The sequence below is a fragment of the Pseudomonas sp. 5P_5.1_Bac1 genome, from assembly GCF_025466015.1.
Lineage (GTDB): Bacteria > Pseudomonadota > Gammaproteobacteria > Pseudomonadales > Pseudomonadaceae > Aquipseudomonas.
Map to the genome: position 1 here is coordinate 57,672 of NZ_JANLNX010000040.1, position 55,030 is coordinate 112,701.

Sequence of the window (55,030 nt, forward strand, 5' to 3'; positions counted from 1 at the left end):
AGCCATTGGCCTTCAGTGCCTTGCGCACGCCGCGGAAGATATCGGTCAGCGCCGCTTCTTCACTCACTGCCATGCGCAGCGGGTGATCGAGCTTGATCCCGGTGAATTCCAGGGCCGCCTGTTCGATATTGGCGCCTTCGAAGGGCTCTACGCGGAAGAAATAGGTGTGTTCCGGGAACAGGAAGCCCTTTTCATCCATGCCGATGGTCACCGCGGCGATTTCCAGCAGCGCGTCGGTGGCGCTGTTGAAGCCGCCGGTCTCGACATCCACCACGACGGGCAGATAGCCACGGAAACGTTCTGCCATCGGGTGGCGCGAACCACCGCCAAGACCTTCCTGGTCGTCGAACTGATCGTCACTCACGCGTTTTCCTCCAGCAGGCGCCAGCGCAGTTGCTCACCGGCGCGCAGCGGGACGACAGTCTGCTCACCGAAGGGCAGGCTGTCGGGTGCGGTCCAGCTTTCGCGGACCAGGGTAATGGTGTCGGTGTTCGCTGGCAGGCCGTAGAACGCCGGGCCGTGCAAGCTGGCGAACCCTTCGAGTTTGTCCAGGGCATTGCGCTGTTCGAAGGCCTCGGCGTACATCTCGATCGCCGCATAGGCGGTGTAGCAGCCGGCGCAGCCACAGGCGGCTTCCTTGGCGTGACGGGCGTGCGGTGCCGAGTCGGTGCCGAGGAAGAACTTGCTGTTGCCACTGGTGGCGGCGTCGAGCAGGGCGACCTGGTGGGTGTTGCGCTTGAGGATCGGCAGGCAATAGAAGTGCGGGCGAATACCGCCGACCAGCATGTGGTTGCGGTTGTACAGCAGGTGCTGGGCGGTGATGGTCGCACCGACGTTGGCCGGGGCTTCGCTGACGAACTGCGCGGCATCGGCGGTGGTGATGTGTTCGAAGACCACTTTCAGCGTCGGGAAACGCTCGACCACGCGACGCAGGTGCTCGTCGATGAACAGCTTCTCGCGGTCGAACACGTCGACCTCGCTGTGGGTCACTTCACCGTGCACCAGCAGCAGCATGCCGACTTCGGCCATGGCTTCGAGCACCGGGGAAATCTTGTCGATGCTGGTAACGCCGGAATCCGAGTTGGTGGTGGCACCGGCCGGGTACATCTTGGCAGCATGGACGAAGCCGCTGGCCTTGGCGGCGCGGATTTCTTCCGGCTGCGTGCGGTCGGTGAGGTACAGCACCATCAGCGGCTCGAAACGGCTGCCGGCCGGACGGGCGTCGAGAATACGCTGGCGATAAGCGCCGGCTTCGTCGGCATTGCGTACCGGCGGGACCAGGTTAGGCATGATGATGGCGCGGGCAAAGGTGCGCGCCACGTCAGCGACGGTGTGAGGCAGGACGGCTCCATCGCGAAGATGGATGTGCCAGTCGTCGGGACGCAGGAGGGTCAGGCGGTCGGACATTGGGGATTCCAGGCGGTTCGAACTCTGGGCGAATGCTACCGGAAAAGCCTGGGCCGAGCACTCGCTATCAAGTTTTGCCAAAGCCGTCCGATAGCCTGCTGGTAAGTCGAAAGAATTTTGTGGAGCCGCCCGTGCGCCAGCGTTATCTAGCCCTGTTCAGCCTCTTTGTCAGCCTTCCGGCCGCCGCGCTCACGTTCCAGACGCGCGTGGAAAATATCGAGTGGAAGGTCGAAGGCGATCAGTTCGAGTGTCGCCTGATCCAGCCGATTGCCGATTTCGGCAGCGGCGAGTTCGTGCGTCGCGCCGGCGAGCAGGCGACGTTCCGCCTGCGCTCGTCCAGCAACATGCTCGGCGCGGGGTCGGCCACCCTGCTGGCCGCGGCCGCGCCGTGGCAACCGGGGCGCGGCGACATCAACCTGGGATCGATCCGCATGTCCGGTAGCGGCGTGCTGTTCAATAGCTCCCAGGGCCAGGCCAGCCGTCTGATCAACGGGCTGATGGATGGCCGCAGCACAGTGGTTCGCAACTACGCCGGGGAAGCCGGGCGGGCCATGGAAGTCCGCCTGCTGCCGGTGAAGTTCAACAAGGCCTTCGCTGACTACCAGGCCTGCACCGCCAAGCTGCTGCCGATGAACTTCGACCAGATCCGCCAGGCGCGCATCGGGTTCCCCGGCAATGGCATCGACCTGGACGCCGATGCCCGCGCCCGCCTGGACGTGATCCTCGACTTCCTCAAGGCTGACCCCACCGTCAACCATATCGAGCTGGACGGCCACTCCGACAACAGCGGCAACCGCCTGACCAACCGTGACCTGTCCCGCCGTCGTGCGCTGGCGGTGATGGAGTACCTCAAGGCCCATGGCGTGCCGGAAAGCAACATCGTCGTGCGTTTCCATGGCGAGCGTTATCCGCTTGCAGCCAACAATTCGGCGGGCAACCGTGCGCGCAACCGGCGGGTGAATATCGAGCTGGACCGCGTGACCCCGGTCGAGACGCCAGCAGCGGAGAAACCCGCAGCGCCAGCACCGACGCCAACTGCCACTCCCGCCGCACCGGCGGCCTCGGCGCCTGCGGCAACCCCGGTGGCGCCGGCGAAGTCGAATACCCCCGCCACGCAGCTGACGCCAGGCAAAACGTCGCTGAAGTCCTGAGTGCGACCGTCCGTCGCGCTCACGACAGTTCCTGTCGCTTTGTCGTCACAAGCTGTCGCCCCACTGTAAATTCCGCACCAAGAGCGGTAGAATCCGGGGTTTTCCGTACAACCCCGTGGAGTGATGGCATGGCGGACGTAAAAAAGGTCGTACTGGCGTATTCCGGCGGCCTTGATACTTCGGTGATTCTCAAGTGGCTGCAAGATACCTACGACTGTGAAGTGGTGACGTTCACCGCCGATCTGGGTCAGGGCGAAGAGGTCGAGCCGGCCCGCGCCAAGGCTCAGGCCATGGGCGTCAAAGAGATCTACATCGATGACCTGCGCGAAGAGTTCGTCCGAGACTTCGTGTTCCCGATGTTCCGCGCCAACACCGTCTACGAAGGCGAGTACCTGCTGGGTACTTCCATCGCCCGTCCGCTGATCGCCAAGCGCCTGATCGAAATCGCCAACGAAACCGGCGCCGACGCCATTTCCCATGGCGCTACCGGCAAGGGTAACGACCAGGTTCGTTTCGAGCTGGGCGCCTACGCGCTGAAGCCGGGCGTCAAGGTCATTGCTCCATGGCGCGAGTGGGACCTGCTGTCCCGCGAGAAGCTGATGGACTACGCCGAGAAGCACGCCATCCCGATCGAGCGTCATGGCAAGAAGAAGTCGCCGTACTCGATGGATGCCAACCTGCTGCACATTTCCTACGAAGGCGGTGTCCTGGAAGATACCTGGACCGAGCACGAGGAAGACATGTGGCGTTGGAGCGTCTCGCCTGAGAACGCCCCTGACCAGGCCACCTACCTGGAGCTGACTTACCGCAACGGTGACATCGTCGCCCTCGACGGCGTCGAGATGTCCCCGGCTACCGTTCTGGCCGAACTGAACCGCATCGGCGGCGCCAACGGCATCGGCCGCCTGGACATCGTCGAGAACCGTTATGTCGGCATGAAGTCCCGTGGCTGCTACGAAACCCCGGGCGGCACCATCATGCTGCGCGCCCACCGCGCCATCGAGTCGATCACCCTGGACCGCGAAGTCGCTCACTTGAAAGATGAGCTGATGCCGAAGTACGCCAGCCTGATCTACACCGGTTACTGGTGGAGCCCTGAGCGTCTGATGCTGCAAAAAATGATCGACGCCTCCCAGGTCAACGTGAACGGCGTCGTTCGCCTGAAACTGTACAAGGGCAACGTCATCGTTACCGGCCGCAAGTCCGACGATTCGCTGTTCGATGCCAACATCGCCACCTTCGAAGAAGACGGCGGTGCCTACAACCAGGCGGACGCGGCGGGCTTCATCAAGCTCAACGCCCTGCGTATGCGGATCGCTGCGAACAAAGGTCGTTCGCTGGTCTGATCACGCCTCGTTGATAAAGAGCCCCGGCACTAGTGCCGGGGTTTTTTTATCCGTCCAAAGGTGGCGAGTGATTGTTGGGCCACTCGGTAATGATGGTCGTGTGAGTGCCGGCCTCCAGGTTTTGCAGGATCAGGCGGTTCGAGCTTGGCCGCGTTACAGCATGTCGGGCCAGTAGTTCGAGTAGTGTCTGCGCGTTGGGTCCGGAAATGACAACCGTCGATATTGTAACTTCAGATATTGGCGAAGCTGCGCGCGGAAGTAATAGCGGAGTTGTTGAGCTACTTGTTATGGGTGATGGCTCTTGTGTAACGTTATTGGTTTCAGGTGTTTCCGTTGTGCCCGAATGTTCATCGGGGCCGTACAGGCTTTTGGTATTGAAGTTGAGTGTAAGAAAGAACAATAGCGTGAGAAAAGGCGGAAAACCGACCAGGAACCACGTGTAGATACTCTGGCTACTTTCCCCGAGAAAGGGTAACGAGGCCAATGCCGACGCTTCGATAATGCCGGCGAAGATAGCGATAGTGGTCAGCGGGCTTTTCGGTTCCTGGCTGCTCATGGTGAGATCTCTGCGTGCGGTGAGCGTTCGTCTGCCGGCTCTCGGGCAGGGAGTACAAGGGGCGTGGGCGCAGTGTGCCGCAAATGGGATCCAGCAATCACAGGGTGATGGGTCTTATTGAAGAAGCATTTCAGGGGGAATTTGTTTCCTTGCGGCGTGAACGGTCTGTCACTAGGACTTGTTTGGCGAATATTAAGGATATTTCCTTCATATGTTTTTCCGTTATTCGTAGCGATATTTTCTGCGCGCGAGGCTAGCATCCAGAGATGCCTTTTTTGATCTTCAAATTAAGGTTCGCAATAACGGTAAATACGCTGCCTGTAGGAATCTTCTGTAAGAAGCTTCTTTTATTTTTGTAGTCCATGTCTGAGTGTGCGGGTGTTCAGAACATACGCCCTGCAATCAACAAGCTGACTGGGCTATTGTGCGGGCTTCTAACAAGTCGAATAGTAAAGAATGGATCTTGCCCATGAATAAAGTGCTGATCGTCGATGACCATCCGGTCATTCGCTTGGCCGTGCGCATGCTGATGGACCGGCATGGTTATGAAGTGATTGGGGAAACGGATAACGGGGTGGATGCGCTGCAACTGGCCAGGGAGCATTTGCCGGATATCGTGATTCTGGATATCGGGATTCCAAAGCTTGACGGGCTTGAGGTGATTGGTCGCCTCACGGCCAATGGAATCGTCATCAAGGTTCTCGTACTGACTTCCCAGGCGCCGGGACATTTTTCGATGCGTTGCATGCAGGCGGGAGCTGCCGGCTATGTGTGCAAGCAGCAGGACCTTACCGAGCTGCTCAGTGCAATCAAGGCCGTGCTCTCGGGCTACAGCTACTTTCCCAACCAGGCGCTGCACTCGGTACGCGCCAATCTCGGCGGCTCCAGCGAGGCGGACATGGTGGGGCGTCTGTCAGGGCGGGAAATGATGGTGTTGCAGCAATTGGCCCGGGGCAAGTCCAACAAGGAGATAGCCGACGGCATGTTTCTCAGCAACAAGACGGTAAGTACCTACAAGACGCGTCTGTTACTCAAGCTCAATGCTCGCTCATTGGTCGATCTGATCGAGTTGGCGCAGCGCAACGGCCTGGTCTGACCGCTTCCCCCAAAACGCAAAAAGCCTCCGCAATGGAGGCTTTTGTTTTTCCAGGCCCGTAACGTCTCAAAGATCGAAGTCGTAATCAGCCAGTCGCTTTTGTAAACGGCGTTCTTCCAGCAGGTTGTCGATGGTGCGGCGCTTGCTCAGATTGGTTTTTGCAGCTTCAACCGGGGTGTCGTTGACAAACTCGTCGGACGCCGGGGCTTCGTCATCAACATCAAGGTCTTCTTTTTCAGTGCTCACGAGTCACTCCGTTACAAGAGGGCCATTCGCGCTCCTTATAACGATATTCCTGAAGCGGGTAAAAAAGATTTTTTCAATCACCCTATGAAGGTTTTCACTATGTTCTCAATCGTCGGAGGTCTTGTGCTTGTACTCGCACAAGTCTTCGATCCGGCAACTTCCGCAACGGGGTTTGCGCGCCTGGCACACATAGCGGCCAAGCAGGATCAACCAGTGATGCGCATCCAGCAGATAGTCCTTGGGAACGAACTTCAACAGTGCCTTCTCCACGTCCACAACATTCTTTCCCGGGGCGATGTTGGTGCGATTGCTCACCCGGAAAATATGCGTATCAACGGCCATGGTCAGTTGCCGGAACGCGGTGTTGAGCACCACGTTGGCGGTCTTGCGGCCCACGCCTGGCAAAGCTTCCAGCGCTTCGCGGGTTTGCGGGACTTCACCGCCGTGTTGCTCCACCAGAATCCGGCAGGTCTCGATGACATTCTTCGCCTTGCTGTTGTACAGACCGATGGTCTTGATGTACTCGGACAGGCCTTCCACACCGAGCGCATGAATCGCGGCGGGCGTGTTGGCGACCGGGTACAGCTTGGCGGTGGCCTTGTTGACGCCCACGTCGGTGGACTGGGCAGAGAGGATCACGGCGATCAGCAACTCGAAGGGCGAGCTGTAGGCCAGCTCGGTTTTCGGCTCGGGGTTGTCTTCGTGTAGCCGGCGAAAAATCTCCAGGCGTTTGGCGGCATTCATGGATCAGCTATTTCCTTCACGGTCTGGTGTGGCCTGTTTCGGACAGGCTCGTTTGATCAGGGCCAGCAGCACGCCGAGCAGCAGTAGGGCGCCGGGTGCGAGGCTGGCCAGGCGCAGGCCGGTAATGTCCGGCCCGCTGATGGATGTCAGATTGAGGGCGCCGCTGGCCAGCAATTCGCGAATCGTGCCCAGCAGCAGGTACAGCACGCAGAACCCTCCCAGCAATATGAACGCCCGGCGCCCGGCCTTGCCGACGCTTTGTTCGAAGAGCAGGCACTGCAGGGCGATCAGCTCTGGGTAGACGCCGAGCGCGTTGCGCAATTCCAGGCCCCAGGCGTGCAGGGCCAGGGTCTGGCACGTGACCAGGGTAGCGGCGACCAGAATGCTGGTGATCTCGCCCGCGACCCCATCGAGCCAGCGCCGCAAGGGTGTCATGCAGGCGAGATGAACCAGCACCGTCGACAGGGTAAGCCCGGCCATGGCGCTGGCCTGGAGCAGTGTCTGGCTCGCGCCGAGCAGTGGCGCCAGGCTGAGGGCCGCCAGCCAGGACCTATTCATGGGCGGGGCCCTCCGTCAGCCAGCCTTGGGCGTGTTCGTCGAAGTAGCGCAGGGCGTCCTGGATGGCGTGGATCACCGCCCGGGAGGTCACGCTGGCGCCGGCCAGTTGATCGAACTGGCCGTTGTCGCGCCTCAGGGCCCAGGCTGCCTCTGGCGTGTTGGCCTGGCTGTGGCCGGCGAAACCCTGCAGCCAGCGGTTGCCAGGTTCAGTCAGGCGAGCGCCGAGTCCTGGGGTTTCCTGATGCTGTAGAACATGGCTGGAGATCACCCGGCCATCAGGGGCGATGGCGATCAACAGTTGAATGGGGCCGGCATAGCCTTGCACACGGCTGTGCAGCACCACCGCGGTGGGCTTGCCGGCCAGGGTGGCGAGATAGCCGCCAAGCAGGCTGCTGTGGGCCAGTTCCGGCTCGGGCAGGGCGAGTGGCTGTCGTAGCGGCTCGTTGTCGTAGCTGCCTGCGGGCAACACGCTGAGCCAGGTGTGTGCCTTGAGCTGTTCTTCAGCTGCGCTGATCCCTGGGGCCAAAAGCTGTTGCCAGGTGACACTGGCACCCACGCCCAGCAGCGCCAGGACGGCGATCAGCACGACGCTGCGAGCGTTCATGTCGCCTCCGCTTGCCGACGCTCCGCCCAGCGGTCCAGCGCCGGTACGCAGAGGTTCATCAGCAATACGGCAAAGGCGGTGCCGTCCGGATAATTGCCCCAGGTGCGAATCAAATAGGCCAGCACACCCACCGCGGCACCGAACAACAGCCGGCCCCACGGGGTTTTCGGGCCGCTGACCGGTTCGGTAACGATGAAGAACGCGCCCAGCATGGTCGAGCCGGCCAGCAGGTGCAGCAGCGGCGAACCGTTGGAATCTGACCCCGAACCGTTCCAGCAGAGCAGGCTGATCACGAACAGTGCGCCCAGCATGGCGACCGGTGCCTGCCAGGCGATCACCTTGCGTTGCAGCAGGAACAGGCCGCCGAGCAGGAAGCCCAGGCTGGCCCATTCGCTACCGCGGCCGGCGAAGTGGCCAAAGCCCGGATGGCTGGTGAACAGCTCATCGATGGTCAGGCTCTTGTTCTGGCGTAAACCGTCCAGCACCGTGGCCTGCGCCCAGGCGTCGGGACGTTCGCCGAGGCCGAACAGCGCATTCAGGCTGTGGCCCAGGTCCAGCGGTTGGGGCGCCGGCCAATGGGTCATTTGCACCGGGAACGAGAGCAGCACGACAACGTAGCCGAGCATGGCCGGATTGAACGGGTTGCGACCAACGCCGCCGTAAAGCTGCTTGCCGAGGGCGATGGCGCTGGCGGCGGCAATCACTGGTAGCCACCAGGGGCTGTGAGCGGGCAGGGCGGCAGCCAGCAGGGTCGCGCTGACCAGCGCGCTGCCATCGTTCAGCGCAGGGAGCACCGGACGCTGACGCAGGCGCAGCAACAGCGCTTCCGTGAGCAGGGCGGCGCTGCCAGCCAGCAGCAGATTGAACAACACCCCCCAGCCGTACACCCAGAACAGCGCCAACACACCCGGCGCACAGGCCAGCAGCACCTGTTGCATGGCGCTACGCAGGCGCAGGTCGGTATCAGCAACAGCGCTCATGATGTGAACAATCCGCTGAACCCGAGAAAAGCCATGGCCATGATCCCGGCGCTCATCAACTCGATGGGCAGACCACGAAAGGCCAGTGGAATATCGTCATGCTGGCTGCGTTGGCGCAGGTCATCGAACAGCGCCAGCACCAGCCAGAAGCCTAGCCCGCTGCCCAGGCCCACCGCCAGGCTGAACAGCACGCCGCGCTGTTCTTCGGCCAGTTGCAGGCACAGGCCAAGCAGCGCGGCATTGCCCATCAGCATCGGCTTGAGCCCGTCGAACGCCGCATTGTTCCGCCAGCGCTGCAAACCATGAAGAATCGGCCCGGCGCTCAACACACAGAGCGGCAGGAAGACGAACAGGCGCAGGTAGCCGAGTTGCAGCGGCAGCAGGAGGTAATGGTGGAGCAGTTGCCCGAGGGTGCTGATCAGCGTCATCGCCACCAGCGTTGCCAGCCCCAGGGCATGGACGCGTGGGCGGCTCGTCCGGTCGTCCGGACGCAGCAAGGGATCCAGCGCCAGCGTCTGTTGCAGGACGATGTTGTTGATCAGCGCTGCGCCGATCAGGGCGAGGATCAGTTCGGTCATGGCGGTGCCAGCGGCAGGGTGCAGGACGCCATTATCCGGCAATGACGGTTCAATGAGAACGCCCCGGCGGGTGAGGCCGGGGCGTTGGTTTTACTTGATGCGCTGACCCGGCTTGGCGCCGCTGTCAGGGCTGAGCAGGTAGATTTCTTCGCCGCCAGGGCCGGCGGCCATGACCATGCCCTCGGAGACGCCGAAGCGCATTTTCCGCGGCTTCAGGTTGGCGATCATCATGGTCAGGCGACCTTCGAGCTTGGCCGGGTCCGGGTACGCCGACTTGATGCCGGAGAACACGTTGCGTTGCTCGTCACCGATATCCAGGGTCAGGCGCAGCAGCTTGTCGGCACCCTCGACGGCTTCGGCCTTGAGGATCAGGGCCACGCGCAGGTCGACCGCAGCAAAGGCATCGAACTCGATCTCGGGAGACAGCGGGTCCTTGGCCAGCTCGCCGTTGCCGGCAGGCGCCGACGAAGCCTGGCTGGCGGCCAGGTCTTCCTTGGAGGCTTCGACCATGGCTTCGACCTTGACCGGGTCGATCCGGGTCATCAGCGCCTTGAACGGGTTCAGCGTGTGGTTTTCCAGGCGGGTCAGGTGGTCGTTCCAGGTCAGTGGCGCGACGTTCAGGAAGGCTTCGGCCTCGGCGGTCAGCACCGGCAATACCGGCTTGAGGAAGATCACCAGTTGGCGGAACAGGTTGATGCCCTGGGCGCAGACCGCCTGGACTTCATCCTGCTTGCCTTCCTGTTTGGCCAGGGCCCATGGCGCCTTGTCGGCGATCCAGGCGTTGGCACGGTCGGCCAGGCCCATGATTTCGCGCATGGCGCGGGAGAAATCGCGTGCCTCATAGGCTTCGGCGATGCTCGGCGCGGCGGCGAGGAAGGCTTCGGTCAGTTCCGGGGCGGCATCGCCCGCGACCATCACGCCGTCGTTGCCCTTGTGGATGAAGCCTGCGCAGCGGCTGGCGATGTTGACCACCTTGCCGACCAGGTCGGAGTTGACCTTCTGCACGAAGTCTTCGAGGTTCAGGTCCAGGTCATCGACGCCACGGCCCAGCTTGGACGCGTAGTAGTAGCGCAGGTATTCCGGCGACAGGTGATCCAGGTAGGTGCGGGCCTTGATGAAGGTGCCGCGGGATTTCGACATTTTCTGGCCGTTGACGGTCAGGTAGCCGTGCACGTTGATCGCGGTCGGCTTGCGGTAGCCGGCGCCCTGCAGCATGGCAGGCCAGAACAGGGCGTGGAAGTTGACGATGTCCTTGCCGATGAAGTGGTACAGCTCGGCCTTGGAATCCTTGTTCCAGAAAGCGTCGAAGTCCAGTTCGGGGCGGCGGGCGCAGAGGTTCTTGAAGCTGGCCATGTAGCCGATCGGCGCGTCCAGCCAGACGTAGAAGTATTTGCCCGGCTCGTCCGGAATCTCGAAACCGAAGTACGGCGCGTCGCGGGAGATATCCCACTCCTGCAGGCCGGAATCCAGCCACTCGGCGAGCTTGTTGGCCACGGCGTCCTGCAGGGTGCCGCTGCGGGTCCACTCCTGGAGCATGGCCTGGAAGTCCGGCAGCTTGAAGAAGAAGTGCTGGGAGTCCTTGAGCACCGGAGTGGCGCCGGAGATGGCCGACTTGGGGTTCTTCAGTTCGGTGGGCGCGTAGGTGGCGCCGCACTTCTCGCAGTTGTCGCCGTACTGGTCTTCCGCCGCGCATTTCGGGCAGGTGCCCTTGATGAAGCGGTCGGCCAGGAACATTTTCTTGTCCGGGTCGAAGTACTGGGTCACCGAACGGGTGGCGATATGGCCAGCGTCGCGCAGTGCCAGGTAGATGTGGCTGGACAGCTCACGGTTCTCTTCGGCGTGGGTCGAGTGGAAGTTGTCGAAGTCGACGAGGAAGTCGGCGAAGTCGCCGGCATGTTCCTTCTGGACGCCGTCGATCAGCTGCTCCGGGGTAATGCCTTCCTTTTCCGCGCGCAGCATGATCGCCGAGCCGTGAGCATCGTCGGCGCACACATAGATGCACTGGTTGCCACGGTGTTTCTGGAAGCGCACCCACATGTCGGTCTGGACGTACTCAAGCATGTGGCCAAGGTGGATGGAACCGTTGGCATAGGGCAGGGCACTGGTGACAAGGATCTGGCGTGGCTCGGACATGGGGGCTCGGCTACTTTATTCGGCTAAACAGGAGGAAAACGTGATCGGCCACTATAAAGCGCCGGGAAATATATTTCACCCTGTGGACGTCCCGGCGGTGGCTCGCGGGTTAGCATAGCGGCCTGTTTTACTCAGTCTTTTTATCGGGAGTCTCCATGAGCGCCGTCACTCGCGCAGCGGTTGAAGCCGTCCTTCGTCAATACACCGACCCATACCTGAACCAGGATCCCGTCAGCGCCGGCAGCGTCCGCGCCATCGAGATCGAGGACGGCCGCGTCAGCGTGCAGATGCAACTCGGCTATGCCGCTGGCCTGTTCAAGAACGGCTGGGCCCAGGTGCTCCAGACCGCGATCGAAGGGCTGGACGGCGTGAGCGCGGCGAAGGTGAGCATCGATTGCGTGATCGAGCCGCACAAGGCCCAGGCACAGATTCCGGGGCTGGCCAACGTCAAGAACATCATCGCCGTGGCCTCGGGCAAGGGCGGTGTCGGCAAGTCCACCACCGCCGCCAACCTGGCGCTGGCGCTGGCCCGTGAAGGCGCCCGGGTGGGCATTCTCGACGCGGACATCTATGGCCCGAGCCAGGGCGTGATGTTCGGCATTGCCGAAGGCACGCGGCCGCAGGTCAAGGACCAGAAGTGGTTCGTGCCGTTGCAGGCTCATGGGGTCGAGGTCATGTCGATGGCCTTCCTCACCGACGACAACACGCCGATGGTGTGGCGCGGCCCGATGGTGTCCGGCGCGCTGCTGCAACTGGTGACCCAGACCGCTTGGGACAACCTCGACTACCTGGTGATCGACATGCCGCCGGGCACTGGCGACATCCAGTTGACCCTGGCGCAGAAGGTGCCGGTCGCAGGCTCCGTGATCGTCACCACGCCGCAGGACCTGGCCTTGCTCGATGCGAAGAAGGGCGTGGAAATGTTCCGCAAGGTCAACATTCCAGTGCTGGGTGTGGTGGAAAACATGGCCGTGCACATCTGCTCGAACTGCGGTCATGCCGAGCACCTGTTCGGCGAAGGCGGCGGCGAGAAGCTGGCGTCGCAGTACGGTGTCGAACTGCTGGCTTCGCTGCCGCTGTCGATGCTGATCCGCGAGCAGGCCGATAACGGCAAGCCGACCGCGATCGCCGAGCCGGAAAGCCAGATCGCCATGGTCTATCAGGAACTGGCCCGCTCGGTGGGTGCGAGCCTGGTGTTGCAGGAAGCGGCCGCCCCGGCGATGCCGAATATCACTGTCAGCGACGACTGAGTGCTGGCCCGGCCCGCTGCGCTGTTGCGCGGCGGGCCTGCAAGAACCGATCGCCCATAAAAAAACCCCGCTCGAGAGCGGGGTTTTTTCAAGCGATGAAGCAGAAGTTAGATAACTTCAACTTCTTCAGCTTGCATGCCTTTCTGACCGCGGGTAGCGATGAAAGAGACCGCTTGGCCTTCTTTCAGGCTCTTGAAGCCGTCAGCCTTGATGGCTTTGAAGTGTACGAACAGGTCGTCACCGGATTGTGGGGTGATGAAGCCGAAGCCTTTTTCATCGTTGAACCACTTAACGGTACCGGTTTGGCGATTGGACATGGTCTGTCTCCTTGGACAAAAGTTTTCCGGCTCAGGAACGCCCTGGCCGAGACTGAGTGCAAAAAGACAGAAAATTCATGGATGGTTGATCGAGATCTTGCATCGAGTAGAGATTCTCAGTGACAGCGTGCAGCACAGTGTCGGCACCTTACCGGTTTTTCTTCGAGGTGCCAATGGTCTTGCGCGGCTTTTGCGCAATTCATGACTGACGGCGTCATTTGCGGCCTGTAGCCATTCGCCACTAACGGATCGACGGCCGGATGCAGGCTAATTCTTTGAAGCGGGCGCTCGTCCCGGTAAGATGCCGCTCACCTTTTTCACCACGCTACTTCAGGACACCCCGCCATGAGCATCAAATCGGACAAGTGGATTCGCCGCATGGCGCAGGAACACGGCATGATCGAGCCGTTCGTCGAGCGCCAGGTGCGCAATGACGGCAACGACAAGCTGATCTCCTTCGGTGTCTCCAGCTACGGCTACGACGTGCGCTGCGCCGATGAATTCAAGGTGTTCACCAACATCAATTCGGCCACCGTCGATCCGAAGAACTTCGACGCCGGCAGCTTCGTCGACGTCAAGAGCGACGTCTGCATCATCCCGCCGAACTCCTTCGCCCTGGCCCGCACCGTCGAGTACTTACGCATTCCGCGCAACGTGCTGACCATCTGCCTGGGCAAGAGCACCTACGCCCGTTGCGGCATCATCGTCAACGTCACGCCGCTGGAACCGGAATGGGAAGGCCACGTGACCCTGGAATTCTCCAACACCACCACGCTGCCGGCGAAGATCTACGCCAACGAAGGCGTGGCGCAAATGCTGTTCCTGGAGTCCGACGAGGAATGTGAAGTCTCCTACAAGGACCGTGGCGGTAAATACCAAGGCCAGCGCGGCGTCACCCTGCCGCGTACCTGAACCGACGAACTGGTGGGAATTCCGCCGCCTTGTGGCACTCCAAGAAGATGAACCGTCCCGGCGCGCATGACGTGCGCCGGACCTCGTCAGGAGCAGCCAATGAAACTCGATCCCGCAATCAGCGCCAAGCTGGCCGTGCTGCAGCCCAACCACATCGGGCTGCCGGTATGGTCACTGCTGGCCCATCCGCATCCGGCGATGCACGCTGGCGGTGTTCCCGGCCAGCCCGACCCGGACACCCCGCAACCCGGTGAAAACCCACCAATGGAACCCGGCGAACCCACCCTTCCCGATGAACCGCCGCCCGCTCCGGTAGCCTGATTCAGCGCGCCAGCGGCCAGACCCGGCCGGCGCCCGCCAGGAATATCCTGGCCGGTGTGGCCGGGGTCACCCGCCAACCGCCGGTAAATTCGCCGAACGCCGGCAGCAGGCTCACTTGCTCGTCGATCACGAAGCACGGCAGGCGCAGCCTTTGCCGTGCCTTGCCATGCAGTACGCAGACCGGATGCACATGCCCGCACAGCACCGGATGGGTCGGGTGGGCCACGGGGTCGTGCTGCAAGGCGAAGGGCTCCAGCAACCAGGGTTCGTCCAGCATCTCGATGCCCAGGCTAGGCGGCGGATCGCCGGCATGCCGGTCGTGATTGCCGCGAATCAGGCGGATTTGCAACGCGGGGTGGCGTTCACGCCAGGCCTGCAATAACGCCAGGGTTGCCGGCGCGCGCCCTTGGCGGGCATGGATGAAGTCCCCCAGCACCACCAGTTGCTCGCTCGGATAGCGTTCCAGCAGGGCGTCCAGCCGCTGCAAGGTTGCGGCGGTGGTGCCACGCGGCACCGGCTGATGCTGGGCGCGGTAGCTGGCGGCCTTGCCGATATGCACGTCGGCCAGCAGCAGCGCCTTGCGTGCAGGCCAATACAGGGCGCGGTCGGCGAGCAGCCACAGACGCTCGCCGCACAGTTCGATTTCACAGTGCTCGTGCATTCCGGCGCCCCCCGTCCGCAGCTTTTTCCAGATCGGCGACCATCCGTGCGATGCGGTCGGCGAGCTTTTCCGTGCTCATGGTCTCGCGCATGCCCTCGACCACCAGCGCGAAGGCCAACGGCCCCGGCCGGCGCAGCGCGTGCAGGTCCAGGCGCTGGCCGCTCATCTTCAGCAACTGGCGATGCAGCCGCTCGATTTCCAGTTCCTCGCGCAACACTTCATCCCGTGCCTGGCCCAGCAGCAGGTTGTCAGCGTCGTGACGGCGGAACACTTCGAAAAACAGCCCGCTGGAGGCCTGGATCTGCCGGGTGCTTTTCTGCGCGGCGGGGTAGCCGCCGAACACCAGCCCGGATATCTGTGCGATCTCGCGAAAACGCCGCTGGGCCATTTCCCCGGCGTTGAGGCTGGCGAGCACGTCTTCGAGCAGGTTGTCGGCGCTCAGTGCTGCCGGCAGGATGCTGGCCCAGTCCACGGCGGTCGGGCTGAGCAGTTCGAAGCCGTAATCGTTGACCGCGATGGACACACTCAACGGCTGCTCGCGACTCGCCCGCCAGGCGATCAGGCTGGCCAGCCCGAGGTTGGCCATGCGCCCGGCGAAGGGATACAGAAACAGGTGCCAGCCCTGCCGCGAGTGCCAGGTTTCCGCGAGCAGGCTGCTTTGCGTCGGTAGCGCCGACCAGGCGGCCTGCAATTCCAGCAGCGGGCGCACGGCCTGCATTTCCGCGCCGCTGAATTGCCCCTTGGCGGCGGCATCAAGCTGCTCCACCAAGGCGTCGGCCAGTTCGCTGGAAAGCGGCATGCGCCCGCCATTCCAGCGCGCCAGTGCGGCCTTGCGCGCGGTGCTGCGCCGCACATAGGCGGTCATGTTCTCGACCCGCACCAGCTCCAACACCCGCCCGGCGAAGACAAAGGCGTCGTTGGGCCGCAGACGGGCGATAAAGGCTTCTTCGACGCTGCCGAGGTTGGTGCCGCCGCCGCCCTTGCTCCAGAACTTCAACTGAATACTTGCGTCGCTGACGATGGTGCCGATGCCCATGCGATGCCGTCGGGCCAGCCGCTCGCTGGCAACCCGCCAGATACCGTCGGCATGGGCCTCGACCCGCTGGTAATCGGGATAGGCGCTGAGGGAACTGCCGCCATGCCGGACGAAATCCAGCGCCCATTGCCACTGGCTGTCGCGCAGGTCGCGAAAGGCGAAGGTCGTGCGCACTTCCTCCAGCAACTCCAGCGGCCTGAAGCCCGCGCCCAGCGCCATGCTCACCAGATGCTGCACCAGCACGTCCAGGCACAGCCGCGGCGATTGCCGCGCCTCGATATGCCCGGCCGCCAAGGCCTGGCGCGCGGCGGCGGCTTCCACCAGTTCCAGGCTGTGGGTTGGCACCAGGGTGATGCGCGACGCCCGCCCCGGCGCGTGCCCGGAGCGACCTGCGCGCTGCATCAGCCGTGCCACGCCTTTGGCCGAGCCAATCTGCAGGACCCGCTCCACCGGCAGGAAGTCCACGCCGAGGTCCAGACTCGAGGTGCACACCACCGCCTTCAGCCCGCCCTCCTTGAGACTGCGCTCGACCCACTCGCGAGTGCCGCGGGCCAGCGAGGCGTGGTGCAGGGCGATCAGTCCGGCCCACTGCGGACGGGCTTCCAGCAGCGCCTGATACCAGCGTTCGGCCTGGGCGCGGGTGTTGGTGAAGACCAGGCAACTGTGGCAGTCATCGATTTCCCGGCAGACCGGCTCGACCAGGTTCAAGCCCATGTGCCCGGCCCAGGGAAAACGCTCGATGGCGGCGGGCAGCAAGCTGTCCACCAGCAGGCGTTTGTCTTGGCGACCTTCGATCAGCCGGCCGTTTTCCGGCACCAGCACGTCAAGGGCGTGGGGAAGATTGCCGAGGGTCGCCGACAGCCCCCACACCACCAACTGCGGGTGCCATCGACGCAGGCGGGCGAGGGCCAGTTGCAGTTGCACGCCGCGCTTGTTGCCGAGCAATTCGTGCCACTCGTCGACCACCACCATGCGCAGGCTGGCGAAGTCGTCTTCGGCCTGGGCGCGGGTCAGCAACAGGGTCAGGCTTTCCGGGGTGGTGATCAGCGCGCTCGGCAGGCGCCGGGCCTGGCGGGCGCGTTCGGCGCTGCCGGTGTCGCCGCTGCGCACGCCGATGCTCCACGGCAGGTCCAGCTCGTCCAGCGGTGCTTGCAGGGCGCGGGCGGTGTCGGCGGCGAGGGCGCGCATCGGCGTGATCCACAGCACCTGCAAGGGCGCGGGCTGCGGGCGTTTGGCGTTGACGACGGGTTTGCCGGCGAAGGCGCGCAACGCGGCCAGCCACACCGCGTAGGTCTTGCCCGCGCCGGTGCTGGCGTGCAGCAAGCCGGATTCGCCGCGGCCCACCGCCGCCCAGACCTGCCGCTGAAAGGCGAACGGCGTCCAGCCACGGGCGGCGAACCAGGCATCGGCGAGGTTGGGGCTGACTGGCATGGGCGCGTCCGGCTCGATGAGGGCTGTGTCTTCACAGACCATCGGCCGGACGCATTGGTTTTATTTCAGATTGCCCCGCAGGAATTGCTGCAAGCGCTCGCTCTTCGGCTGGCCGAGCACATCGGCCGGCGTGCCCTGTTCTTCCACCAGCCCCTGGTGGAGGAACATCACCTGGCTGGAGACCTGGCGGGCGAAGGCCATTTCGTGGGTGACCATGATCATGGTCCGGCCTTCTTCGGCCAGGCCCTGGATCACCCGCAGTACTTCGCCCACCAGTTCCGGGTCGAGGGCCGAGGTCGGTTCGTCGAACAGCAACACTTCTGGCTCCATCGCCAGCGCGCGGGCGATGGCCACCCGTTGCTGCTGGCCGCCGGACAGAAACGCCGGGTACTGGTCGGCGACTCGCGGCGCCAGGCCGACCTTGTCCAGGTAGCGGCGGGCGCGTTCTTCGGCGTCGTGCTTGCTCACGCCCAGCACGCGGCGTGGCGCCATGCAGATGTTCTCCAGCACGCTGAGGTGGCTCCACAGGTTGAAGTGCTGGAAAACCATGGCCAGCCGCGTGCGCAGGCGCTGCAACTCGTCGGCGTCGGCGACGTGCAGGCCATGGCGGTCATGGACCATGCGGATGTCCTTGCCGTCCAGGGTCATGCGCCCGTCGTCGGGCTGTTCGAGGAAGTTGATGCAGCGCAGGAAGGTGCTTTTGCCCGAGCCGCTGGCGCCGATCAGGCTGATGACGTCGCCGGTGTTCGCCTTGAGCGAGACGCCCTTGAGCACCTTGTGGTCGCCGTAGCTCTTGTGAAGGTCTTCGATGGTCAGTTTGTACACGCACAAGCCCTCATGGCGACAGCAGATAACCGCTTCGGTAAGCCTCGCGGCCGGCGACGTGGGCGATGACCATCCCGGCGGTGGCCATGCGCCGCAGCGAACGGGCGTAGAGCAGGCCCGGCTGGACGTTATGCACCGGGGTCACGCGGTCACTGAGCGGGTCGATGACCTCGGCCACCCGTTGTCCGGCTTCCAGGTATTGGCCGGGGCTGACATGAAACACCAGCAACCCGCCCAGCGGCGTGGCGACCGGCTCGACACCGGCCAGCGGCGTGGCCGGATACAGCAGCGGCGGCAGCGGCGCCGGCTCGCCGTCGATGGCGCCGAAGTGGGTCAGGTAATCGAGGATGGCCTGGCAGTCGGCCTGGGCCAGCGGATGACTGACGTCGCCTTGGCCGCGCAGTTCGACGGTGACCGAGAAGCTGCCCATCGGAATCGGGAAGTGCTTGCCGAACCGCTGCTGCAACTGCCACCAGACCAGGGTGAAGCACTCATCGAACGACTGCCCGCCGGAGTCGGTGGCCAGCAGGCTGGCCTGCACCCCGAGGTAGCGCGACAGCGGCTCGACCTGCGCCCAGGCTTCCGGCGTGGTGTAGAGGTGTTTCACGGCTTCGAAATCGCAGTGCAGGTCGAGCACCATGTCGGCATCGCAGGCCAGCCGTTGCAGGGTCAGGCGCTGGGATTGCAGCGGCGTGTGCGCCGGGTGCCCGGCCAAGGCACGGCGCAGGCTCTCGCGGATCAGCTCGACGTTGTGTTGCGGGTCCTGGTTCAGGTGGCCTTCGATCTGGTCGCCGACCAGGTCGGACAGGTCGACGAAGCGCCGGTTGAAATTCTCGCCGCTCTGCAACTCGTAGCGGCCCAGCGGTACGTCCATCAACACCTGCTCGAGGCCCACCGGATTGGCCACCGGCACCAGGACGATTTCCTGGCGCAGGCGTCCCTGGCTTTCCAGTTCGGCGAGGCGTTGCTTGAGGTGCCAGGCCACCAGCATGCCGGGCAGTTCGTCGGCGTGCAGCGAGGCCTGGATGTAGATCTTGCCGCCGGCCCGCGGGCCGAAGTGGAAACTGTGGATCTGGCGGGAAATGCCGGGGACCGGGGCCAGAAGGTCGTGGGTCTTGTGGTGCATGAAAAGTCCTAGTGAGCGGGGCCGAGGAAGGCCAGCCAACGCCGCTCGGCGAGGCGGAACAGACCGACCAGGGCGAAGGTGACGCACAGATAGATGATTGCCGCGGTGCCGAACGACTGGAACGTCAGGAAGGTGGCCGAGTTGGCATCCCGGGCCACTTTGAGGATATCGGGCACGGTGGCGGTGAAGGCCACGGTGGTCGAGTGCAGCATCAGGATCACCTCATTGCTGTAGAACGGCAGCGAGCGCCGCAATGCGGACGGCATGATGATGTAAGCATAGAGTTTCCAGCCTTGCAGGCCGTAGGCGCGGGCGGCCTCGATTTCGCCATGGTTCATCCCGCGGATCGCTCCGGCGAAGATTTCCGTGGTGTAGGCGCAGGTGTTGAGGGCGAAGGCGAGGATGGTGCAGTTCATCGCATCGCGAAAAAACGCATCCAGCAGCGGCTGTTCGCGCACGGCGGCGAGGCTGTAGATGCCGGTGTAGCAAATCAGCAACTGGATATACAGCGGCGTTCCGCGGAACAGGTAGGTGTAGAACTGCACCGGCCAGCGTACCCAGAAACGCCGCGAAACCCGGGCGATCGACAGCGGGATCGAGACCAGGAAACCGATTGCCAGCGAGGCGCTGAGCAGCCACATGGTCATGGCCAGGCCGGTGATGTGGGTGCCGTCGGTGTAGAGGAAGGCGCGCCAGTATTCCTGTAGCAGTTCGATCATCGCAGGGCCTCCCGGGTGCCGACGTTATAGCGCCGTTCCAGCCAGCGCAGGGCGATGTTCGAGGCACTGGTGATCAACAGGTAGATGAGCGCCGCCACGATCAGGAAAAAGAACAGTTGATAGGTGCTTTTGCCGGCGTCCTGCGCGGCCTTGACCAGATCGGCGAGGCCGATGATCGACACCAGCGCGGTGGCCTTGAGCATCACCATCCAGTTGTTGCCGATGCCCGGTAGGGCGAAGCGCATCATTTGCGGGAAGACCACGAAGCGAAAGCGTTGCATGCGCTTGAGCCCATAGGCCGTGGCCGCCTCGACCTGGCCGCGGGGCACGGCAAGGATCGCGCCGCGAAAGGTCTCGGTGAAATAGGCGCCGTAGATGAAGCCCAGGGTGATGACCCCGGCGGCGAACGGGTCGATCTCGATGTATTCCCATTCCAGGTAGTCGGTGAGGCTGGTGAGCCAGGTTTGCAGGCTGTAGAAAATCAGCAGCATCAGCACCAGGTCAGGCACGCCGCGGATCAGCGTGGTGTAGAGCTGGGCGGGGAGGCGCAGCATGCGCAGTGCCGAGAGCTTGGCGCTGGCGCCGAGCAATCCCAGGCCGACGGCGACCAGCAGCGACATGAAAGACAGTTTCAGGGTCATCCAGGTGCCCTGCCACAACAGTGGGCCGAAGCCCTTCAGGCTGAACGCCGAAAGCCCGAGCAGCGCAAGCAGATCGTCGAACATGAAGCGAACCCTTGGGGTGAAAAAAAGATGCCCATCCGTGGGATGGGCACCGGTTGGCGGTTATTTGCCGCTGTAGAGGTTCAGTTCACCGAAGTGCTTCTTCTGGATCTCGGCGTAGGTGCCGTCGGCGTGTAACGCTTTGATACCTTTGTTCAGGAGGTCCTGCAGGTCTTTGTTACCTTTGCGGATACCGACTGCGGTTTTCGACGGCAGCAGTTCGCTGTCCACCGGCTGGCTCACTTCATAGTTGGCGCCTTGCGGCGACTTCAGGAAGCCCAGTTCGGCTTGCAGCATGTCCTGGATCGAGGCATCCAGGCGGCCTGAGATCAGGTCGGAATAGACCTGGTCCTGGTTCTGGTAGGCCTGGGTCTTGACCCCGGCCTTGTCCAGCACGGCCTTGGCGTAGGCTTCCTGAATGGTGCCCTGCTCGTAGCCGACGGTCTTGCCCTTGAGCGAAGCGATGTCGGCGCTCAGGCCCGAACCTTTCTTGAAGACGAAGGAGGTAGGGCCGGAGAACAGCTCTTCCGAGAAGTCGATGACCTTCTGCCGCGCTGGCGTCACGGTCATGGACGAAATCACGCCATCAAACTTGTTGGCCTTGAGGCCCGGGATCATCCCGTCGAAATCGCTTTCCACCCACTTGCAGGTGACCTTCAGTTCCTTGCAGATCGCGTTGCCCAGATCGATATCGAAGCCCACCAGCGAGCCATCGGCGGCTTTGGACTCAAACGGCGCATAGGAAGGATCGACGCCAAAACGCAGCTCCTTGTACTCCTTGGCCAGGGCGTTGCCGGCAGCCAGACACAGAGCAACAGCGGAAAGCGTCAGCCATGCTTTTTTCATCGTGTAGTCCTTGAGAAGCGGCGAAATATTGGGGTGGCCGTGCACCGTTACCGGTCGCGGCCCGACATCACAGTGATAGCAAGTTTTGCACCACTCTGACGGATACCTTGTCCTGGAGGCTTTATCCGGGCACCTCGGGCGGTGCCTGTCGTGCGGGGAAAGCGGTTTGGCGGCGGTGTGCGTTTTTACAGTGCGTGCCTCGCACAGTTCGATCCGCTCAGTGCACTGTCTTGCAGCACGGCGTGGCCGGGTCTCACGTGACTAACTAAAACAGTCTGCATGTTTGAACTGTTTATATCGTGTACGAAACGGGCGACGGTCATCTCCCAAAGTTCATGCTCGAACCGATTGTTTATTGTCGGTCAGCACAGAGTCTCTTAAGGTCCCCTGTGAAGTGTGCTGCCCAGGCTTGCAGTGTTTTTATTATGTGTGCGAGAGGCCATAAGGCCGATGTGAATGTGCCTCCCGGCTGCGGCTGTTGCCTGCCTGAACACTGGCGGATCTGACTTTATTCTTTGAAATTAATGTTGGAGATGACCATGGTGTACGACGTTGTTGTAGTCGGGAGTGGGGCGATTGGTGGCTCCATTGCATTCGAACTGGCCAGCCGCGGGCTCTCGGTCTGCCGCGTGGGCGAGACCGCCCGGCGCAATGCGGCGTCCCGGGCTGCGGGGGCGATGAATGGCTGTTTCGGTGAGGTGACCAGGACACTGTTGTCTTCGGAGCCTGGTCGCCTGAAGTTGGTCATGGATATACAAGCGAAAAGTCTGTGGGCCGACTGGGAAGAGCGCCTTGCAACGGCCAGCAGCAATAACAAGGGATTACTGGCCGCCTGCGGAACGCATGTAATTCTAAACTCCGCGGGCATGGCGGAAGTTGACAGTGCCAACTACGCCGCCATTGAACAGAGCCTGCGTGATTTTCAGGTATTGCATACTTCGGTGGCGCCGGATGAACTTGAATGGATCAAGGCCAATGATCTGGTCAGGCCGATGCGCGCGCTGTTCATTCCGGATGAAAACGCAATCGATCCCCACCTGCTGCTGGAGAAACTTGATACAGCATTACTGGGAACCGGCGGCACGATCATCGATGCAACGGCCCGCCAGATCCTCGTGGAAGGTGCCGTCGCCACCGGCGTGATGCTGGACGACGGCCGCTCTATCGCGGGAAAACACGTGGTGGTGGCGGCGGGCGTGCAGTCACTGGACCTGTTCGACGAACTGGAGGACGTGGGACGCAAGATTCCGCCGCTGTTCGCCGGCTATGGCGTGTCGCTGCTGTTGCGGCCCAAGGCCGGCCAAAAACTGCCTGAAACCGTGATCCGTACGCCCAATCGCGCCTTTGCCTGTGGCTTGCACTGTCTGCCCCGGGGCGATGACCTGCTCTACCTCGGCGCGACCAATATCCTCGCGGAACAACCGCGCAGCCAGGCCCTGGTTTCCGACGTGCAGTTCCTCCTCGACTGCGCTGTAGACCAGCTCAACCTCGACCTTCATGACGCGGAAATCGTGGATATCCAGGTGGGCAACCGGCCGATCGCCGCCGATGGATTCCCGTTGATAGGGCCGTGCGGATACGACGGCCTGTGGATGGTCACTGGTACCTACCGCGACGGTTTGCACCAGTCGCCATTGTTGGCGGCCTGGGTCGCGGACCAGATCGAGGGCCGCGACAACAAGCTCGACCTGTCGGCCTTCACCCCGTTGCGGGCGCCGCTGCAGGTCGCGTCGCGGGCTGACACCCTCACCGAAACGGTGCGGCAGATGTTCGCCACCGGTTACGAATACCGCTGGGATATCAAGCCCTACTGGATGCCGCTGCTGGATCGCGGCATGAACGAGAACTACACCCGGCTGGTCGAGGCACTGCACCCGAGCTTCACGCCGCCGCCGGAGCTGATTGCCTTCTCCTGGCTGTACCCCTCGATGTTCCAGAGACTGGCCCGTTACTACGAGGCGTGGTCATGACCGCGGCATGGATCGCAGGGCACCGCGCGGCGGCATTGCGTGCCCTGGCCGACGCCGGGGTATGGGATCCGGGTGCCGACACGGCGGCGCTGGTGGCGAAGCACTTGTACGGCGTCGAATGCTTCGACGAGCAGCGGGTGCAGGCGTTTCGCGCCGATGTGGCGGAGCGCTGCGCGCGCATTCCGCTGGGGCACATACTCGGTTACGCCGATTTCGGCTTCCTGCGCCTGATGGTTGGCAGCGGGACGTTCGTGCCCCGGTGCCAGAGCCAGGCAATGCTGCGCTGGATCGAGCGCAACCTGAGGCTGGATTCCCAATCCTGCGTGTATGACCTGTGTGCCGGAGTCGGAGCGCTGGGGTTGTCGATCTGGTCGGCGTGCGGCGCGAGGGTGACCTGTGTCGAATCTGATCCCACCGCCCAGGCCTATCTGCAGCGCAACATCGGCCGGCTCGGTGCCGAGCGCCACCTCAACCTGATGGCGGCGGACATCACCCAGGCCGCCCCCTTCGAACACGACCGCGGGCTGATCGATGTGGTCGTCGCTAACCCGCCTTACGTTGCACCGCACACCGACCTGCTACCGGAGTGGAGTCGTCATCACCCGCCTGGCGCGATTTACGCCCGGGACGAGGGCGCTGAATTGATCGAGGCCTCGGCCCGGCTGGCCAGCACCGTGCTGAAGCCTGCGGGCGCCTTGCTCATCGAGCATGGCGAGGCCCAGGTGGAGCAGGTTGAAACCTTAATGAGGAGGCACGGCTTTCAGTCGATCAGTCATTGCGTGGACGATGACTTCGGCGATGCGACCGGACCCTCCGTTTTCAGCGTAGGGAGAAGGGCATGAATCAATACGGCAAGCACAACACGGGCAAGGGCGACACCTGGATGGGGCTGCGCCATCAACGAACCAGCGATGCACTGGGCACGGCCGCCGCCGGTGGCCTGACCGGATTCGATGTGGTCGCGCGCAAGGGCAAGGAACTGACCCTGGCCGATGGCTCGACCTGCACCGAGTTCGTTTCCTGCTCCTATCTCGGGCTGGAGAGCCACCCGGCGCTGGTCCTGGCTGCCCGGGAGGCGCTGGAGCGGATCGGCATCCACCTGTCGGCCAGCCGCGGGGCGATGAGCCCGGTGTACCTGCGCCAACTGGAACAACTGCTGTCAGAGATCTACGACGGGGCGTCGGTCACGGTCTTCACCTCCACCAGCAATGCCCATCTGGGCGTCCTGCCGCTGCTGGGCAGTGGGGTGATGGAGGGCTATCCCGTTCGCGACAAGGGCGTGATGTGGCTGGTGGATCGCACCGCCCACGCCTCGATGCAGGTCTTGCGCGGGGTGCTGGAGCAGTTTGGCCCGGTATGCCGGGTCGACACCGCGGATATCGACGCCGTCGAAGAGGTGCTGCGTGGCTGCGACCAACAGGGCGTGACACCGGTCCTGCTGATCGACGGCGTGGGCTCGATGTCCGGCCTGCTGCCGGTGGCCCGGCTGAGCGAACGGCTGCGCACCCACGGCGGCTACCTGTACGTCGATGACGCCCACGGCATTTCGATCACCGGACGCCATGGCGCCGGCTACGCCTTCGAGAACCTGGGCCACCGGCTGCCGGCCAACACCCTGATTGCCGGCTCCCTGAGCAAGGCGTTCGGCGGGGCGGGAGGCTTCATCGTACTGCGGCCCGGCTACGACGCCCGGCAACTGCAGGCGCTGGCCAATCCGCTGGTGTTCGGTCACAGCATCGCGGTGCCCATGCTGGCGGCGAACGTGGCGGCTGCGCAGCTTCACCTGTCTTCCGACATCCACGCGTTGCAGCAGCGGCTGTGGCGCAACGTCCGGCGGCTGGATGAAAGCGTCGCACAGCCGATGATGAACGCCGACCTGTGTGCGCCGATCCGCGGCGCCCTGTTCGCCAGCGAGCGCCAGGGCGTCACTGCCGCCCGGGCCCTGAGGGCGGCGGGCCTGGTGATGTTTCCGGTGTTCTATCCCATCGTCGAAAGCGGCAAGGCGATGCTGCGCTGCGCGGTGTCCGCCGCCCATACCCCGGCCCAGATCGACACCCTGGCGCTGCAGCTCAACCAGCACCTGAACGCACAGGCCGTGGAGGAATGAACCATGTCGAACGATGCCGCTGTAGTGCTCGGCTCGCACCGGGCGCAACTGGACAGGATCAACGGGCAACTGGTCGATTTGCTGGCAGAGCGAATGCAGCTCTGCCGGAACATCGCCAGGCTGAAATCAGCCCATGGCATTTCGATGATGCAACCGCAGCGCATCAGCTCGACGCTTGAGCTGGTGCGCTCGCTGTCCAGCGCGAGGCAATTGCGCCCGGACTATGTCGACCGGCTGTTCCGTCTGATCATCGATGAAACCTGTGATGAAGAACTGCGGGTCATGGCCAGCGCCGCCAAGGACGAGGGATGAACGATGCGCATACTGATCATCGACAACCTCGACTCCTTCACCAACAACATCGCCCAGTACCTGTATGAGGTCTGCGGCGAGCACCCGGTGGTGGTGCCCAACACCCACAGCCTGGCGCAACTGGAACTGGATCGGTACGAGGCCGTGGTGCTGTCGCCCGGCCCCGGTCATCCCGGACGCTCCGGGGATTTCGGGGTGTGCCGGGATGTCCTGGAACATGGCGGTCTCCCGGTGCTGGGCGTGTGCCTTGGGCATCAGGGCATCAACTGCTTTTTCGGCGGGCAGGTGGAGCACGCACCGGCGCCGGTGCACGGTTACAGGACCCGGATCCGGCATGCGGGCAGTGGCCTGTTCGAAGGCATCGAGCAGGACTTCACCGCCGTGCGCTACCACTCGCTGGTGTGCACCGAAGTGCCGGAATCACTGGAGGTGACGGCCCGTTCCGAGTGTGGGCTGGTCATGGCGCTGGCCCATCGGCAGCGCCCGGTCTGGGGCGTGCAGTTTCATCCGGAGTCCATCGACTCGCAGCACGGCAAGCGGCTCTTCGGCAATTTCCTGCGCATGGTGAGGCAGTGCCAGAAAGGCGCTATCGAGAAACAGGTGGCTCATGCCTTGCGCCTGGTGGGCGGCCCGTCGACGCTCGCTCCGGACTACCGGCTGATGGACCCCGCCACCGATCCGCTGGCCACCTTCGAACACCAGTTCGGTGACTGCGTGGCGGCGTTCTGGCTCGACAGCGAGCGGGCCGAGCGCAGCAGGGCGCGCTATTCGCTGATGGGCAGCTGCGATCCCGATTCGGCGCTGGTGTTCAGCTATAACGTCGAGCAACGGCTGCTGACGATCGAAGGGCCGGCGGGGAAGACCGCGTTGGCGGGTGACTTCTTCGATCTGATGGCCGGGGTCACCGCCTCGTTGCGTCCCGAGTGCTGGCCGCAGGCGCCGTTTCCGTTTCGTGGCGGGCTGGCGGGTTATCTGGGGTACGAACTCAAGGCGCTCAATGGCGCTGAAAACCTGCACGTGTCGCCGCTGCCCGACAGCCTGTTGTACCTGCCGAAAAACATGATCGTGTTCGATCATCAGCTTGGCGTTGGTTATCTCTGCCACCTCTGGGGCGAGCGCCTGTCGCTCAAGCCCGTGCCGCCGGTCAGCCGCGCCGCTGCCACCGCATTTTCACCGGGGCCGGTGGCCGAGGCGGCGTTGAACCTCGCCGACGGCTCGACCGCCTACCAGGAAAAAGTCAGGGCCTGCCTGGCGCAAATCACCGAAGGCGAGTCATACGAGATCTGCCTGACCAACCGCGCCCGCATGGTCTGCCCGGATGCGCCGCTGGCGGTCTACACGCGCATGCGTGCTATCAGTCCCGTGCCTTATGGCGCCTATATCGACACCGGCACCTTCGCGATCCTCAGTGCGTCGCCGGAGACCTTCCTGAAAATCGATGCCACTGGCCGTATCCGCTCCCGGCCGATCAAGGGCACCCGCCCGCGTGGCAGCAGCCCCGTGGCGGATCAGGCGCTGCGCGACGACCTGGCCGCATCAGCCAAGGACCGTGCCGAGAACCTGATGATCGTCGACCTGGTCCGCCATGACCTCAACGGTATCTGCGTGGCGGGTTCGGTCGAGGTTCCGGACGCTTTTTCGATTGAAAGCTATTCGTCGGTCCACCAACTGGTGTCCACCGTGCAGGGGCAACTGCGTGCGGGCGTCGATGCGTTTACCGCCATCAAGGCGTGCTTTCCGGGCGGCTCCATGACCGGCGCGCCGAAAGTGCGCACGATGGCTATCATCGACCGGCTCGAAGCTTCCGCCCGTGGCGTTTACTCTGGCGCCCTGGGCTGGATCGGGGTGGACGGCTACACCGAACTGAGTGTGGTCATCCGCACGGCGGTGGTGAAGGACGGCATGGCCACCTTCGGTATCGGCGGGGCGATCGTCGCGGCGTCCGACCCCGTCGACGAAATGGAGGAAACACTGGTGAAGGCGAGCGTTCCGTTTCACAGCATCAAGGGATGAACATGGAAAAAATTCTGATCATTGGCGGCGCGGGCTGCGTCGGCCAGTTCATGGCGGGCCTGCTGGCGGACGCCGGCCATGCGCCGATCATCATCGATCGGGTGGCCGCACCGTCGGGCCTCGATCAGCGGGTCATGGACGCGCTGCTGTTGCCCGAACAGGCGCCGGAACTGCTGCGGGCCGCCACCACGCTGATCATCGCTCTGCCGGAAGAGGCGGCTTTGCAGGTGCTGGAGCGTTACGCCGGTGCCATGCCTGCGTTGCGGGTACTGGTCAATACCTGTTCGGTACAGACTCCGTTCCAGTTACGCGCCTCCCGGCTGTTTTGTGATGTACCGTCGCTGGGCCTGAACCCGATGTTTTCGCCGACCCTCGATTGCCGGGGGCGGCCGCTGGTGCTGTGCGAGCGCGGGCGCAGCGAAGCGGGTGAATGGTTCGAGCAACTGCTGGTCGAGCGCGGCATGCTCGTCACCCGCCTGGCCCCCGACGAGCATGACCGCACCCTGGCGGTCTGCCAGACGCTGCCCCATGCGGCGATCCTCGCGTTTGCCGTTGCCCTGCAACACAGTGAGTGCGATCCGGCGCTGATCGCGGCGCTGGCGCCGCCGCCGATGAAAACCCTGCTGAGCCTCGCCGCCCGCATTCTGCAAAACCAGCCCGTGACCTACTGGGATATCCAGAAGCACAACTGCAACGCGGCGCGCCAGCGCGAACAACTGGGCCAGGGGCTGGACCTGCTGCATCAGTTCTGCCGGCAGGACACGCCGGAGCTTTTCAGCGCCGAACTGGACGCCGTGCGCCGCTACCTCGGCGTCGGGGTCGAACACTACGGCAAGGCGTGTGCCGGCATTTTCACGTTGTTGAATACACCTCAGGGAGAAGCACTCCATGCAAGAAGCAGCGAGCCCGCTGTACGCGATTCTCGGCAACCGCACGAAAGCACTGGCGTTGCTGGCGATCATGCTGCCCGTTCTACTGGTCACCATCGATAACACCATTCTCAACTTCGCCTTGCCGCGTATTGCCGTGGCGCTCAATCCGTCCGCCGCCGGCCAGTTGTGGATGATCGATGCCTATTCGCTGGTGCTGGCCGGTCTTTTGGTGACCATGGGCGGCACCGGTGACCGGGTCGGTCATCGACGCATGCTGTTCATCGGGTGCGGCGGGTTCGCGCTGGTGTCGCTGCTGCTGTCGCTGTCGGTGCACGCCTGGCAGTTGATTGCCGGGCGCGCCTTGCTGGGCGTATTCGGAGCAATGATTTTGCCGGCGACCCTGGCCCTGATCCGCAGTGCCTTCAGCGACCGTGAAGAGCGGCGGGTGGCCGTGGCGGTCTGGGCCACCTGCCTGACCATCGGTTCGGCGCTGGGGCCGTTGCTGGGCGGTGTGCTGTTGCAGTTTTTCGACTGGCCTTCGGTGTTCCTCGTGGCCTTGCCGTTCTTGCTGCCGGTCCTGGTGCTGGCGCCGTCGCTCAGTGAAACGCAACGGCAATCCGGAGGCTCGACGGATTACCTCAGCATCCTGCTCAGCCTCGGTGCCATGACCGGCGTAATGCTGGCGCTCAAGCACGGCGCGACCACCGGTCTCGACGTCCAGGCCCTGCTCTGGCTGGTGGCCGGTGTGGGCTTGGGCCTGTTGTTCGTGCGGCGGCAGTTTCGACTCGAAGAGCCGCTGCTGGACCTGCGCCTGTTCCGCAACAGCACCTTCAGCGTGTGCATCGCGGTGAACCTGGTGAGCCTGGGGCTGCTGATCGGCTTCATCTTCTTCGCCACGCAACTGCTGCAACTGGTGTTCGGCATGGCGCCGCTGGCCGCCAGCCTGATCCTGGTGCCCGGTCAGGTGCTGGCGATCATCGCCGGCATGGCCGTGGTGCCGCTGGCGCGCAATGTGGCGCCCAACCGGTTGCTGGCGGCCTGCCTGCTGTTGGCGGCGCTGGCGTTCGCGGTGATGGCGCTGGTTCAGGCCAGTGTGGTCAGCGTCTGTGTTGCCTTCGTACTGCTCAATATCAGTGTCGCGGCGATCACCACGGTCTCCAATGACCTCGTGTTGAGTTCGGTCCCCGCCGAGCGTGCGGGCAGTGCATCGTCGGTCAGCGAAACGGCCTATGAGGTGGGCGTGGTGCTGGGCACGACGCTGATCGGTGGCGCGGTCGCGGCGCTGTACCGGTTGTCATTGGTGCTGCCCGAAGGGCTGTCGGACGAGGCGACCCGCGCGGCGGCGACCCTGGGTGGCGCGCGCGCGGTCAGCAGCGGCGAGCATGCGGCGGCGCTGTTGCAGGCGGCGGATGCGGCGTTCCGCGAAGGTGTATCGCTCACCAGTGCCGCGGTGGCGCTGACGGTGCTGGCGTTCGCGCTGCTGACTCTGCGCTGCCTGCGTTCGCCTAGCTGAGCAACGCCTGCAATGTCGCCAGGTCATCCGCTTCTTCTACCGGCTTGTCCTGGCGCCAGCGGGCCATGCGCGGGAAGCGCACGGCGATGCCGCTTTTGTGGCGGCGGGACAGGGCGATGCCTTCGAAGGCCAGTTCGAAGACCATGCTGGGGGTGACGCTGCGCACCGGGCCGAAGGTTTCGAGGGTGGTCTTGCGGATGATGGCGTCGACGCTGCGCATCTCGGCGTCGCTGAGCCCGGAGTAGGCTTTGGCGAACGGCACCAGGGTGCGCTCCGGCGTGCCGGGCGGGGCGTCCCAGACGGCGAAGGTGTAATCGCTGTAGAGGCTGGCGCGGCGGCCGTGGCCGCGCTGGGCGTAGATCAGCACGGCGTCGACGGTGAAGGGGTCGATCTTCCATTTCCACCACACGCCCATGTCCTTGGTCCGGCCCACGCCGTAGAGGGCATCGCGCGCCTTGAGCATCAGGCCTTCGACGCCGAGGTCGCGGGCGTTTTCGCGCTGGCGGGCGAGGTCGGCCCAGTCGCTGGCGGCGAGCACGGGCGACAGGTGCAGCACCGCGTCCTGGCACTGCTCGACCACGGTTTCCAGTTGGCGCCGGCGCTCATGCTGCGGGCGGCTGCGCCAGTCTTCGCCCTGCCATTCCAGCAGGTCGTAGGCGAGCAGGGCCACCGGCGCGTCGGCCAGCAGTTTCTTGCCGAGGGTCTTGCGGCCGATCCGTTGCTGCAACAGGGCGAAGGGCTGGACGGCGATGGCGTCGGTTCGGGTATCCGGCTTCCACACCACGATTTCGCCGTCGAGCACCGTGCCGTCGGGCAGGCGCTCGGCCAGCGCGTGCAGCTCGGGAAAACGTTCGGTGACCAGTTCTTCGCCCCGCGACCAGATCCACAACTGGCCGTCGCGCTTGACCAGTTGCGCGCGGATGCCGTCCCACTTCCATTCCGCCTGCCAGTCGCTGACCGGCCCGAGCAGGGCGTCGAACTGCTCGACTGGCTGTTGCAGAGCATGGGCGAGGAAGAAGGGATAGGGCTGGCCGCCGCGTTGGGCGTGCTCGTCGGCGGAAGCTTCGGCGACCAGCGCGCGGTAGTCGTCCGCCGTGGGGCGGTGGCTGAGGTCGGTGTAGCCGACCAGACGCTGAGCCACTTGCTTGGCATCAAGGCCGGCCAGTTGCGCCAGGGCGCGGGTGACCAGCAGCTTCGACACGCCAACGCGGAAACTGCCGGTGATCAGTTTCAGGCACACCAGCAGGCTGTTGCGGTCCAGTTGCGCCCAGAGCTGCGGCAGGCGTTGCGACAGGGTTTCCGCTGGCAGGCCGCGCAGCGGCAGCAGCTCGTCTTCGACCCAGTGCGCCAGGCCCGCGTCGCTGCTGTGTTCGACCTCCGGCAAGAGCAGGGAGAAGGTCTCGGCCAGGTCGCCCACGGCCTGGTAGCTTTCTTCGAACAGCCACTCCGGCAGCGCCGCCAGGCGGGTGGCGATGTCGCGCAGCAGGCGAGTGGGCACCAATTGCCGGGGACGACCGCCGGCGAGAAAGTACACCGCCCAGGCGGCATCTTGCGCCGGTGCCTGGTTGAAGTAGTCCTGCAGGGCTTGCAGCTTGGCGTTGCTGGACGTGGTGGCATCCAGGCGCAGGTACAGTTCGGCGAAGGCTTTCATGCTTCCGCCTGCGCTACGTTCGACGCGTCGTCTTCGTCGCCGTATTCGGTGACGAAGGGGCGGGCGTCGAGGCCCTGTTCGCTGAGATAGCGCACCAGCACACCGACCGAACCATGGGTGACCATCACCCGCTGCGCCCCCGTTTCGGCGATGGCCCAGAGCAGCCCCGGCCAGTCGGCGTGGTCGGACAGCACGAAGCCGCGATCGACCCCGCGCCGCCGTCGGGTGCCGCGCAGGCGCATCCAGCCGCTGGCGAAGGCGTCGCTGTAATCGCCGAAACGGCGCATCCAGGTACTGCCGCCGGCCGAGGGCGGGGCGATGATCAGGGCCTGGCGCAGCAGCGGGTCATTGCGCGGGATGTCGCCGGCGTATTGCGTTGGCGGCACATGGATGCCGGCCTCGCGGTAGACCCGGTTGAGCGGTTCGACCGAGCCGTGGGCGAGGATCGGCCCGAGGCTGGCATCGATGCCGTGGAGGATGCGCTGGGCCTTGCCGAAGGCGTAGCAGAACAACACGCTGGCCTTGCCGCGGGTCTGGTTGCCGCGCCACCACTCATTGATTTCGCTGAACACCTCGGCCTGCGGTTGCCAGCGGTAGATCGGCAGGCCGAAGGTGGATTCGGTGATGAAGGTGTGGCAGCGCACCGGCTCGAACGGCGCGCAGGTGCCGTCGGCCTCGACCTTGTAGTCCCCCGACGCGACCCAGATTTCACCTTGGTATTCCAGGCGTACCTGGGCCGAGCCGAGGACATGGCCGGCGGGGTGGAAACTGAGGGTGACGCCGTGGTGCGACAGGCGTTCGTGGTAGGGCAGGGTTTGCAGATTGATCTCGGCGCCGAGGCGGGCTCGCAGGATCCCGGCGCCGGGGGCGGCGCACAGGTAATGGTGATTGCCGGTGCGGGCATGGTCGCCGTGGCCATGGGTGATGACCGCCCGTTCCACCGGGCGCCAGGGATCGATATAGAAATCACCGGGCGGGCAGTAGAGGCCTTCGGGGCGGGCGATGACAAGGTCCATGGCAGGGCTGCTGGTGGAGGGCTTGTATCGGTAGAGCGGTTACTGGGTGGGGAAGTTCGGTGTTTTTGAGGGCCTTATCGCTGATTTGTCGGGGGACCGAACCGCAGCGATAAGGCCCTCAAGGCCGATAAATTACTTCCCTGGCACCAAGGTCAGGCGCTTGCTGCCATACGCCCGTTCAAAGTTCTGCGTCTGCAGCGGCACGCTCTGGTACTGCCCGCGGAACCACGCATCCAGGCCGTTGGCGAACTGCGGGCTGGCCGGGTTGCCGGACTGGCCGCTGCTGGTGAGCAATTGCAGCGGCTCGACCTGGCCGAAGTCCACCACCATGCGTACTGCCGGGCCGAGGCTGGCCTTGAAATCCTGGCCCCAGGCATAGGTCGACGGGTTCAGGGTGCTGTGGTCGCCGCCCACCGCTTGCGCCCGTCGGCTGAAGTTGTCGCCCAAACCATGCAGGTTGGCCGTCGGCCATTGGTACTGGTGCAGCTTGCCCCACTGCCAGGTCTTGCGGTCGGCACCGAGTTGCTGTTCACCGGCACTGATCGCCGCGGCCAGGCTGCGGGCGAGGATGGTCGGTTTGTCTTCTTTCGCCGGGGTCGTGCGGTCATCCCAGAACGGACTGTCGTCGCGACCCAGCAGGTGGTCGGCTTGGGCCGAGTAGGACAGCCGCGCATTGGCGACGAACGCCTGCCACGCCGGGCTCGACTCCGGGCCGAGTTCGTCGAGGAAGGTCAGCCGCGTGCTTTCCTGGAGGAACAGCTCGTACACCGCGGCGTCGGCGGAGGTCTGGCTCAGGCGGCCATCGAAAGCCATCAGGCGGGTATAAGCCTCGCGGGCGCGGGCCTTCTGCTCGGCGGGCAGGCTGTCGATGGCCTTTTTCAGCGGCTGGGCCATGCCCGGCGCTTCGAACATCGCCTTGAGTTTGTTGGCGAACAGCGTGGTCTGATCGTTCTGCATAGCGATCACGCTGCGGCTGTCGTGCTTGCCGTTGCCGGCCAGTTGCGCGAGGCGCTCGGCGCGCTCCGGGTACGACCAGCTATTGGACAACTGCATGCCGTAGCCTTTCGGCGCGCTGCGCTGGTTGGCGTTGCCGATCCAGCCTTGCGGCGGGTCCTGGTCGTACGGATGGAGCATGGCGTCGGCGTAGCCGTCCCAGTCGTAGCGGCTGTCCCAGCCCGGCGAGGGCAGCAGGCCCTGGCCTTCGCGGCGGTTGGGGTAGCGGCCGGTGACTTGCCAGCCGATGTTGCTGGCATCGGCGAACACCATGTTCAGCGCCGTGGCGCCGATCTCGCGGCTGGCGTCGAAGGCGCGCTCGACGTTCTGCGCCCGCGACAGGTCGAAGAACGCGTCGAGGCTCTTGTCGCCCTTGAGGTCGGGCATGCGCAGCGCCAGGCCGAGGCCGCCCTTGTCGCCGGTGAGCAGAGCGCCGTGGCCGGTTTCGTAGATCACTTCGCGCTGCGGGCGCTGGCCCTTGACGAAGAAGGTTTCGTTACGCGCCCGCGCCGGCTGCCAGCGGCCGTCCACTTCATAGAGCAACTGGCTGCCCTGGCGGCGCAGTTTTTCCAGGTACAGGTCCTGGTTGTCGCCCATGGCCGCGCTGCCGCTCCAGGCCAGCTTGCCGTTGAAGCCGGCGAGCACGAAGGGCAGGCCGGGCAGGGTGAAGCCGGCGGCCTGGTACTTGGTGGTGCGGATCTGCACCGGGCTCAGCACCCAGCCGCCCTGGCTGTCGCTGGCCAGCAGGCTGCGGCCGCTGCGGCTGCGCTGTGGGCCGAGGGCCCAGTTGGCCGAGTTGGCATTGCCGAGCACGTTGAACGCCGCGAGTTGCGCGCTGACCGCCGCCACCGGCGCCAGGCCGGTCAACTGGCTGGCCAGGTTCAGGCCCTTGAGCTTGTCGGCCTCGGCCTCCGGCAGCGGTTCGTCCGGGTAGTTGGGCAGCAGCCAGGCCAGTTTGTCGGCACCGACTTTCTGCGCCAGGGTCAGGGCGGCAATTTCTTCTTGCAGGTTCACCGACTGGCTGAAGCTGTAGAGGGCGAAGACCAGCGCCGAGTCTTCGGCTTTCCAGTACTCCGGGCGGTAGCCGGCCAGCGGCGACGGCAGTTTTTCGCGATAGCGGAACAGGTAGGCGTTGACGCCGCGGGCATAGACCTCGAAGAAGCGCTTCAGGCGCGGCGAGGCGTCGGCATAGAGCTGGGTGGCGCTCTGACGGAGGTTGGTGGCGCGCATGAAACGGTCGATGTCCAGCGCGTCGGCGCCGGCCATCTCGGAAAGGCGACCCTGGGCCAGCAGGCGCATGCCGAGCATCTGGCCGATGCGGTCGGAGGCGTGGACGTAGCCGAGGCTGAACAGGGCGTCATGGAAGGAGCTGCTTTCGATCAGCGGCATGCCCTGGGCATTGCGCCGTACCGAAACGTTCTGCGCCAGGCCCTTGAGCGGCTCGACCCCGACGGTCGGTGGCACGCTGTCGCGAACGTTGCCCATCTGGCAACCACCCAGGCTGAGCAGCCCGAGTGCGGCCGCGGCGACGCCGAACCGAAGACGTGAAAGGGGAAAGGCTGGCGAGGCCATGGCAAGGCTCCTGCAAGGGGGTGGCGGCTGAAAGGCGCTACGTTAGTGAGCGCGATGGCCCCGTGCAAGCGGGGGCGCGGGCTTTATTTGCAAAGCGCCGCGCCGGTGACGCGGGCTTATGGCTGCGGCGGGTTGATCTTTTCCACCAGGGCGTAGGCGCGCTGGGTGGCGGGACGGGCCTGAATGCGCTCGAACCAGCCTTTAAGGGCCGGGAAGTTGTCGAGATCCTGCCCCTGCCATTTGTGCGGGACGATCCACGGGTAGATCGCCATGTCGGCAATGCTGTACGCCTCGCCGGCGACGAACGGTCGGTCTTCCAGGCGCTTGTTCAGCACGCCGTAGAGGCGCGCGGTCTCGTCGACATAGCGCTTGATGGCGTAGGGGATCTTTTCCGGCGCGAAGCGGTTGAAATGGTGGTTCTGCCCGGCCATCGGGCCGAGACCGCCCATCTGCCAGAACAGCCATTGCAGGGCTTCCTGGCGCCCGCGCAGGTCTTGCGGAATGAACTGGCCGGTTTTTTCGGCGAGGTACAGCAGGATGGCCCCGGATTCGAACAGCGACAGGGGCTGGCCGTCGGCAGTGTCGTTGTCGACGATGGCCGGAATGCGGTTGTTGGGGGCAATCTTCAGGAAGTCGGCGGCGAATTGCTCGCCTTTGCCGATGTTGATCGGGTGGATCCGGTACGGAAGGCCGGTCTCCTCAAGAAACAGGCTGATCTTGTGGCCGTTGGGGGTGGTCCAGTAGTACAGATCGATCATGAGGCGCTCCATCAGGAAACGGCAGCATGGTGCATGCTGCCGTCGTTCTGCCGCGCTCGGGCGCAGCGGTCGGCGTTATGGATATCACAAAGCGCGACCGCTGTTACAGGAAGTCACACTCAGGCGCCGTGGCACTTCTTGAATTTTTTCTCGCTGCCGCAGGGGCAAGGGTCGTTACGGCCGACATCTTTCAACGTGTTGCGCACCGGCTCCTGGGGCGCATGGTTGCAGTGCGGACCGTGCACATGGCCGTGGTCGTGATCGTGGTGATGGTCGTGATCATGATTGCAATCAGGGCCGTGAACGTGGGGTTGCTGGGTCATCTGGGTTACTCCGGGACAAAATCGCCGGGAATTATCTCACCACTGCGGGACAAGTGCAGGTCGCGGGTGAAGAATAATCCGGTGCGCAGGGTGCCTTCGAGGCGGTAGTGCAGCGGTCGGTGGGTGCGCAGCATCTTCGCCAGCGGTTTCAGGTGCTGCCAGAGGTTGGTTCGCACCTCGACCTGGACGGTGCGCCGGCCGTGGGCGTCGATCCGCAGCCACTGGCCGTCGTCGCCCTCGGCCAGCAACAGCTCGTTGAGCCGTACCGCGTAGCTCAGGCCGCGAACCTGCAAGGCGCTGTCGTTGGGGTTGTCGATACGAAAGTGAAGGATGAAGCGCTGCTGCATCAGCCGCGCCTTGACCGTTTCCACCTTGATCAGATGCACCTCGGGATCGCGGAAGTCGCTGTCCAGCCAACTGGCGCAGCCTGTCAGGCTCAGCAGGAGCATGAGCACTGACAGACGGGCCAGACGGCGCATGGTCGCTATCCGCCTACATAACTGGAGCAGCACTTCTTGAATTTCTGCCCGCTGGCGCAGGGGCAGGCGTCGTTGCGGCCGGCCTTGAGGCCGACGGTCGGGTCGATGAAGTACCAGTGGCCCTGGTTCTGCACGAAGGCCGAACGCTCGCGGTGGCTGTGTTCGCCCTCGGCGTCATGCCAGCGCGCGGTGAAGGTGACGAAGGCGTGCTCGGGCTGCCCGCCGAAGACCTCCGCCGATTCCACCTCCAGCCCGAGCCAGGTGCTTTGCGCACTCCAGGCGGCGATGGCCGGGCGGTCGAGGCCGGCCTGTTGCACCGGCAGGGTAGTTTTCACCAGATAGTCCACCAGGCCCAGCACATAGGCGCTGTAGCGCGAACGCATCAGCGTCTGGGCGTCCGGGGCCGGGTGCCCGGCGTGATAGTGCCCGCAGCAGGTATCCACCAGGTTGCCGCTGCCGCAGGGACAAACCGAAACACTCATCGCGTCACCACCAGTACTTGCCGAAGTTTTGCGGATTGGCCCAGAACTTGGCGTTGAGCCAGTCGGGTACCTGTTTATAGTCACGCAGATCGTAGCTGAACAGGCCGAGGACCTGATCATCACGCTGGAAACGCTCGTTGGCCTGCAGTGCCAGCGAGTAGAAATCAGTGTCTTCCCAGCCGCTGGCGGCGAGGTCGGCCAGCACGGCGATGCGGCTGGCGTTGAGGTTGCGGATGCCGCCCACCAGTTCAAGGCCATTGCGCTTGGGCAAGTGCTCCAGGCAGTCCACCAGCAGCGCCAGGTCGTAGCGCTTGCCTGCCAGTTCCGCTGGCAGCGGGCCGGGCGCGGCGACGTCGATGCTGGCCTGCGGGTGCGCCGCGGCGAAGGCTTCCAGGGCGGGGAAGCGGGTGCCCACCAACAACAGGCGTTGCGGGGCGTGGTGTTCCAATAGCGCGGCCAGGGCCTGTTGCGGCGTGCGCGAAGAAAAGCTCTCGGTCATCGAAGGTCCTCATCTGATCCGCCAAGACTAGCGGGCCACGGCGCCAAGGCAAAGGGGCGCGGTGGTTGCGTCATGGCTTATTGCTGGCGGAGATGGACGCTGCGGTCTTTACTCCCAGAGCATCGGTTTTGCACCGAATCCTCCTGGGAGATGCAACAAATGAGCATAGTTCGCACAGCTTTACCTCTGGTTCTGCTAGCCAGCGTATTGACTGGTTGTGCAGGTTTGCAAAAAACCGACTGGCCGAAATGTGCAGCCGTCGGAGGCGTCGGTGGCGCCGCATTGGGCGCGATCGAGAGCACCAGTTGGGCCGGCTGGGGCGCGCTGGCCGGCGGCACCCTGGCCGCGGCGTACTGCTGGGTTCATGGCGACGGTGACGAAGACGGCGATGGCGTGCCGGACAGCCGCGACAAGTGCCCGGGCACGCCGCGTGGTGTCCAGGTCGATGCCAACGGCTGCCCGCCAGAGCCTGTGCCGGTCGCGGTGGTCGAAGAAGTGGTGGTGGTGAAGGAAGAGACCATCGTGATCCGTGACATCCACTTCGAGTTCGATTCGGCCAAGCTGACCGCGGCTGACAAGTCCCGCCTGAACACCATCGCCACTCGCCTGAAACAGGAAGCGCCAAGCGCCCGGCTGAGCGTGACCGGGCACACCGACAGCGTCGGCTCGGACGCCTACAACCAGAAACTCTCCGAGCGCCGGGCGCATTCGGTGACCGAGTACCTGATCGAAAGCGGCGTGCCACGCGCCAGCTTCGTCTCGGTGCGCGGTGCCGGTGAAAGCCAGCCTGAAGCCGACAACCGCACCGCGGACGGCCGGGCACAGAACCGCCGCACGGAAATCCGCATCGAGCGTTGAAAGCCTCGCGGCCCGTGGCTTGTGAAGTGCCACGGGCCGGTCTTTACTCCTGTGTGCTGGTAATAGCCAGTAACACAGGAGGCATTCCCCCATGACCGCACTTACCAGAGCCGCGCTTCCCGTGTTGTTGGCGGCCGGCTTGCTTTCCGGTTGCGCGACCCACAGCGATGGAAGCGCACCGCTCAATCAACGGACCTGGCCGCTGTGCAGCCTGCTCGGCGGCCTGGTAGGCGGTGGCCTCGGTGCCATCGAAAGCTCGGCATGGGCAGCCGGCGGTGGTGCCGCCGGTGCCATTGCCGGCGGCCTGATCTGCTTCGCCCATGACGGCGACGAAGACGGCGACGGCGTGTTCGACCGCCGCGACCGCTGCCCGGACACCCCGGCCAATACCCCGGTCAGCCACAACGGCTGCCCGCTGCCGCAGTACCCGGTGTCGGAGAAACCCGTCGAAACGGAGCCCGTGCAGGAAGTCATCACCCTCAGCGACCAAGGCAACGTGCTGTTCGCCTTCGACTCGGCCGAGCTGACGCCGGCCGCGCAACAGCAATTGCAAGCGCTGGTCGAGCGCCTGGGCAACCCGGCGGTGACCCGCATCCGCGTGGTCGGGCACACCGACAGCAAGGGCACCGACGCCTATAACCAGAGCCTCTCCGAGCGCCGCGCCAGCGCCGCCGCCGAGTACCTCATCAACCAGGGCGTGTCGCCGCAGAAGGTCACCAGCCAGGGGCGCGGCGAAAGCGAGCCGGTCGCAGACAATGAAACCGACGCTGGCCGTGCGCAGAATCGCCGGGTAGAGCTGCACCTCAATTGATCGGCGCGGCGTCAGCCGTTATGGTGGCAGTCTGTCTCCTGGCGGACCGCCACGGCTGACGCGAACCCTTCAGGAGGCAAGGCTATGAAAGGCTTTCTCGGCTTGTTCAAGGCGCTGACAGTGGTGTTCTGGTGGGTGGTGCTGGTGAATCTGCTGATTCCCGCGCAACCGCCGTTCCACCAGTTGATCAACCTGGCCGGCGCCTCACTGCTGGGGCTTCATCTGCTCGAAATCCTGTTCTTCAACGGTCGCCTGCGCCAGCGCAGCCACCGCTGGTTCGACCGCCTGCAGATTCTGCTGGTGGGCATCTTCCATATCCTCTCCATCCCCGCACCTCCCAAGGAAGCCAAGCATGCGTAAGCTGATGCTGTTGACCGCGTTGTTCAGCCCGCTGAGCATGGCCGATGCCCTGAGCGTTGCACCGCATTCGGTGCTGCGCCTGGCAAACAAGGCCAGTGTCGTTCACCTGGAGCGCCTCGATGTGGCGGATTCCGCCACCTTGCTGCTGCCGTCCAGTCTGGTGGAGCTGAAAGTCGATCAACTGACACTCGGCCGCGATGCACGAATTGCCGTGGTGCCGGCCCAGGACACCCTGCGTATCGAAGCCGGCAGTGCGCAACTGGCCGAAGGCAGCCAGATCGCCGCTCACGGCGCGCCGGGGACTTATGAAAAACCGGCCCAGTCAGGCCGTAACCTGGACCTGCGGCTGAACCGTTTGCAGGCACCGCTGCTGTCCATCGACGCCCGCGGTGGCGCCGGTGCGCCGGGTTACGTCGGCCTTGATGGCGCCAACGGCAAGGCCGGTGGTTGCACCTGGGGCCAGGCCAGCCGAGGTGCCAATGGTGACAACGGCGGCAATGGTCATGACGGTGCTCCCGGTGGCCGGGTACGCCTGAGCCTGCCGGCGGATTATCCGGCGGAGCAGATCAAGGTGCGTCTGGACGGCGGCGCGCCAGGTGCGCCGGGCGTTGCCGGCAAACCGGGGCAGGGCGGGGCGAGCAAGGGCTGTCTGGTCTATCGCACCGATGGCGGTGCCGACGGGCGTCCCGGCGCCGCTGGCCAGCCTGGGCTGGCCGGGTCGCCGGGTGAGTTGAGCGTGCAGCGGCTGTAACGCGTGGTGTGAGGGGCGGCGGCGTTGCCGCGGCCCTCAGAACGACAACCGCGACGCCGCCACCACGATTACCGCAATCCCCAGCAACAGATTGATCCCCACCATGCGCCGGATGCGACCCATCACACCGGCGCCCGCTGCCCAGTCGCCAGCCTCGACGGCCTTGCGCAGCTCAGGCAGCAACAGGCTCTGCACCCGCATGAACAGGGCGAACATGGCGATGGCACCGCCCATCATCACCTGCACATGGCGCGGCGCATGGTCGAAGCCGGAATAGTGCATGTGCAGCATGCCCACGCCACTGACCGCCAGGACCAGCACGGCGATCCACACCCAACTGAAAAAACGCGGAAACACTTCCAGCCACAACTGCAGCCGGGCCGGTCCTTCGAGGACCGTGGCGGCCGCCGGGCGCAGGATCATCCAGGCGAAGAACATGCCGCCGACCCAGACCATGGCGGCCAGGACATGCAGGCTGTAGGGAAGGGCGTAGGCGGTCATCGGGCACTCCATTCGGCGCAAAGGGCAATAGCGGGGTATGATAGCCGGCCCACTCGAAACACTGAAAATTTATCCAGCCTTTTGGGCGCCCCGAGACCATGATCAGTACCGAACTCAAGTCCCAGATTCAGGGCGCCTACTCCCGTTTTCTCGAAGCCAAGAGCCTCAAACCGCGTTATGGCCAGCGCCTGATGATCGCCGAAGTGGCGAAGGTGCTCGGCGATATCGACTGCGACGAAGAAGGCCGGCGCTCTGGCGACCCGGCCGTGGTGGCGGTCGAGGCCGGCACCGGTACCGGCAAGACCGTGGCCTACAGCCTGGCGTCGATCCCCGCGGCCAAGGCCGCTGGCAAGCGCCTGGTCATCGCCACGGCGACCGTCGCCCTGCAGGAGCAGATCGTCTTCAAGGACCTGCCCGACCTGATGCGCAACAGCGGCCTGAATTTCAGCTTCGCCTTGGCCAAGGGGCGCGGCCGTTACCTGTGTCTGTCCAAGCTCGACCTGCTGTTGCAGGAAGGCCACGCGCAGAGCGCCACGGCGCAGTTGTTCGAGGAAGAAGGCTTCAAGATCGAGGTCGATGAAGTCAGCCAGAAGCTGTTCAACAGCATGATCGAGAAGCTTGCCGGCAACCGCTGGGACGGTGATCGCGACAGTTGGCCCATGGCCCTGGAAGACAAGGACTGGATGCGGGTCACCACCGACCACAGCCAGTGCACCGGCCGCCACTGCCCCAACTTCGGCCAGTGCACCTTCTATAAAGCACGCGAGGGCATGGGCAAGGTCGATGTGATCGTCACCAACCACGACATGGTCCTCGCCGACCTGGCCCTGGGCGGCGGCGCGGTGTTGCCCGATCCGCGCGACACCATCTATGTCTTCGACGAAGGCCATCACCTGCCGGACAAGGCCATCGGCCATTTCGCCCATTACAGCCGCCTGCGCTCCACCGCCGACTGGCTGGAACAGACCGCGAAGAACCTGACCAAGCTGCTGGCCCAGAACCCGCTGCCGGGTGACCTCGGCAAGTTCATCGAGCAGGTGCCGGAGCTGGCCCGGGAGATCAAGAATCAGCAGCAATTCATGTTCAGCGCCTGCGAGCAGGTCGCCGATTTCCGTCCCAGCGATGACCTGGAAGGCCGCGAGCGGCCTCGGCATCGCTTCGTCGGCGGTGTGATTCCGGAGCATATCCGCGAGATCGGCATCGAACTGAAGAAGGGCTTTTCCCGTCTCAACGACCTGTTCTCCCGCCTCACCGACCTGCTCAAGGAAGGCATGGATGGCGAGGTCAATATCGGCATCGCCAGCCACCAGGCCGAGGAGTGGTACCCGCTGTTCGGCACCTTGTTGACCCGCGCTCAGGGCAACTGGGAACTGTGGACCGCCTTCACCGCCGAAGACCCGGAAGACAGCCCGCCGATGGCGCGCTGGCTGACATTGGCCGAGAGCGGCGCGCTGTTCGACATCGAAGTCAACGCCAGCCCGATCCTCGCCGCCGAAATGCTCCGGCGCAATCTGTGGAGCGTCGCTCACGGCGCCCTGGTGACCTCGGCGACACTGACCGCGCTGGGCACCTTCGACCGTTTCCGCATGCGTTCCGGTTTGCCGCGGGCGGCGGTCACCACGGTGGTGCCGAGCCCGTTCCACCACGTCGATGCCGGCGTGCTGCGGGTGCCGGACCTGCGCGCCGACCCGCGAGACGCCGCCGCCCACACCGCGGCGATTATTCGCGACCTGCCGGAACTGGTGGAAGGTTCGCGGGGTTCGCTGGTGCTGTTCTCTTCGCGCAAACAGATGCAGGACGTGTTCGACGGCCTGGACCGCGACTGGCGCAAACAGGTGTTCATCCAGGGCAACCTGTCCAAGCAGGAAACCTTGAACAAGCACAAGGCGCGGGTCGATGGCGGTGATTCCAGCGTGCTCTTCGGCCTCGCCAGCTTCGCCGAAGGGGTCGACCTGCCGGGTGCCTATTGCGAGCACGTGGTGATCGCCAAGATCCCCTTCGCCGTGCCGGATGACCCGGTGGAAGCGGCGTTGGCCGAATGGATCGAGGCGCGCGGCGGCAACCCGTTCATGGAAATCGCCGTGCCGGATGCGTCGCTGAAACTGATCCAGGCCTGCGGTCGCCTGCTACGGACCGAAGAGGACCGCGGAATCATCACCCTGCTTGACCGCCGCGTGGTCACCCAACGCTACGGCAAGGCTATTCTTAACGCGCTGCCGCCGTTTCGTCGGGAAATTTCCTGAGGCCAATCGCTGCGCTTCGGCGTCCCGCCAGGCCGCAGCGATCAGGCGCTGAAAATCTTTTGTATTTCTCGCTGTCTATTCACCGGACCCAAGACCCGCAAGGGTCCTTCAAGGAGAACTCGAGCCCCATGTTGCGCCGTACCCTTCCCGCCGTTTTCGCGCTGATGTTCTGCCCGCCACTGTTGGCCGCGCAGCAGACGCTGTTCAACTTTGTGCGCCCCACCTCCGTGGTAAACGTGGCGACCGAGGAGGCCAGCCTGCCGCAGTACAACGCTGAGCAGACGGCCGAAGGCGAAGTGCTGCGCCGAGTGGTGTTCAATCCGGTGCAGCGCCCCAACCTGCGTATGAGTCCGCAGACCGGCGTTTGGGACTGGTCCGCGCAAAAGGCCCTGACCCTGCGCCTGCAAAGCGGGATGGACTGGGCCCTGACCGTCAACGTGACCATTCAGAGCGCCGACGGCAAAACCCTCACCAGCCGCATCGACCTGCCAGCCGGCCCGGCACAGACCGTGCTGATTCCGCTCCAGGCCAGCTCGCCGCTGAGCCAGGGCATGCGTGCCGGCCCACCGATGCCCTGGACCTTCGAAGGCCAGCGTCTGATCCTGACCGGCAGTGCTGGCGAGCTGGACCTGAGCCAGGTCACCTCAGTCACCCTGTCGATGAACCAGCCGAATGTCGCCCAGAGCGTGTTGATCGAGCGCATCAACGTGCAGGACGATGACCGCTTGCAACAGGCGGCGTACAGCCAGTTGATCGATGGCTATGGCCAGTTCAGCCGGGGGCGCTGGCCGGAAAAGGTCAGCAGCGACGAACAACTGCGCAGCGCCGCCGCCAAAGAGCAGCAACAACTCAAGACCTGGCTGGCCGAACGCCAGAAGCAGCCGCTGGACCGCTTCGGCGGCTGGACCGGCGGGCAGACCTTCGATGCCAAGGGCTTCTTCCGCACGGTCAAACGCGATGGTCGCTGGTACTTGGTCACGCCGGAGGGGCATCCGTTCTATTCGCTGGGCGTCAACGCGGTGAACCCTGAGCCCGGGCGGACCTATGTCGCCGGGCGTGAAGCGATGTTCAGCGGGCTGCCGGCGGCGGAGTCGCCATTGGCGGCGTTCTATGGCGAAGGCAACAACAACGACGGCAATGCGTCGTCCAAGGGCCGCGGCTTCAACCAGGGCCGCTGGTTTGATTTCTATGCTGCCAACCTCGAACGCGCCTATGGCAAACCCTGCACGCCAGCCGCGGCAACCGGGCAGCAACCCGCCGCGCCATGCCCGCCGGTCGCCTTTGACGCCGGCCGCTGGCAGACTCACGCCCTCGACCGTTTGCAGGCCTGGGGCTTCAACACCCTCGGCAACTGGAGCGACCCCGGCCTGGGCCATGCCCAGCGCCTGCCTTACACCTTGCCGCTGGCGATCGTCGGTGACTACGCCAGCATCAGCACTGGCATGGACTGGTGGGGCGCGATGCCCGACCCGTTCGACCCGCGTTTCGCCATGGCCACCGAACGCGCGGTCGCCATTGCCGCCCGCGATCACCGCGATGACCCGTGGCTGATCGGTTATTTCGCCGACAACGAGTTGGCCTGGGCCGCGCCGGGGGATGATCCCAAGTCGCGCTATGGCCTGGCCTACGGCACCCTGCGCTTGACCACCGACGTGCCGGCCAAGCGCGCTTTCCTCAAGCAACTGCGCGACAAATACCGCAACCAGGAAGGCCTGTCCAAGGCCTGGGGCATCCAGTTGAGCGCCTGGGAACTGATGGAAGACCCGGGCTTCGAGCCGCCGCTGCCAAGCGCCGAGCACCCGGAAATCGAAGCGGACTTCAAGCATTTCCAGCGCACCTTCGCCGACGCCTACTTCAAGACCATTTCCGATGCGCTGAAGTGGCATGCGCCGAACCAACTGCTGCTGGGCGGCCGCTTCGCCGTTACCACCCCGGAGGCCGTGGCGGCCTGTGCCCAATACTGTGATGTGCTGAGCTTCAACTTCTATACCCCGAAACCCCAGGACGGCTACGACTTCGCCCAACTGCGGGCGCTGGACAAGCCGGTGCTGGTCTCCGAGTTCCACTTCGGTTCCCGCGATCGCGGGCCGTTCTGGCCGGGGCCGATGGAAGTCGCCCGCGAGGAAGATCGCGGTCCGGCCTACGCGGCGTTCCTGAAAGCGGCACTGGCCGAGCCAAGCATCGTCGGCGCGCACTGGTTCCAGTTCGCCGACCAGCCGGCCAGCGGTCGTCTGCTCGATGGCGAAAACGGTCATTTCGGCCTGGTCGGCATCACCGACGTGCCGTTCCAGGGCTTCGTCGATCAGGTGCGCAAGGCCAACCTGCAGGTGGAGAAAGAGATCGTCGGCAGCGCACCGGCCCGGCAACCGGCGAGCGAGCCGGGCAAACCCTGAGCCTTACATGAATGATGCTGCCGTCTGACCCGTGTCTGTTCCCAAATCCGTCGCGTGCTGAAACAATGCACGCCACTTTTCAGGCAGGTCGCGCAGGAGTCGTCGGGTGCAGATTCAGGGTCATTTCGAACTGAAGTTCGAAGCGGTACGCGAGGCCTTCGCGGCCCTCTTCGACGATCCTCAGGAGCGCGGTGCGGCGTTGTGCATCCAGGTCGGTGGCGAGACAGTCCTCGACCTGTGGGCCGGCAGTGCCGACAAGGACGGCCAGGAGGCCTGGCACAGCGACACCATCGCCAACCTGTTTTCCTGCACCAAGACGTTTGCTGCGGTCACCGCATTGCAACTGGTGGGCGAGGGCAAGCTGCAACTCGACGCGCCGGTTGCGCGCTACTGGCCCGAGTTCGCCCAGGCCGGCAAGGAGTCAGTGACCCTTCGCCAGTTGCTCTGCCACCAGGCCGGCCTGCCGGCGATCCGCGAACTGCTCCCCGCCGAAGCCCTCTACAACTGGCAAACCATGGTCGACACCCTGGCCGCTGAAGCGCCGTGGTGGACGCCGGGCAGTGCGCATGGCTACGCCGCGATCACCTATGGCTGGCTGGTGGGTGAGCTGATCCGCCGCGCCGATGGCCGGGGCCCGGGCGAGTCGATCGTTGCGCGTACGGCAAAACCCTTGGGGCTGGATTTTCATATCGGCCTGGCCGACGAGGAATTCCACCGCGTCGCCCATATCGCTCGCGGCAAGGGCAACCTCGGCGACGAAGCGGCGCAGCGCCTGCTTCAGGTCACCATGCGCGAGCCGCAGGCCCTGTCGACCCGGGCCTTCACCAACCCGCCGGCAATTCTCACCAGCACCAACAAGCCCGAGTGGCGGCGCATGCAGCAGCCGGCGGCGAATGGTCACGGCAACGCCCGCAGCCTGGCCGGCTTCTACGCCGGGCTGCTCGATGGCAGTTTGCTGGAATCCGAACTGCTCGACGAACTGACCCGCGAACACAGCCTGGGCGAAGACAAGACCCTGCTCACCCGTACCCGTTTCGGCCTCGGCTGCATGCTCGACCAGCCGACGGTGGCCAACGCCACCTTTGGCCTCGGCGCCCGTGCGTTCGGGCATCCGGGCGCGGGTGGTTCGGTCGGTTTCGCTGATCCCGAGCATGACGTCGCCTTCGGCTTCGTCACCAACACCCTCGGCCCCTACATCCTCATGGACCCCCGTGCGCAGAAACTGGTGCGGGTCCTGAAAGAGTGCCTTTGATCGGTTGGTTCTGTACTCATCAGGCCCGTTGGCTATTCTGCATTCCACGTACTTTTTCTTTCATTTTCATGGTGTATCGCTGATGTCTTCACATAAAACCTTAGCTCTTGCCCTGTGCCTGGCCATCACCGGCTGCGCCCAGAACCCCCAGAAAGACACCGCCGACAACGGTCATAGCTGGTGGCCTTTTGGCTCGGACAAGGTCGCCGATCAGGAAGTGAAGGCAGCCGTGACCGAGAAAGTCGCCAAGTCCGAAGCCAAGTCCGAGGGCGGTAGCTGGTGGTGGCCTTTTGGTGGTAGCGAAGAAAAAGAGGTCGCAGCGGCGGCGGTACCGAAGATTGACGTGAAGGCCACCCAGGCCTGGCTGGACGCCTACGAGCCGCGCCTGCGCGAGGCGGTCAAGGACAGCAAGCTGGAACTGGAGCGCCGTGAAGACGTGCTGGTGGTGATCTTGCCGGTGGACAGTGGCTACAACCCGGATCGTCCGGCCATGCTGCTGCCGGTCACCCTCGGTCCGATCACCCGGGTGGCCAAGATCGTCGAAACCGACACCAAGACCGCCGTCCTGGTCCTCGGCCATGCCGACAGCAGCGGCGCCGCTGCGGCCAACCAGAAGCTGAGCCAGGAGCGCGCCCAGTCGGTGGCAGCGATCTTCCGCCTCAGCGGCCTGCAACGTGATCGCCTGGGCCTGCGCGGTCTGGGTTCGGTGGCGCCGCGGGCGGCCAACGACAGCCAGCAGGGCCGTTCGCTGAACCGCCGTGTGGAAATGATCCTGACCCCGCAAGCCACCATGGTGGCGCTGCTTGCCAAGTACCAGCAGCCAACCCCGAGCCCGGCCGAGCTGGTCGCTGTCCAGGATGCCAAACCTGCGGTCAAGGCACCTGCGGCCAAGCCAGCCGCCAAGGCTGCTGCAAAAGCCCCGGCCAAAGCGGCGCCTGCCAAGAAAGCCGCCCCGGTGAAAGACACCGCGGCCAAGAAGAAAGCGGCACCAGCCAAACCGGCTGCGAAAAAAGCCGAGCCCGCAGCCAAGAAGGTTGCGGCCAACAGCCCTGCGAAGACCAACTGATCCTCAAGGAACGCTGTAGATGACTCAGACGCTGGCAGATATGCGCCGTGACTACACCCGCGACGGCCTGGCCGAAGCCCAGGCCCCGAGCGAGCCCTTTGCGCTGTTTCACCAATGGTTCGCCGACGCGGTGAAAACCGAACAGGCCCCGGTGGAAGCCAATGCCATGACCGTGGCAACCGTGGACGAGCACGGCCGTCCGCATTGCCGCATTCTCCTGCTCAAGGGCCTGGACGAGCAGGGTTTCACCTTCTTCACCAACTACGAGAGCGCCAAGGGTCAGCATTTGCTGGCCAATCCGTACGCGGCCATGACCTTCTTCTGGCCGACCCTGGAGCGCCAGGTGCGTATCGAAGGGAAGGTGGTGAAGGTTTCGCCGGAAGAGTCCGATGCCTATTACCAGGTGCGTCCGCTGGGCAGTCGCCTGGGCGCCTGGGCATCACCGCAGAGCCGGGTGATCGCCGATCGTGGCGAGCTTGAAGCGCTGCTCAAGGCGACCGAACAGCGTTTCAGCGACAGCCAGCCGCAGTGCCCCGAGCACTGGGGTGGCTACCGCCTGTTGCCGGAGCGTATCGAGTTCTGGCAGGGCCGTCCGAGCCGTCTGCATGACCGCCTCAACTACCGCCTGGAGCAGGGCGCCTGGCTGCGTGAGCGGCTGGCGCCTTAACCGACGCTGTATCCGGCGGCCTCGCGTTCCAGCCAGGCCGCCAACTCCTTCCGTTTGACCTTCTGTGCCTTGGCGGCTTCGAGCCGCTGGAGCATGAATGCGCGTTTTTGCTCGTCTTTCCCCGCAAACGACAGGGCCAGGTCCCGGTCGGTCCAGCGCCTGATCCGCACGTACAGCCACCCGTGAAAATACAGGCCGGCCACGGTGGTGACGGCGATGATGAAGTAATCCATGTCTATCCTTGTTAACCGAGCCTTCTGACAGTTCCAGGTGTGCTGCCTGTACCCAAGCTGAATGGAAGCAATTTTATCCGGTGCGTGTCGTGACAGTCGTCAATGTGCGGAGTCTAATGAGCACCTGTCTTAAGGAGATGATCCTATGCGTAAGTCTGTTCTGCTGGTTGCATCGTTCACCACGATGTCGCTGCTGCTGGGTGGTTGTGCCTCCAACCTGTCCGGCGACTCCTACTCTCGGGACGAGGCACGCCGCGTCCAGACCGTGCGCATGGGTACCATCGAATCCCTGCGCCCTGTGAAGATCGAAGGCACCAAAACCCCGATCGGCGGTGGCGCCGGTGCGGTGGTCGGTGGTGTAGCCGGTAGCGCCATCGGTGGCGGTCGCGGCAGCATCGTCGCCGCAGTGATCGGTGCGGTCGCCGGCGGCTTGGCCGGTTCTGCCGCCGAAGAAGGGCTGACCCGTACCCAAGGTGTGGAAGTTACCGTTCGCGAGGATGATGGCAGCATGCGCGCCTATGTACAGCAGGTTCAGGAAAACGAGATTTTCCGGGTCGGCGAGCGCGTGCGTATCGTGACCGTCGATGGCACCAGCCGCGTCACCCACTGATCGGCAACGCCAGAAAGACAAAACCCCGACACGGCTCGCGCCGTTCGGGGTTTTTTAGTGCTGCCTGAAAAGCCGTGGATCAGCTCGCCTGGGCCTTGCGGCTGCACAGGGCAGTGATGCCGTAGCCGATCAGTGCGGCAAACAGCGAACCGGTGAGGATGCCCATCCGGTCCATGCCGGCGTACTCGCTGCTACCCGGCATGAAGGCCAGCGAGCCGACAAACAGGCTCATGGTGAAGCCGATGCCACAGAGAATCGCCACGCCGAGGACCTGTCCCCAGTTGGCGCCGCTGGGCAGGGCGGCCATGCCCAGCTTGATGGCGATCCAGGTCAGGCCGAACACGCCGATGGTCTTGCCCGCCAGCAGGCCGAGGGCGATGCCCATGGGCACGGTGTGGGTGAAGCTTTCCAGGGTCACGCCGGTCAGCGACACGCCGGCATTGGCAAAGGCGAACAACGGCAGGATGCCGTACGCGACCCAAGGGTGCAGGGCATGTTCAAGGCTGCGTAGCGGCGAGGTCTCGGCATTGCGGGTGCGCAGTGGAATGCACAACGCCAGGGTGACTCCGGCCAGGGTCGCGTGAACCCCGCTTTTCAGCACACAGACCCAGAGGATCAGGCCGACCACCATGTACGGACCGAGCTTGACCACCCCCAGCCGGTTCATGGCGATCAGCACCAACAAGCAGGCGGCGGCCAGCATCAGCGAAAGGCTGGAAAGCGAGCCGGAATAGAACAGCGCGATGATGATGATGGCGCCAAGGTCGTCGATGATCGCCAGGGTCATCAGGAACAGCTTGAGCGAGGCAGGCACCCGCTTGCCCAGCAGGGCCAGCACGCCAAGCGCGAAGGCAATGTCGGTCGCGGTAGGAATCGCCCAGCCGGCGATGGCGGCGGGGTTGTCCCGGTTGAGGAACCAGTAGATCAGCGCTGGCACCACCATGCCGCCCACTGCGGCGGCGGCGGGCAGTACCACTTGCGACGGTTTGGACAGTTGTCCTTCCAGCACCTCGCGCTTGACCTCCAGGCCGATCAGCAGGAAGAACAGCGCCATCAGGCCGTCGTTGATCCACAGCAGCAGTGGCTTGGCGATGTTCAACGCGCCAACCTGGACCGCCACCGGGACTTCCAGCAGCCCGCTGTAGAGCCAGGACAGAGGTGAATTGTTGATGATCAGGGCCAGGACCGCGGTAGCGATCAACAATAGGCCACTGGCGGCTTCCAACTGAAAGAAACGAGTGAATGTGCTACGAAGAGGCAAGATCGCTTCCTCCCATCAAATGTGCAAAAGGCCGGCCACCCTAACCCTTTGTGTTATTCATTAAAATAAAAACTATATTCTTTTTTGTTATAAGTAATTTCGATCGTTTCAGTTTCGTCGATGTTTTCCGATTGGCATGTAGGAATCGGCTTATGTGGACGGTAGTTGGTTAAACCGGATTTGTAATTTGAGGCGCGCTCGTGATTTTTAAAGCGCTACACATCCTGTGTTAGCGTGCTGTAGTCCTTTCGCTTGAGAACCCCCTATGAGCCATGACCGCACCTGGGCCCGCGAAGCCATCCGCATCATCGAGGCCGATTTCCAGCGCAGCGCCGACACGCACTTGATTCCGTTGCCGATGGCCGGCTTTCCCGAGGTCGACCTGTATTTCAAGGACGAGTCCAGCCATCCCACCGGCAGCCTCAAGCATCGGCTGGCGCGGTCGCTGTTTCTGTATGCGTTGTGCAACGGCTGGTTGCGGCCCGGAGCCCCGGTCATCGAGGCTTCCAGCGGTTCGACGGCGATTTCCGAAGCCTACTTTGCCCGCTTGCTGGGCCTGCCCTTCATTGCCGTGATGCCCGCCACGACCTCGCGGGAGAAGATCGCCCAGATCGAGTTCTACGGTGGGCAGCCGCATCTGGTGAAAGATCCGACACAGATCTATGCCGAGTCCGAACGGCTGGCACGGGAAAGCGGCGGGCACTTCATGGACCAGTTCACCTATGCCGAGCGCGCCACCGACTGGCGGGCGAACAACAACATCGCCGAGTCGATCTTCAGTCAATTGCGTTTCGAGCGGCATGCCGAGCCAAGCTGGCTGGTTTCCAGCCCTGGTACGGGCGGCACCACCGCGACACTGGGGCGTTATGTGCGCTATCGGCGCCACGCCACCCGAGTGTTGTGCGCCGATGCCGAGCGGTCGGTGTTTTTCGATTGCTACCGCACCGGTGACCGCGACTTGCGGCTGGACTGCGGGTCGCGGATCGAAGGCATTGGCCGGCCGAGGGTCGAGGCGTCGTTCTTGCCGGCGGTGATCGATGCGATGGTCAAAGTGCCGGACGCCTTGTCGCTGGCGGCCATGCATTACCTGGCGCGTCGGCTGGGGCGGCGGGTCGGTGGTTCCAGTGGGACCAACCTGATCGGGGCGTTGCAGGCAGCATTGCAGATGAAGTCGGCAGACGAGGCGGGATCGATCGTGGCGATTCTCTGCGACAGCGGCGAACGCTATGCGACGACCTACTACGACGAGCAGTGGTTGAAGGCGCAGGGCTATCAACTGGAGGCGTTGATCGAGGTGGTGGCAGGGTGTGTCGAGCGGGGCGAAGCGCTGCCCGAGACGGTCTTGCGCGAAGGGATTTGACTCGCTTGTCGCGACGGCTCGGCACCCCGAACCGTCGCGTCAGGCGTGATTACTCGGTCAGACCCAGCATGCTGCGGGTCACGGCCTCGGCGATGCGGATCCCGTCGACACCGGCGGAGAGAATCCCGCCGGCATAACCTGCGCCTTCACCGGCCGGGAACAGCCCTTTCAGATTCAGGCTTTGCAGCGTCTCGTCGCGGGTAATCCGCAGCGGCGACGAGGTGCGCGTTTCGATGCCGGTCAGTACCGCATCCGGCAGGTTGTAGCCTTTGATCTGGCGGTCGAAGGCCGGCAGGGCCTCGCGGATGGCTTCGATGGCGAAGTCCGGCAGGCTCGGGGCCAGATCGCCAAGGTTGATGCCCGGCTTGTAGGAAGGTTCGACGCTGCCCAAGGCCTTGGACGGACGACCGGCGACGAAATCGCCGACGAGTTGCGCCGGCGCCTGGTAGTTGCTGCCACCCAGCACGTAGGCGAGGGACTCCAGGCGTTCCTGCAACTCGATGCCTGCCAGCGGGCCGCCCGGGTAATCCTGCTCGGGGGTGATGCCGACGACGATGCCCGAGTTGGCGTTACGTTCGTTGCGCGAGTACTGGCTCATGCCGTTGGTGACCACCCGGCCCGGTTCGCTGGTAGCAGCAACCACGGTGCCACCCGGGCACATGCAGAAGCTGTAGACCGAGCGGCCGTTCTTGGCGTGGTACACCAGCTTGTAATCGGCGGCGCCGAGTTTCGGGTGACCGGCGTATTTGCCCAGGCGAGCCTGGTCGATCAGCGATTGCGGGTGCTCGATGCGGAAACCGATGGAGAACGGCTTGGCTTCCATGTACACGCCGCGGCTGTGCAGCATGCGGAAAGTGTCGCGGGCGCTGTGGCCGAGGGCCAGGACCACATGGCGCGAATGCAGTGTTTCGCCGTTCTGCAGTACCACGCCGGTCAGTTGACCGTCGTCCATCACCAGGTCGGTGACCTTGTGTTCGAAGCGCACTTCGCCGCCCAGCGCACCGATTTCCTCGCGGATGTTCTCGACCATGCCGGTCAGGCGGAAGGTGCCGATGTGCGGCTTGTTGACGTAGAGAATCTCGTCCGGCGCACCGGCCTTGACGAACTCGTGCAGGACCTTGCGGCCGTAGTGTTTCGGGTCCTTGATCTGGCTGTACAGCTTGCCGTCGGAGAACGTGCCGGCGCCGCCCTCGCCAAACTGGACGTTGGACTCCGGATTGAGCTCGCTTTTACGCCACAGGCCCCAGGTGTCCTTGGTGCGCTGACGGACTTCCTTGCCGCGCTCGAGGATGATCGGGCGCAGCCCGGCCTGGGCCAGGATCAGGCCGGCGAAAATACCGCAGGGGCCGAAACCGACCACGATCGGACGCTCGACAAGGCCACCCTCGGGGGCTGGTCCCACGGGTTTGTAGGTGACGTCGGGAGCGATGCCGATGTTGTGATCGTCGGCGAACTTGCTCAGTACGGCCGCTTCATCACGGACATTCAGGTCGATGGCGTAGATGAACAGCAGTTCGGTGTTCTTCTTCCGCGCATCGTAGCTGCGCTTGAAGATGGTGAAGTCCAGCAACTGGTCGTCGCTGATGCCCAGGCGTTGCACGATAGCGTCGCGCAGGGCTTCGTCGGGGTGATCCAGCGGCAGCTTCAGTTCGGTAATTCGTAGCATGACAGGGTCCAGTATCCCGGCCATGGAGGGGCCGGCGGCTTTACACAAACCGCCGAGTATAAAGGTTTCACCGCGCGAGCACTCAGGTTGAATGCGCGCCGGCTGTCAGTCGTTGCGCGAGCCGCCGTAGTAGGCGCAGCCGTTCAGGGTCTTGCCGTCCAGGCGCAATTGCGCACTGAGGTGGCTGATGCCGCCGGTGGCGCTGTCGACGCAACGTTGTGGGGCGAGCCACAGGTCGATCTTCTGGCCGTTGGCCTCGGTGCTCAGGTTGATGCGGCCTTCCGGCAGTTGCTCTTCCAGGTACGGCAGCGCCAAGGGCGGCTGGCCCGGACGGTCGAGGACCATGCCCTTGCCGCTGATGTTCAGGTTCCAGTCCGGCTCGTGGCCGAAGGCGCGCAGGGTCAGGCGTTTGAAGTTCGGGTCGCTGCAGGCGTTGGCGGCGTGTTCGACACGGTAGACCTGGTGCACGTTGAACTGCCCGTCGGCACCGGCGTTCTGGCTGCCGGCGAGGGTGCCGCGGATATCGGCGAACAGTGCTCCGGGCGTGTTGGCCAGGGCTACGGCCTCCTGCAACAGGCTGGTGTTGCCGGTGTCCTTGATGACGAAGCGGCGGCTTTCGGTGCAGGGCTTGAACAGCAACTGGCCATTGGCGGCGCTGAGTTCACCTTGCAGGCGGGTCATGCCGGCGGTGGAGACGGGTTCCGGCTGGTCGGCCAGCAACTGGCAACCGGCGAACAGCGGCAGCAGGGCGGCGACCAACAGGGAATGAGCGATACGCATCGAGGAAAACTCCGGGATCTCGACCAGAAAAGTTTTCAACGGTACGCAGGGAGGCGTGGGATCACAAGTGAAGTTGAATCAGAAAATGCGCGA

General features: G+C 64.2%; 55 protein-coding genes (1 of these 55 running past the window's edge). 24 read left to right on the forward strand and 31 right to left on the reverse strand.

Annotated elements, in window-relative coordinates:
* Both rnt and pyrC read right to left on the reverse strand, forming a co-directional pair.
* Positions 1–364, reverse strand: the 5' portion of a protein-coding gene (gene rnt, locus NTD82_RS08180) for a ribonuclease T (RefSeq protein ID WP_095154893.1). Its footprint begins 305 nt before the window's first position; only the first 364 of its 669 coding nucleotides appear in the window; the start codon lies at positions 362–364; its stop codon lies beyond the left edge, outside the window.
* Positions 361–1,407 carry a dihydroorotase gene (gene pyrC, locus NTD82_RS08185; protein WP_262128350.1) on the reverse strand — a complete coding sequence of 349 codons (1,047 nt, stop codon included), beginning with the start codon at positions 1,405–1,407 and terminating at the stop codon, positions 361–363. Before pyrC ends, rnt begins: the two co-directional genes overlap by 4 nt.
* 131 nt (positions 1,408–1,538) lie before the next feature.
* On the opposite strand from pyrC, the gene NTD82_RS08190 reads away from it, so the two are divergent.
* Both NTD82_RS08190 and NTD82_RS08195 read left to right on the forward strand, forming a co-directional pair.
* On the forward strand, positions 1,539–2,558 hold the full coding sequence (locus NTD82_RS08190) for a flagellar protein MotY (RefSeq protein ID WP_262128352.1): 1,020 nt from the start codon (positions 1,539–1,541) through the stop codon (positions 2,556–2,558).
* A 128-nt stretch (positions 2,559–2,686) separates the two neighbouring features.
* Positions 2,687–3,904, forward strand: a complete 1,218-nt coding sequence (locus NTD82_RS08195; protein ID WP_095154896.1) for an argininosuccinate synthase — start codon at positions 2,687–2,689, stop codon at positions 3,902–3,904.
* A 46-nt stretch (positions 3,905–3,950) separates the two neighbouring features.
* Here NTD82_RS08195 and NTD82_RS08200 read toward each other — a convergent pair whose 3' ends face one another.
* On the reverse strand, positions 3,951–4,460 hold the full coding sequence (locus NTD82_RS08200) for a hypothetical protein (RefSeq protein ID WP_256587692.1): 510 nt from the start codon (positions 4,458–4,460) through the stop codon (positions 3,951–3,953).
* A 469-nt stretch (positions 4,461–4,929) separates the two neighbouring features.
* Between NTD82_RS08200 and NTD82_RS08205 the strand changes: the two genes are divergently transcribed.
* Positions 4,930–5,556, forward strand: a complete 627-nt coding sequence (locus NTD82_RS08205) for a response regulator transcription factor (protein WP_095154897.1) — start codon at positions 4,930–4,932, stop codon at positions 5,554–5,556.
* A gap of 66 nt (positions 5,557–5,622) precedes the next feature.
* Here NTD82_RS08205 and NTD82_RS08210 read toward each other — a convergent pair whose 3' ends face one another.
* From NTD82_RS08210 to metG, 7 genes are all read right to left on the reverse strand, one after another.
* The gene (locus tag NTD82_RS08210; RefSeq protein WP_095154898.1) at positions 5,623–5,802 is read right to left on the reverse strand and encodes a PA3496 family putative envelope integrity protein; all 180 of its coding nucleotides are present in this window, start codon (positions 5,800–5,802) and stop codon (positions 5,623–5,625) included.
* Between the two features lie 105 nt (positions 5,803–5,907).
* A complete protein-coding gene (gene nth / locus NTD82_RS08215) occupies positions 5,908–6,546 on the reverse strand; it encodes an endonuclease III (RefSeq protein ID WP_095154899.1) in 639 nt (212 codons plus the stop codon).
* Between the two features lie 3 nt (positions 6,547–6,549).
* Complete coding sequence (locus NTD82_RS08220; RefSeq protein ID WP_262128356.1) at positions 6,550–7,104, reverse strand: Rnf-Nqr domain containing protein; 555 nt, start codon at positions 7,102–7,104, stop codon at positions 6,550–6,552.
* On the reverse strand, positions 7,097–7,708 hold the full coding sequence (locus tag NTD82_RS08225; protein ID WP_262128357.1) for an RnfABCDGE type electron transport complex subunit G: 612 nt from the start codon (positions 7,706–7,708) through the stop codon (positions 7,097–7,099). Before NTD82_RS08225 ends, NTD82_RS08220 begins: the two co-directional genes overlap by 8 nt.
* Positions 7,705–8,688 carry an RnfABCDGE type electron transport complex subunit D gene (locus NTD82_RS08230; protein ID WP_262128358.1) on the reverse strand — a complete coding sequence of 328 codons (984 nt, stop codon included), beginning with the start codon at positions 8,686–8,688 and terminating at the stop codon, positions 7,705–7,707. Before NTD82_RS08230 ends, NTD82_RS08225 begins: the two co-directional genes overlap by 4 nt.
* Entirely contained in the window at positions 8,685–9,266 is a 582-nt protein-coding gene (locus NTD82_RS08235) for an Rnf-Nqr domain containing protein (RefSeq protein WP_262128360.1), read from the reverse strand. Before NTD82_RS08235 ends, NTD82_RS08230 begins: the two co-directional genes overlap by 4 nt.
* Positions 9,267–9,356: 90 nt before the next feature.
* Positions 9,357–11,399 (reverse strand): methionine--tRNA ligase, encoded by a 2,043-nt coding sequence (metG, locus tag NTD82_RS08240; protein WP_095154903.1) that lies wholly within the window; start codon positions 11,397–11,399, stop codon positions 9,357–9,359.
* 155 nt (positions 11,400–11,554) lie between these two features.
* Between metG and apbC the strand changes: the two genes are divergently transcribed.
* On the forward strand, positions 11,555–12,649 hold the full coding sequence (gene apbC / locus NTD82_RS08245) for an iron-sulfur cluster carrier protein ApbC (RefSeq protein WP_262128363.1): 1,095 nt from the start codon (positions 11,555–11,557) through the stop codon (positions 12,647–12,649).
* A 107-nt stretch (positions 12,650–12,756) separates the two neighbouring features.
* On the opposite strand, the gene NTD82_RS08250 is transcribed toward apbC, so the two are convergent.
* Complete coding sequence (locus NTD82_RS08250; protein ID WP_010221054.1) at positions 12,757–12,966, reverse strand: cold-shock protein; 210 nt, start codon at positions 12,964–12,966, stop codon at positions 12,757–12,759.
* A 345-nt stretch (positions 12,967–13,311) separates the two neighbouring features.
* On the opposite strand from NTD82_RS08250, the gene dcd reads away from it, so the two are divergent.
* Together dcd and NTD82_RS08260 are read left to right on the forward strand one after the other, a co-directional pair.
* Positions 13,312–13,878 carry a dCTP deaminase gene (gene dcd, locus NTD82_RS08255; protein ID WP_262128366.1) on the forward strand — a complete coding sequence of 189 codons (567 nt, stop codon included), beginning with the start codon at positions 13,312–13,314 and terminating at the stop codon, positions 13,876–13,878.
* A 99-nt stretch (positions 13,879–13,977) separates the two neighbouring features.
* A complete protein-coding gene (locus tag NTD82_RS08260; protein ID WP_262128368.1) occupies positions 13,978–14,199 on the forward strand; it encodes a hypothetical protein in 222 nt (73 codons plus the stop codon).
* A 1-nt stretch (position 14,200) separates the two neighbouring features.
* On the opposite strand, the gene pdeM is transcribed toward NTD82_RS08260, so the two are convergent.
* From pdeM to NTD82_RS08295, 7 genes are read right to left on the reverse strand one after another with little or no spacing between them, the layout of a single operon-like run.
* On the reverse strand, positions 14,201–14,860 hold the full coding sequence (gene pdeM / locus NTD82_RS08265) for a ligase-associated DNA damage response endonuclease PdeM (protein WP_262128370.1): 660 nt from the start codon (positions 14,858–14,860) through the stop codon (positions 14,201–14,203).
* A complete protein-coding gene (locus NTD82_RS08270; protein ID WP_262128372.1) occupies positions 14,844–17,327 on the reverse strand; it encodes a ligase-associated DNA damage response DEXH box helicase in 2,484 nt (827 codons plus the stop codon). Before NTD82_RS08270 ends, pdeM begins: the two co-directional genes overlap by 17 nt.
* Positions 17,328–17,387: 60 nt before the next feature.
* Positions 17,388–18,152, reverse strand: coding sequence for an ABC transporter ATP-binding protein (locus NTD82_RS08275; RefSeq protein ID WP_095154907.1), 765 nt, complete (start codon positions 18,150–18,152; stop codon positions 17,388–17,390).
* A gap of 10 nt (positions 18,153–18,162) precedes the next feature.
* On the reverse strand, positions 18,163–19,278 hold the full coding sequence (locus tag NTD82_RS08280) for a succinylglutamate desuccinylase/aspartoacylase family protein (protein ID WP_262128374.1): 1,116 nt from the start codon (positions 19,276–19,278) through the stop codon (positions 18,163–18,165).
* An 8-nt stretch (positions 19,279–19,286) separates the two neighbouring features.
* Complete coding sequence (locus tag NTD82_RS08285; RefSeq protein ID WP_095154909.1) at positions 19,287–19,997, reverse strand: ABC transporter permease; 711 nt, start codon at positions 19,995–19,997, stop codon at positions 19,287–19,289.
* Positions 19,994–20,722, reverse strand: a complete 729-nt coding sequence (locus NTD82_RS08290; protein WP_095154910.1) for an ABC transporter permease — start codon at positions 20,720–20,722, stop codon at positions 19,994–19,996. Before NTD82_RS08290 ends, NTD82_RS08285 begins: the two co-directional genes overlap by 4 nt.
* 60 nt (positions 20,723–20,782) lie before the next feature.
* Positions 20,783–21,565 (reverse strand): transporter substrate-binding domain-containing protein, encoded by a 783-nt coding sequence (locus tag NTD82_RS08295; RefSeq protein ID WP_095154911.1) that lies wholly within the window; start codon positions 21,563–21,565, stop codon positions 20,783–20,785.
* Between the two features lie 539 nt (positions 21,566–22,104).
* Here NTD82_RS08295 and NTD82_RS08300 point away from each other — a divergent pair.
* Genes NTD82_RS08300 through NTD82_RS08330 form a run of 7 tightly spaced genes read left to right on the forward strand, consistent with a single transcriptional unit; the run spans position 22,105 to position 30,352 of the window.
* Complete coding sequence (locus NTD82_RS08300) at positions 22,105–23,535, forward strand: NAD(P)/FAD-dependent oxidoreductase (protein WP_262128377.1); 1,431 nt, start codon at positions 22,105–22,107, stop codon at positions 23,533–23,535.
* Positions 23,532–24,377, forward strand: a complete 846-nt coding sequence (locus tag NTD82_RS08305; RefSeq protein WP_262128379.1) for a N5-glutamine methyltransferase family protein — start codon at positions 23,532–23,534, stop codon at positions 24,375–24,377. Before NTD82_RS08300 ends, NTD82_RS08305 begins: the two co-directional genes overlap by 4 nt.
* On the forward strand, positions 24,374–25,642 hold the full coding sequence (locus tag NTD82_RS08310) for an aminotransferase class I/II-fold pyridoxal phosphate-dependent enzyme (RefSeq protein ID WP_262128381.1): 1,269 nt from the start codon (positions 24,374–24,376) through the stop codon (positions 25,640–25,642). Before NTD82_RS08305 ends, NTD82_RS08310 begins: the two co-directional genes overlap by 4 nt.
* 3 nt (positions 25,643–25,645) lie before the next feature.
* The gene (locus tag NTD82_RS08315; protein ID WP_095154914.1) at positions 25,646–25,954 is read left to right on the forward strand and encodes a chorismate mutase; all 309 of its coding nucleotides are present in this window, start codon (positions 25,646–25,648) and stop codon (positions 25,952–25,954) included.
* Positions 25,955–25,957: 3 nt separating this feature from the next.
* Entirely contained in the window at positions 25,958–27,967 is a 2,010-nt protein-coding gene (pabB, locus tag NTD82_RS08320) for an aminodeoxychorismate synthase component I (RefSeq protein WP_262128383.1), read from the forward strand.
* A gap of 2 nt (positions 27,968–27,969) precedes the next feature.
* Complete coding sequence (locus NTD82_RS08325; RefSeq protein WP_262128385.1) at positions 27,970–28,959, forward strand: prephenate dehydrogenase dimerization domain-containing protein; 990 nt, start codon at positions 27,970–27,972, stop codon at positions 28,957–28,959.
* Complete coding sequence (locus NTD82_RS08330; protein WP_262128387.1) at positions 28,856–30,352, forward strand: MFS transporter; 1,497 nt, start codon at positions 28,856–28,858, stop codon at positions 30,350–30,352. Before NTD82_RS08325 ends, NTD82_RS08330 begins: the two co-directional genes overlap by 104 nt.
* On the opposite strand, the gene NTD82_RS08335 is transcribed toward NTD82_RS08330, so the two are convergent.
* The 8 genes from NTD82_RS08335 to NTD82_RS08370 form a co-directional block, all read right to left on the reverse strand.
* A complete protein-coding gene (locus tag NTD82_RS08335; RefSeq protein ID WP_262128389.1) occupies positions 30,345–32,003 on the reverse strand; it encodes an ATP-dependent DNA ligase in 1,659 nt (552 codons plus the stop codon). The genes NTD82_RS08330 and NTD82_RS08335 overlap by 8 nt on opposite strands.
* Entirely contained in the window at positions 32,000–33,019 is a 1,020-nt protein-coding gene (locus NTD82_RS08340; protein WP_262128391.1) for a ligase-associated DNA damage response exonuclease, read from the reverse strand. Before NTD82_RS08340 ends, NTD82_RS08335 begins: the two co-directional genes overlap by 4 nt.
* Positions 33,020–33,151: 132 nt before the next feature.
* Positions 33,152–35,584, reverse strand: a complete 2,433-nt coding sequence (locus NTD82_RS08345; protein ID WP_262128393.1) for a penicillin acylase family protein — start codon at positions 35,582–35,584, stop codon at positions 33,152–33,154.
* A 116-nt stretch (positions 35,585–35,700) separates the two neighbouring features.
* Positions 35,701–36,342 carry a glutathione binding-like protein gene (locus tag NTD82_RS08350; protein ID WP_095154921.1) on the reverse strand — a complete coding sequence of 214 codons (642 nt, stop codon included), beginning with the start codon at positions 36,340–36,342 and terminating at the stop codon, positions 35,701–35,703.
* A gap of 119 nt (positions 36,343–36,461) precedes the next feature.
* Complete coding sequence (locus NTD82_RS08355; RefSeq protein ID WP_095154922.1) at positions 36,462–36,665, reverse strand: SEC-C metal-binding domain-containing protein; 204 nt, start codon at positions 36,663–36,665, stop codon at positions 36,462–36,464.
* 5 nt (positions 36,666–36,670) lie between these two features.
* Entirely contained in the window at positions 36,671–37,144 is a 474-nt protein-coding gene (locus NTD82_RS08360; protein ID WP_095154923.1) for an LEA type 2 family protein, read from the reverse strand.
* Positions 37,145–37,149: 5 nt separating this feature from the next.
* Entirely contained in the window at positions 37,150–37,626 is a 477-nt protein-coding gene (locus NTD82_RS08365) for a YchJ family protein (protein WP_262128397.1), read from the reverse strand.
* A gap of 4 nt (positions 37,627–37,630) precedes the next feature.
* A complete protein-coding gene (locus tag NTD82_RS08370) occupies positions 37,631–38,125 on the reverse strand; it encodes a DUF6231 family protein (RefSeq protein ID WP_095154925.1) in 495 nt (164 codons plus the stop codon).
* A 159-nt stretch (positions 38,126–38,284) separates the two neighbouring features.
* Here NTD82_RS08370 and NTD82_RS08375 point away from each other — a divergent pair, with 159 nt between their 5' ends.
* The 4 genes from NTD82_RS08375 to NTD82_RS08390 all read left to right on the forward strand — a co-directional run bounded on the left by NTD82_RS08375 (position 38,285) and on the right by NTD82_RS08390 (position 40,905).
* Entirely contained in the window at positions 38,285–38,983 is a 699-nt protein-coding gene (locus tag NTD82_RS08375) for an OmpA family protein (RefSeq protein ID WP_262128401.1), read from the forward strand.
* Positions 38,984–39,074: 91 nt separating this feature from the next.
* Entirely contained in the window at positions 39,075–39,794 is a 720-nt protein-coding gene (locus NTD82_RS08380; protein ID WP_262128403.1) for an OmpA family protein, read from the forward strand.
* A gap of 84 nt (positions 39,795–39,878) precedes the next feature.
* A complete protein-coding gene (locus tag NTD82_RS08385; RefSeq protein WP_095154928.1) occupies positions 39,879–40,154 on the forward strand; it encodes a DUF1145 domain-containing protein in 276 nt (91 codons plus the stop codon).
* A complete protein-coding gene (locus NTD82_RS08390; protein WP_095154929.1) occupies positions 40,147–40,905 on the forward strand; it encodes a collagen-like protein in 759 nt (252 codons plus the stop codon). The genes NTD82_RS08385 and NTD82_RS08390 overlap by 8 nt, the downstream gene beginning before the upstream one ends.
* 36 nt (positions 40,906–40,941) lie before the next feature.
* Here NTD82_RS08390 and NTD82_RS08395 read toward each other — a convergent pair whose 3' ends face one another.
* The gene (locus NTD82_RS08395) at positions 40,942–41,406 is read right to left on the reverse strand and encodes a CopD family protein (RefSeq protein WP_262128407.1); all 465 of its coding nucleotides are present in this window, start codon (positions 41,404–41,406) and stop codon (positions 40,942–40,944) included.
* A 98-nt stretch (positions 41,407–41,504) separates the two neighbouring features.
* Here NTD82_RS08395 and dinG point away from each other — a divergent pair, with 98 nt between their 5' ends.
* The 5 genes from dinG to pdxH all read left to right on the forward strand — a co-directional run bounded on the left by dinG (position 41,505) and on the right by pdxH (position 49,027).
* Complete coding sequence (gene dinG, locus NTD82_RS08400) at positions 41,505–43,649, forward strand: ATP-dependent DNA helicase DinG (protein WP_262128409.1); 2,145 nt, start codon at positions 41,505–41,507, stop codon at positions 43,647–43,649.
* Positions 43,650–43,777: 128 nt separating this feature from the next.
* The gene (locus NTD82_RS08405; protein ID WP_262128411.1) at positions 43,778–46,042 is read left to right on the forward strand and encodes a beta-galactosidase; all 2,265 of its coding nucleotides are present in this window, start codon (positions 43,778–43,780) and stop codon (positions 46,040–46,042) included.
* 106 nt (positions 46,043–46,148) lie between these two features.
* Entirely contained in the window at positions 46,149–47,294 is a 1,146-nt protein-coding gene (locus NTD82_RS08410) for a serine hydrolase domain-containing protein (protein ID WP_262128413.1), read from the forward strand.
* 82 nt (positions 47,295–47,376) lie between these two features.
* Positions 47,377–48,360, forward strand: a complete 984-nt coding sequence (locus NTD82_RS08415) for an OmpA family protein (RefSeq protein WP_262128414.1) — start codon at positions 47,377–47,379, stop codon at positions 48,358–48,360.
* A gap of 19 nt (positions 48,361–48,379) precedes the next feature.
* Positions 48,380–49,027, forward strand: coding sequence for a pyridoxamine 5'-phosphate oxidase (gene pdxH, locus NTD82_RS08420; RefSeq protein WP_262128416.1), 648 nt, complete (start codon positions 48,380–48,382; stop codon positions 49,025–49,027).
* Here pdxH and NTD82_RS08425 read toward each other — a convergent pair.
* The gene (locus NTD82_RS08425; protein WP_262128418.1) at positions 49,024–49,260 is read right to left on the reverse strand and encodes a hypothetical protein; all 237 of its coding nucleotides are present in this window, start codon (positions 49,258–49,260) and stop codon (positions 49,024–49,026) included. The genes pdxH and NTD82_RS08425 overlap by 4 nt on opposite strands.
* Positions 49,261–49,405: 145 nt before the next feature.
* Between NTD82_RS08425 and NTD82_RS08430 the strand changes: the two genes are divergently transcribed.
* Positions 49,406–49,870, forward strand: a complete 465-nt coding sequence (locus NTD82_RS08430; RefSeq protein WP_095154937.1) for a glycine zipper 2TM domain-containing protein — start codon at positions 49,406–49,408, stop codon at positions 49,868–49,870.
* A gap of 79 nt (positions 49,871–49,949) precedes the next feature.
* Here the strand turns inward: NTD82_RS08430 and nhaA are convergent, their stop codons facing one another.
* A complete protein-coding gene (gene nhaA, locus NTD82_RS08435) occupies positions 49,950–51,131 on the reverse strand; it encodes a Na+/H+ antiporter NhaA (RefSeq protein WP_262128421.1) in 1,182 nt (393 codons plus the stop codon).
* A 265-nt stretch (positions 51,132–51,396) separates the two neighbouring features.
* Here nhaA and NTD82_RS08440 point away from each other — a divergent pair, with 265 nt between their 5' ends.
* A complete protein-coding gene (locus tag NTD82_RS08440; protein WP_095154939.1) occupies positions 51,397–52,491 on the forward strand; it encodes a PLP-dependent cysteine synthase family protein in 1,095 nt (364 codons plus the stop codon).
* 49 nt (positions 52,492–52,540) lie between these two features.
* Here the strand turns inward: NTD82_RS08440 and NTD82_RS08445 are convergent, their stop codons facing one another.
* Together NTD82_RS08445 and NTD82_RS08450 are read right to left on the reverse strand one after the other, a co-directional pair.
* The gene (locus NTD82_RS08445; RefSeq protein WP_262128424.1) at positions 52,541–54,157 is read right to left on the reverse strand and encodes an NAD(P)/FAD-dependent oxidoreductase; all 1,617 of its coding nucleotides are present in this window, start codon (positions 54,155–54,157) and stop codon (positions 52,541–52,543) included.
* A 105-nt stretch (positions 54,158–54,262) separates the two neighbouring features.
* The gene (locus NTD82_RS08450) at positions 54,263–54,937 is read right to left on the reverse strand and encodes a COG3650 family protein (protein WP_095154941.1); all 675 of its coding nucleotides are present in this window, start codon (positions 54,935–54,937) and stop codon (positions 54,263–54,265) included.
* Positions 54,938–55,030 lie beyond the last annotated feature (93 nt).

Excerpts from the sequence above, each read along its gene's own strand:
- pyrC (WP_262128350.1), bottom strand. The coding sequence starts at position 1,407 with ATGTCCGACCGCCTGACCCTCCTGCGTCCCGACGACTGGCACATCCAT.
- NTD82_RS08195 (WP_095154896.1), top strand. The coding sequence starts at position 2,687 with ATGGCGGACGTAAAAAAGGTCGTACTGGCGTATTCCGGCGGCCTTGAT.
- NTD82_RS08200 (WP_256587692.1), bottom strand. The coding sequence starts at position 4,460 with ATGAGCAGCCAGGAACCGAAAAGCCCGCTGACCACTATCGCTATCTTC.
- NTD82_RS08205 (WP_095154897.1), top strand. The coding sequence starts at position 4,930 with ATGAATAAAGTGCTGATCGTCGATGACCATCCGGTCATTCGCTTGGCC.
- nth (WP_095154899.1), bottom strand. The coding sequence starts at position 6,546 with ATGAATGCCGCCAAACGCCTGGAGATTTTTCGCCGGCTACACGAAGAC.
- NTD82_RS08220 (WP_262128356.1), bottom strand. The coding sequence starts at position 7,104 with ATGAATAGGTCCTGGCTGGCGGCCCTCAGCCTGGCGCCACTGCTCGGC.
- NTD82_RS08225 (WP_262128357.1), bottom strand. The coding sequence starts at position 7,708 with ATGAACGCTCGCAGCGTCGTGCTGATCGCCGTCCTGGCGCTGCTGGGC.
- NTD82_RS08230 (WP_262128358.1), bottom strand. The coding sequence starts at position 8,688 with ATGAGCGCTGTTGCTGATACCGACCTGCGCCTGCGTAGCGCCATGCAA.
- NTD82_RS08235 (WP_262128360.1), bottom strand. The coding sequence starts at position 9,266 with ATGACCGAACTGATCCTCGCCCTGATCGGCGCAGCGCTGATCAACAAC.
- metG (WP_095154903.1), bottom strand. The coding sequence starts at position 11,399 with ATGTCCGAGCCACGCCAGATCCTTGTCACCAGTGCCCTGCCCTATGCC.
- apbC (WP_262128363.1), top strand. The coding sequence starts at position 11,555 with ATGAGCGCCGTCACTCGCGCAGCGGTTGAAGCCGTCCTTCGTCAATAC.
- NTD82_RS08250 (WP_010221054.1), bottom strand. The coding sequence starts at position 12,966 with ATGTCCAATCGCCAAACCGGTACCGTTAAGTGGTTCAACGATGAAAAA.
- dcd (WP_262128366.1), top strand. The coding sequence starts at position 13,312 with ATGAGCATCAAATCGGACAAGTGGATTCGCCGCATGGCGCAGGAACAC.
- NTD82_RS08260 (WP_262128368.1), top strand. The coding sequence starts at position 13,978 with ATGAAACTCGATCCCGCAATCAGCGCCAAGCTGGCCGTGCTGCAGCCC.
- pdeM (WP_262128370.1), bottom strand. The coding sequence starts at position 14,860 with ATGCACGAGCACTGTGAAATCGAACTGTGCGGCGAGCGTCTGTGGCTG.
- NTD82_RS08270 (WP_262128372.1), bottom strand. The coding sequence starts at position 17,327 with ATGCCAGTCAGCCCCAACCTCGCCGATGCCTGGTTCGCCGCCCGTGGC.
- NTD82_RS08280 (WP_262128374.1), bottom strand. The coding sequence starts at position 19,278 with ATGCACCACAAGACCCACGACCTTCTGGCCCCGGTCCCCGGCATTTCC.
- NTD82_RS08285 (WP_095154909.1), bottom strand. The coding sequence starts at position 19,997 with ATGATCGAACTGCTACAGGAATACTGGCGCGCCTTCCTCTACACCGAC.
- NTD82_RS08290 (WP_095154910.1), bottom strand. The coding sequence starts at position 20,722 with ATGTTCGACGATCTGCTTGCGCTGCTCGGGCTTTCGGCGTTCAGCCTG.
- NTD82_RS08295 (WP_095154911.1), bottom strand. The coding sequence starts at position 21,565 with ATGAAAAAAGCATGGCTGACGCTTTCCGCTGTTGCTCTGTGTCTGGCT.
- NTD82_RS08300 (WP_262128377.1), top strand. The coding sequence starts at position 22,105 with ATGGTGTACGACGTTGTTGTAGTCGGGAGTGGGGCGATTGGTGGCTCC.
- NTD82_RS08305 (WP_262128379.1), top strand. The coding sequence starts at position 23,532 with ATGACCGCGGCATGGATCGCAGGGCACCGCGCGGCGGCATTGCGTGCC.
- NTD82_RS08310 (WP_262128381.1), top strand. The coding sequence starts at position 24,374 with ATGAATCAATACGGCAAGCACAACACGGGCAAGGGCGACACCTGGATG.
- NTD82_RS08315 (WP_095154914.1), top strand. The coding sequence starts at position 25,646 with ATGTCGAACGATGCCGCTGTAGTGCTCGGCTCGCACCGGGCGCAACTG.
- pabB (WP_262128383.1), top strand. The coding sequence starts at position 25,958 with ATGCGCATACTGATCATCGACAACCTCGACTCCTTCACCAACAACATC.
- NTD82_RS08325 (WP_262128385.1), top strand. The coding sequence starts at position 27,970 with ATGGAAAAAATTCTGATCATTGGCGGCGCGGGCTGCGTCGGCCAGTTC.
- NTD82_RS08330 (WP_262128387.1), top strand. The coding sequence starts at position 28,856 with ATGCAAGAAGCAGCGAGCCCGCTGTACGCGATTCTCGGCAACCGCACG.
- NTD82_RS08335 (WP_262128389.1), bottom strand. The coding sequence starts at position 32,003 with ATGAAAGCCTTCGCCGAACTGTACCTGCGCCTGGATGCCACCACGTCC.
- NTD82_RS08340 (WP_262128391.1), bottom strand. The coding sequence starts at position 33,019 with ATGGACCTTGTCATCGCCCGCCCCGAAGGCCTCTACTGCCCGCCCGGT.
- NTD82_RS08345 (WP_262128393.1), bottom strand. The coding sequence starts at position 35,584 with ATGGCCTCGCCAGCCTTTCCCCTTTCACGTCTTCGGTTCGGCGTCGCC.
- NTD82_RS08350 (WP_095154921.1), bottom strand. The coding sequence starts at position 36,342 with ATGATCGATCTGTACTACTGGACCACCCCCAACGGCCACAAGATCAGC.
- NTD82_RS08355 (WP_095154922.1), bottom strand. The coding sequence starts at position 36,665 with ATGACCCAGCAACCCCACGTTCACGGCCCTGATTGCAATCATGATCAC.
- NTD82_RS08360 (WP_095154923.1), bottom strand. The coding sequence starts at position 37,144 with ATGCGCCGTCTGGCCCGTCTGTCAGTGCTCATGCTCCTGCTGAGCCTG.
- NTD82_RS08365 (WP_262128397.1), bottom strand. The coding sequence starts at position 37,626 with ATGAGTGTTTCGGTTTGTCCCTGCGGCAGCGGCAACCTGGTGGATACC.
- NTD82_RS08370 (WP_095154925.1), bottom strand. The coding sequence starts at position 38,125 with ATGACCGAGAGCTTTTCTTCGCGCACGCCGCAACAGGCCCTGGCCGCG.
- NTD82_RS08375 (WP_262128401.1), top strand. The coding sequence starts at position 38,285 with ATGAGCATAGTTCGCACAGCTTTACCTCTGGTTCTGCTAGCCAGCGTA.
- NTD82_RS08380 (WP_262128403.1), top strand. The coding sequence starts at position 39,075 with ATGACCGCACTTACCAGAGCCGCGCTTCCCGTGTTGTTGGCGGCCGGC.
- NTD82_RS08385 (WP_095154928.1), top strand. The coding sequence starts at position 39,879 with ATGAAAGGCTTTCTCGGCTTGTTCAAGGCGCTGACAGTGGTGTTCTGG.
- NTD82_RS08390 (WP_095154929.1), top strand. The coding sequence starts at position 40,147 with ATGCGTAAGCTGATGCTGTTGACCGCGTTGTTCAGCCCGCTGAGCATG.
- NTD82_RS08395 (WP_262128407.1), bottom strand. The coding sequence starts at position 41,406 with ATGACCGCCTACGCCCTTCCCTACAGCCTGCATGTCCTGGCCGCCATG.
- dinG (WP_262128409.1), top strand. The coding sequence starts at position 41,505 with ATGATCAGTACCGAACTCAAGTCCCAGATTCAGGGCGCCTACTCCCGT.
- NTD82_RS08405 (WP_262128411.1), top strand. The coding sequence starts at position 43,778 with ATGTTGCGCCGTACCCTTCCCGCCGTTTTCGCGCTGATGTTCTGCCCG.
- NTD82_RS08415 (WP_262128414.1), top strand. The coding sequence starts at position 47,377 with ATGTCTTCACATAAAACCTTAGCTCTTGCCCTGTGCCTGGCCATCACC.
- pdxH (WP_262128416.1), top strand. The coding sequence starts at position 48,380 with ATGACTCAGACGCTGGCAGATATGCGCCGTGACTACACCCGCGACGGC.
- NTD82_RS08425 (WP_262128418.1), bottom strand. The coding sequence starts at position 49,260 with ATGGATTACTTCATCATCGCCGTCACCACCGTGGCCGGCCTGTATTTT.
- NTD82_RS08430 (WP_095154937.1), top strand. The coding sequence starts at position 49,406 with ATGCGTAAGTCTGTTCTGCTGGTTGCATCGTTCACCACGATGTCGCTG.
- NTD82_RS08440 (WP_095154939.1), top strand. The coding sequence starts at position 51,397 with ATGAGCCATGACCGCACCTGGGCCCGCGAAGCCATCCGCATCATCGAG.
- NTD82_RS08445 (WP_262128424.1), bottom strand. The coding sequence starts at position 54,157 with ATGCTACGAATTACCGAACTGAAGCTGCCGCTGGATCACCCCGACGAA.
- NTD82_RS08450 (WP_095154941.1), bottom strand. The coding sequence starts at position 54,937 with ATGCGTATCGCTCATTCCCTGTTGGTCGCCGCCCTGCTGCCGCTGTTC.